50 protein-coding genes and 1 pseudogene (1 of these 51 running past the window's edge) are annotated in these 57,671 nt (G+C 44.9%); 6 read left to right on the forward strand and 45 right to left on the reverse strand.

The window, feature by feature from the left end:
• Window positions 1–330: 330 nt before the first annotated feature.
• The 3 genes from tpiA to gap form a co-directional block, all read right to left on the reverse strand.
• Window positions 331–1,080 (reverse strand): triose-phosphate isomerase, encoded by a 750-nt coding sequence (tpiA, locus tag LKD42_RS02555; RefSeq protein ID WP_147631802.1) that lies wholly within the window; start codon window positions 1,078–1,080, stop codon window positions 331–333.
• A 179-nt stretch (window positions 1,081–1,259) separates the two neighbouring features.
• The gene (locus LKD42_RS02560; RefSeq protein WP_248834731.1) at window positions 1,260–2,465 is read right to left on the reverse strand and encodes a phosphoglycerate kinase; all 1,206 of its coding nucleotides are present in this window, start codon (window positions 2,463–2,465) and stop codon (window positions 1,260–1,262) included.
• Between the two features lie 153 nt (window positions 2,466–2,618).
• Window positions 2,619–3,632, reverse strand: coding sequence for a type I glyceraldehyde-3-phosphate dehydrogenase (gene gap / locus LKD42_RS02565; RefSeq protein WP_147631800.1), 1,014 nt, complete (start codon window positions 3,630–3,632; stop codon window positions 2,619–2,621).
• A gap of 221 nt (window positions 3,633–3,853) precedes the next feature.
• Here gap and LKD42_RS02570 point away from each other — a divergent pair, with 221 nt between their 5' ends.
• Window positions 3,854–4,657 carry a histidinol-phosphatase HisJ family protein gene (locus LKD42_RS02570; RefSeq protein WP_248834732.1) on the forward strand — a complete coding sequence of 268 codons (804 nt, stop codon included), beginning with the start codon at window positions 3,854–3,856 and terminating at the stop codon, window positions 4,655–4,657.
• 225 nt (window positions 4,658–4,882) lie between these two features.
• Here LKD42_RS02570 and mnmA read toward each other — a convergent pair.
• The 4 genes and pseudogenes from mnmA to LKD42_RS02590 all read right to left on the reverse strand — a co-directional run.
• Window positions 4,883–5,962, reverse strand: a pseudogene (gene mnmA / locus LKD42_RS02575) (tRNA 2-thiouridine(34) synthase MnmA); the annotation flags it as partial.
• A gap of 48 nt (window positions 5,963–6,010) precedes the next feature.
• Window positions 6,011–6,454: a Fe-S cluster assembly scaffold protein NifU gene (gene nifU / locus LKD42_RS02580; protein WP_022119933.1), complete on the reverse strand. Its 444-nt coding sequence runs from the start codon at window positions 6,452–6,454 to the stop codon at window positions 6,011–6,013.
• A gap of 105 nt (window positions 6,455–6,559) precedes the next feature.
• A complete protein-coding gene (gene nifS / locus LKD42_RS02585) occupies window positions 6,560–7,744 on the reverse strand; it encodes a cysteine desulfurase NifS (protein ID WP_022119932.1) in 1,185 nt (394 codons plus the stop codon).
• Window positions 7,745–7,776: 32 nt separating this feature from the next.
• Window positions 7,777–8,274 (reverse strand): RrF2 family transcriptional regulator, encoded by a 498-nt coding sequence (locus LKD42_RS02590; protein WP_147631797.1) that lies wholly within the window; start codon window positions 8,272–8,274, stop codon window positions 7,777–7,779.
• Between the two features lie 173 nt (window positions 8,275–8,447).
• Between LKD42_RS02590 and LKD42_RS02595 the strand changes: the two genes are divergently transcribed.
• From LKD42_RS02595 to LKD42_RS02610, 4 genes are all read left to right on the forward strand, one after another.
• Entirely contained in the window at window positions 8,448–9,758 is a 1,311-nt protein-coding gene (locus LKD42_RS02595) for a polysaccharide biosynthesis protein (RefSeq protein WP_248834734.1), read from the forward strand.
• Between the two features lie 119 nt (window positions 9,759–9,877).
• Window positions 9,878–10,063 (forward strand): hypothetical protein, encoded by a 186-nt coding sequence (locus LKD42_RS02600; protein WP_022119929.1) that lies wholly within the window; start codon window positions 9,878–9,880, stop codon window positions 10,061–10,063.
• A gap of 16 nt (window positions 10,064–10,079) precedes the next feature.
• Entirely contained in the window at window positions 10,080–10,331 is a 252-nt protein-coding gene (locus LKD42_RS02605) for a spore coat protein (RefSeq protein ID WP_022119928.1), read from the forward strand.
• A 161-nt stretch (window positions 10,332–10,492) separates the two neighbouring features.
• Window positions 10,493–11,197 carry an N-acetylmuramoyl-L-alanine amidase family protein gene (locus LKD42_RS02610; RefSeq protein ID WP_248834735.1) on the forward strand — a complete coding sequence of 235 codons (705 nt, stop codon included), beginning with the start codon at window positions 10,493–10,495 and terminating at the stop codon, window positions 11,195–11,197.
• Between the two features lie 107 nt (window positions 11,198–11,304).
• Here the strand turns inward: LKD42_RS02610 and glgA are convergent, their stop codons facing one another.
• From glgA to spoIIIAA, 26 genes are all read right to left on the reverse strand, one after another.
• Entirely contained in the window at window positions 11,305–12,750 is a 1,446-nt protein-coding gene (gene glgA, locus LKD42_RS02615; RefSeq protein ID WP_248834736.1) for a glycogen synthase GlgA, read from the reverse strand.
• Window positions 12,751–12,887: 137 nt separating this feature from the next.
• A complete protein-coding gene (gene spo0A / locus LKD42_RS02620; RefSeq protein ID WP_022119925.1) occupies window positions 12,888–13,685 on the reverse strand; it encodes a sporulation transcription factor Spo0A in 798 nt (265 codons plus the stop codon).
• A gap of 184 nt (window positions 13,686–13,869) precedes the next feature.
• Window positions 13,870–15,108, reverse strand: a complete 1,239-nt coding sequence (gene spoIVB / locus LKD42_RS02625; RefSeq protein WP_248834737.1) for a SpoIVB peptidase — start codon at window positions 15,106–15,108, stop codon at window positions 13,870–13,872.
• 75 nt (window positions 15,109–15,183) lie between these two features.
• Window positions 15,184–16,878, reverse strand: coding sequence for a DNA repair protein RecN (gene recN, locus LKD42_RS02630; protein WP_248834738.1), 1,695 nt, complete (start codon window positions 16,876–16,878; stop codon window positions 15,184–15,186).
• 18 nt (window positions 16,879–16,896) lie between these two features.
• Window positions 16,897–17,367, reverse strand: coding sequence for an arginine repressor (gene argR / locus LKD42_RS02635; protein ID WP_022119922.1), 471 nt, complete (start codon window positions 17,365–17,367; stop codon window positions 16,897–16,899).
• Window positions 17,368–17,380: 13 nt separating this feature from the next.
• Complete coding sequence (locus LKD42_RS02640; RefSeq protein ID WP_248834739.1) at window positions 17,381–18,244, reverse strand: NAD(+)/NADH kinase; 864 nt, start codon at window positions 18,242–18,244, stop codon at window positions 17,381–17,383.
• 13 nt (window positions 18,245–18,257) lie between these two features.
• Window positions 18,258–19,067 carry a TlyA family RNA methyltransferase gene (locus LKD42_RS02645; RefSeq protein ID WP_248834740.1) on the reverse strand — a complete coding sequence of 270 codons (810 nt, stop codon included), beginning with the start codon at window positions 19,065–19,067 and terminating at the stop codon, window positions 18,258–18,260.
• Window positions 19,068–19,092: 25 nt separating this feature from the next.
• A complete protein-coding gene (dxs, locus tag LKD42_RS02650; RefSeq protein ID WP_248834741.1) occupies window positions 19,093–20,958 on the reverse strand; it encodes a 1-deoxy-D-xylulose-5-phosphate synthase in 1,866 nt (621 codons plus the stop codon).
• 13 nt (window positions 20,959–20,971) lie between these two features.
• Window positions 20,972–21,859, reverse strand: a complete 888-nt coding sequence (locus LKD42_RS02655) for a polyprenyl synthetase family protein (protein ID WP_022119918.1) — start codon at window positions 21,857–21,859, stop codon at window positions 20,972–20,974.
• Complete coding sequence (gene xseB / locus LKD42_RS02660) at window positions 21,849–22,085, reverse strand: exodeoxyribonuclease VII small subunit (protein WP_248834742.1); 237 nt, start codon at window positions 22,083–22,085, stop codon at window positions 21,849–21,851. The genes LKD42_RS02655 and xseB overlap by 11 nt, the downstream gene beginning before the upstream one ends.
• Window positions 22,086–22,087: 2 nt before the next feature.
• Window positions 22,088–23,374 carry an exodeoxyribonuclease VII large subunit gene (xseA, locus tag LKD42_RS02665; RefSeq protein ID WP_248834743.1) on the reverse strand — a complete coding sequence of 429 codons (1,287 nt, stop codon included), beginning with the start codon at window positions 23,372–23,374 and terminating at the stop codon, window positions 22,088–22,090.
• Window positions 23,375–23,412: 38 nt separating this feature from the next.
• On the reverse strand, window positions 23,413–23,808 hold the full coding sequence (gene nusB / locus LKD42_RS02670; protein WP_147631790.1) for a transcription antitermination factor NusB: 396 nt from the start codon (window positions 23,806–23,808) through the stop codon (window positions 23,413–23,415).
• Between the two features lie 102 nt (window positions 23,809–23,910).
• Window positions 23,911–24,294 (reverse strand): Asp23/Gls24 family envelope stress response protein, encoded by a 384-nt coding sequence (locus tag LKD42_RS02675; protein WP_022119914.1) that lies wholly within the window; start codon window positions 24,292–24,294, stop codon window positions 23,911–23,913.
• Window positions 24,295–24,371: 77 nt separating this feature from the next.
• Window positions 24,372–25,961: a peptide chain release factor 3 gene (locus tag LKD42_RS02680; protein WP_248834744.1), complete on the reverse strand. Its 1,590-nt coding sequence runs from the start codon at window positions 25,959–25,961 to the stop codon at window positions 24,372–24,374.
• A 167-nt stretch (window positions 25,962–26,128) separates the two neighbouring features.
• A complete protein-coding gene (locus tag LKD42_RS02685) occupies window positions 26,129–27,133 on the reverse strand; it encodes an RpnC/YadD family protein (RefSeq protein ID WP_248834745.1) in 1,005 nt (334 codons plus the stop codon).
• Window positions 27,134–27,297: 164 nt separating this feature from the next.
• Complete coding sequence (locus LKD42_RS02690) at window positions 27,298–28,329, reverse strand: HEAT repeat domain-containing protein (RefSeq protein ID WP_248834746.1); 1,032 nt, start codon at window positions 28,327–28,329, stop codon at window positions 27,298–27,300.
• Between the two features lie 106 nt (window positions 28,330–28,435).
• Window positions 28,436–29,077, reverse strand: coding sequence for a hypothetical protein (locus tag LKD42_RS02695; protein ID WP_248834747.1), 642 nt, complete (start codon window positions 29,075–29,077; stop codon window positions 28,436–28,438).
• Window positions 29,070–30,008, reverse strand: coding sequence for a hypothetical protein (locus LKD42_RS02700; protein ID WP_215660452.1), 939 nt, complete (start codon window positions 30,006–30,008; stop codon window positions 29,070–29,072). Before LKD42_RS02700 ends, LKD42_RS02695 begins: the two co-directional genes overlap by 8 nt.
• A 152-nt stretch (window positions 30,009–30,160) precedes the next feature.
• Window positions 30,161–30,856, reverse strand: coding sequence for a SpoIIIAH-like family protein (locus LKD42_RS02705; protein ID WP_283094952.1), 696 nt, complete (start codon window positions 30,854–30,856; stop codon window positions 30,161–30,163).
• Between the two features lie 20 nt (window positions 30,857–30,876).
• Window positions 30,877–31,464 carry a stage III sporulation protein AG gene (locus tag LKD42_RS02710; protein WP_147631782.1) on the reverse strand — a complete coding sequence of 196 codons (588 nt, stop codon included), beginning with the start codon at window positions 31,462–31,464 and terminating at the stop codon, window positions 30,877–30,879.
• Window positions 31,465–31,469: 5 nt separating this feature from the next.
• The gene (locus LKD42_RS02715; RefSeq protein WP_178089200.1) at window positions 31,470–31,988 is read right to left on the reverse strand and encodes a stage III sporulation protein AF; all 519 of its coding nucleotides are present in this window, start codon (window positions 31,986–31,988) and stop codon (window positions 31,470–31,472) included.
• Between the two features lie 17 nt (window positions 31,989–32,005).
• A complete protein-coding gene (locus LKD42_RS02720; RefSeq protein ID WP_248834749.1) occupies window positions 32,006–33,250 on the reverse strand; it encodes a stage III sporulation protein AE in 1,245 nt (414 codons plus the stop codon).
• A complete protein-coding gene (locus LKD42_RS02725) occupies window positions 33,250–33,630 on the reverse strand; it encodes a SpoIIIAC/SpoIIIAD family protein (RefSeq protein ID WP_248834750.1) in 381 nt (126 codons plus the stop codon). The genes LKD42_RS02720 and LKD42_RS02725 overlap by 1 nt, the downstream gene beginning before the upstream one ends.
• A complete protein-coding gene (gene spoIIIAC, locus LKD42_RS02730; protein WP_022119227.1) occupies window positions 33,627–33,821 on the reverse strand; it encodes a stage III sporulation protein AC in 195 nt (64 codons plus the stop codon). The genes LKD42_RS02725 and spoIIIAC overlap by 4 nt, the downstream gene beginning before the upstream one ends.
• Before the next feature lie 18 nt (window positions 33,822–33,839).
• The gene (locus LKD42_RS02735) at window positions 33,840–34,358 is read right to left on the reverse strand and encodes a stage III sporulation protein AB (protein ID WP_173866558.1); all 519 of its coding nucleotides are present in this window, start codon (window positions 34,356–34,358) and stop codon (window positions 33,840–33,842) included.
• Window positions 34,352–35,338: a stage III sporulation protein AA gene (gene spoIIIAA / locus LKD42_RS02740; RefSeq protein WP_248834751.1), complete on the reverse strand. Its 987-nt coding sequence runs from the start codon at window positions 35,336–35,338 to the stop codon at window positions 34,352–34,354. Before spoIIIAA ends, LKD42_RS02735 begins: the two co-directional genes overlap by 7 nt.
• 637 nt (window positions 35,339–35,975) lie before the next feature.
• On the opposite strand from spoIIIAA, the gene arcC reads away from it, so the two are divergent.
• Window positions 35,976–36,908 (forward strand): carbamate kinase, encoded by a 933-nt coding sequence (gene arcC / locus LKD42_RS02745; protein ID WP_248834752.1) that lies wholly within the window; start codon window positions 35,976–35,978, stop codon window positions 36,906–36,908.
• Window positions 36,909–37,001: 93 nt separating this feature from the next.
• Here arcC and LKD42_RS02750 read toward each other — a convergent pair whose 3' ends face one another.
• The 12 genes from LKD42_RS02750 to LKD42_RS02805 all read right to left on the reverse strand — a co-directional run.
• On the reverse strand, window positions 37,002–43,451 hold the full coding sequence (locus LKD42_RS02750) for an NPCBM/NEW2 domain-containing protein (protein ID WP_248834753.1): 6,450 nt from the start codon (window positions 43,449–43,451) through the stop codon (window positions 37,002–37,004).
• 349 nt (window positions 43,452–43,800) lie between these two features.
• Window positions 43,801–44,334, reverse strand: coding sequence for a hypothetical protein (locus LKD42_RS02755; protein ID WP_248834754.1), 534 nt, complete (start codon window positions 44,332–44,334; stop codon window positions 43,801–43,803).
• A gap of 61 nt (window positions 44,335–44,395) precedes the next feature.
• Window positions 44,396–45,646 (reverse strand): leucine-rich repeat domain-containing protein, encoded by a 1,251-nt coding sequence (locus LKD42_RS02760; RefSeq protein ID WP_147631775.1) that lies wholly within the window; start codon window positions 45,644–45,646, stop codon window positions 44,396–44,398.
• Window positions 45,647–45,803: 157 nt separating this feature from the next.
• On the reverse strand, window positions 45,804–47,867 hold the full coding sequence (locus LKD42_RS02765; RefSeq protein WP_147631774.1) for a S8 family serine peptidase: 2,064 nt from the start codon (window positions 47,865–47,867) through the stop codon (window positions 45,804–45,806).
• A 352-nt stretch (window positions 47,868–48,219) separates the two neighbouring features.
• Window positions 48,220–49,560, reverse strand: coding sequence for a M56 family metallopeptidase (locus tag LKD42_RS02770; protein WP_248834755.1), 1,341 nt, complete (start codon window positions 49,558–49,560; stop codon window positions 48,220–48,222).
• Window positions 49,561–49,591: 31 nt separating this feature from the next.
• Window positions 49,592–49,966 (reverse strand): BlaI/MecI/CopY family transcriptional regulator, encoded by a 375-nt coding sequence (locus LKD42_RS02775; RefSeq protein WP_173866824.1) that lies wholly within the window; start codon window positions 49,964–49,966, stop codon window positions 49,592–49,594.
• Window positions 49,967–50,120: 154 nt separating this feature from the next.
• Window positions 50,121–50,783, reverse strand: coding sequence for an ABC-2 transporter permease (locus LKD42_RS02780; RefSeq protein ID WP_215660472.1), 663 nt, complete (start codon window positions 50,781–50,783; stop codon window positions 50,121–50,123).
• Window positions 50,780–51,643, reverse strand: coding sequence for an ABC transporter ATP-binding protein (locus LKD42_RS02785; RefSeq protein WP_248834781.1), 864 nt, complete (start codon window positions 51,641–51,643; stop codon window positions 50,780–50,782). The genes LKD42_RS02780 and LKD42_RS02785 overlap by 4 nt, the downstream gene beginning before the upstream one ends.
• A 24-nt stretch (window positions 51,644–51,667) precedes the next feature.
• A complete protein-coding gene (locus LKD42_RS02790; RefSeq protein WP_022119119.1) occupies window positions 51,668–52,039 on the reverse strand; it encodes a GntR family transcriptional regulator in 372 nt (123 codons plus the stop codon).
• Between the two features lie 249 nt (window positions 52,040–52,288).
• The gene (locus LKD42_RS02795; RefSeq protein WP_248834756.1) at window positions 52,289–53,524 is read right to left on the reverse strand and encodes a DUF4430 domain-containing protein; all 1,236 of its coding nucleotides are present in this window, start codon (window positions 53,522–53,524) and stop codon (window positions 52,289–52,291) included.
• A gap of 96 nt (window positions 53,525–53,620) precedes the next feature.
• Window positions 53,621–55,207: a prenyltransferase/squalene oxidase repeat-containing protein gene (locus tag LKD42_RS02800; protein ID WP_248834757.1), complete on the reverse strand. Its 1,587-nt coding sequence runs from the start codon at window positions 55,205–55,207 to the stop codon at window positions 53,621–53,623.
• Window positions 55,208–55,302: 95 nt separating this feature from the next.
• Window positions 55,303–57,671: the end of a DUF4430 domain-containing protein gene (locus LKD42_RS02805; protein WP_248834758.1), read on the reverse strand. Its footprint extends 2,545 nt past the window's final position; 2,369 of the gene's 4,914 nt are visible here — the last part of the coding sequence; its start codon lies beyond the right edge, outside the window; the stop codon is at window positions 55,303–55,305.

Below are 57,671 nucleotides of genomic sequence, written 5' to 3' on the forward strand. Positions count from 1 at the left end.
GGCACAAAACCATTGTCCACTGGACAATGGTTTTGTGCCCTCGCGGAGCGTTTATCTCAGTAGGAGATTGTACTCCCACTGAGAAAGATTTGTTATTACTCACCACTTGCAGAAGTGGGAGTCTTCTCGACTGAGATAAAAACATTTATATAACTATCACTTTTTTAAATGGCAAGGTTTTAAACGATTAAAAGTGATCGTTGAAGGTGATAGTTGTAATATTAAAAAACGCCCCCAAACACAATTCAATTAGTAATACTTACCAATTTTCCTTGCATTTGGGGGCGTTTTATTCTTTCTTGTTTGGACTATTTAGCCAAAAATGGCTGATTATTTATAATTTACGATCTGACCGAACTCTTCTTTCAGAGATGCTCCTCCAACCAGTCCGCCATCGATGTCTGCCTGAGCAAACAGATCTGCTGCTGTCTTGGAGTTTACAGATCCGCCGTACTGGATACGGATCTCTGCTGCTGTAGCGTCATCGTATACTTCAGCGATACACTCACGGATCTTGCTGCATACTTCCTGAGCCTGCTCTGTTGTAGCAGTCTTGCCGGTTCCGATAGCCCAGATCGGCTCGTAAGCGATAACGGCTGCTTTTGCCTGATCTGCTGTCAGTCCCTGGAATCCGATCTTAACCTGCTGACGGATGAAGTCCATGGTCACGCCCTGCTCTCTCTGTTCCAGAGATTCGCCGCAGCACATGATCGGTGTCAGGCCATGCTCAAATGCTTTGTGCATTTTTTTGTTGATATCTGCATCTGTTTCTCCGAAGTATCCTCTTCTCTCGGAATGTCCCAGAACAACGTATTTAACGCCTGCATCTACCAGCATATTCGGGGAGATTTCACCTGTGTAGGCACCTTTCTCTTCGAAGTACATATTTTCAGCACCAACCTGGATGTTTGTTCCTTTTGCAGCTTCTACTACAGGAACGATGTCGATAGCCGGTACGCAGAATACTACATCAACTTCATCATTTTTTACCAGTGGTTTCAGAGTTTCAACTAATTTTACTGCCTCACTCGGAGTCATGTTCATTTTCCAGTTACCAGCAATAATTTTCTTTCTTGCCATGATCTTATCCTCTTTTCACATATTGTAAAACGTCGCCTTTGGCTCGTTTTCGTTAAGTACTGACGGGATGTTCGCCTGCCTCTAACCTCATGTTTCGCTTCGCTCCCATTCGCTAAGAGCGGCGAACTAAGTAAACACTAGAACTCAAACATCGCCTTTGGCTCGTTTTCGTTAAGTGTTTACTTATCGTTAGCTGCTGCTACGCCCGGCAGTTCTTTTCCTTCCAGGAATTCCAGAGATGCTCCACCGCCTGTGGAGATGTGGCTCATCTTGTCACCAAATCCAAGCTGGTTTACTGCTGCTGCAGAATCGCCGCCGCCGATGATGGTTGTTGCATCGGTATCTGCCAGAGCTTTTGCTACTGCAATCGTACCTGCTGCCAGTGTCGGGTTTTCGAATACACCCATCGGTCCGTTCCAAACAACTGTTTTTGCTGTTTTTACTGCATCTGCATACAGAGCTGCTGTTTCTTTTCCGATATCCATAGCTTCTTTGTCAACCGGGATATTATCTACAGATACGTTCTCTACTTCGATCGGAGCATCGATCGGGTTCGGGAAATCTGCGGAAACAACTGCATCTACCGGAAGCAGAAGTTTTTTGCCAAGCTTCTCAGCTTTTGCCATCATCTCATTGCAGTAGTCGATCTTGCTGTCGTCTACCAGAGATTTACCAATCTCTTTGCCCTGAGCTTTCAGGAAAGTATAAGCCATACCGCCGCCGATGATCAGAGTATCGCATTTCTCAAGCAGGTTGGAGATAACGTTCAGTTTGTCTGCTACTTTTGCACCACCCAAGATTGCAACGAACGGGCGAACTGGATTTTCTACTGCATTGCCCAGGAAATCAATCTCTTTCTGCATCAGATATCCAACAACTGCGATATCTACATATTCGGTAACACCTACGTTAGAGCAGTGTGCTCTGTGAGCAGTACCAAATGCATCGTTTACGAACACATCACACAGAGATGCCAGATCTTTACTGAATGCTTCGCCATTTTTGGTTTCTTCAGCACGGTAACGAGTGTTTTCAAGCAGAACAACTTCACCGTCTTTCATAGCTTCTACAGCTGCTTTTGCGTTCGGTCCTACGACTTCCGGATCAGCTGCAAATTTTACTTCCTGACCAAGCAGTTCAGAGAGACGTACTGCTACCGGTGCCAGAGAGAGTTCCGGTTTCGGTTCTCCCTTTGGTTTGCCCAGATGAGAGCAAAGGATTACTTTTCCGCCGTCCGCGATCAGTTTTTTGATAGTTGGCAGAGCTGCTACGAGACGGTTTTCGTCTGTGATCTTGCCATCTTTCAGAGGTACGTTAAAGTCACAGCGAACCAGGACTCTTTTGCCTTTTACGTTGATATCATCAACCGACTTTTTATTAAGCATTCTTATTTCCTCCTTGTATCATACATACGGATTTTCTAATGTGCATCCTTGCGGAGCCGCTTATTTAGCCGCAGAGTCTTCTCCGACTAAGATAAAAAGGGCCCGGTCCAAAAGACCGGACCCAGATAGGTCTTCTTTGTCTGATTTAACAGATTATGCTAATTCAGAGAAGTATTTGATTGTTCTTACCATCTGAGATGTGTAAGAGTTTTCGTTGTCATACCAAGAAACAACCTGTACTTCTGTTGTACCGTTGTCCAGAGGCAGAACCATTGTCTGAGTAGCATCAAACAGAGAACCATATCTCATACCAACGATATCGCTGGATACGATTTCGTCTTCGTTGTATCCGTAAGATTCTGTAGCAGATGCTTTCATCTTAGCGTTGATTTCGTCTACAGTTACTGTTCCTTCAACAACTGCTGTCAGGATTGTAGTAGAACCTGTAGGGGTCGGTACACGCTGTGCAGAACCGATCAGTTTGCCGTTCAGTTCCGGAATAACCAGACCGATAGCTTTTGCAGCACCTGTGCTGTTCGGAACGATGTTTACTGCTGCTGCACGGGATCTTCTCAGATCGCCTTTTCTCTGAGGTCCGTCCAGAGTCATCTGATCACCTGTGTAAGCATGGATTGTTACCATGATACCGGATTTGATCGGAGCCAGTTCGTTCAGAGCTTTAGCCATTGGTGCCAGACAGTTTGTTGTACAAGAAGCTGCAGAAATGATCTGATCCTCAGCTTTCAGTGTCTCATGGTTTACATTGTAAACGATAGTCGGAAGGTCATTGCCTGCTGGTGCAGAGATAACAACTTTACGAGCACCTGCATTGATATGAGCCTGAGCCTTTTCTTTGGATGTGTAGAATCCAGAGCACTCCAGAACTACGTCAACACCCAGCTCGCCCCATGGGCAGTTGTTTGCATCCGGGAAAGCGTAGATCTTGATCTCTTTTCCGTCAACTGTGATGGAATCTTCACCTGCTGATACTGTATCTGCCAGTGCATATTTACCCTGTGATGAATCGTATTTTAACAGGTGTGCCAGCATTTTTGGGGAAGTCAGATCGTTGATAGCTACTACTTCATATCCTTCTGCGCCAAACATCTGTCTGAATGCAAGACGTCCGATACGTCCAAAACCATTAATTGCTACTTTTACTGCCATGATTAATTTCCTCCTATTATGTTAAATAGTATGATTGCGGTCTTTATTGTTAAAGATTCCACAACTTTCTTCTATTCTACCTAATTTCTGTAAAAAGTTCAAGTATAATTTCAACGAATTTCTCTGGACATTTGTGTTTTATTCTCATAAACTTGTAACAGAGAGAAAAATCAGGTGTTTTTTCCTGAATTTTGTCGTATTTTGAAAGGAGTTTTTATTTTATGAGATCCGATTTTCATCTTCATTCCTCTTTTTCCGCCGATTCCGACGCCCCGATGCGGGATATGGTCGAAAAGGGTATCTCTCTTGGACTGTCTGCCATGTGTTTCACAGAGCACATGGACTATGACTATATTGACGAAGGGATGGTCTTCGAAGCTGATATTCCTTCTTATTGCAAGACGCTTACCTCCCTCAAAGAAGAGTATGAGCACAAGATTGAATTATTATTCGGCCTCGAACTCGGTCTGCAGCCTTATCTGAAGGAGCGCTGCGAATCTCTTGTAAAGAATTGGGATTTTGATTTTGTGATTGGATCATCCCATGTGGTAAACGGACAGGATCCCTACTATCCTGCTTTTTTTGAGGGACGCACCGAAAAAGAGTCTTATATTTCTTATTTTGAATCGATCATTGAGAATCTGCATACCATGTCCTGCTTTGATGTCTACGGCCATATTGATTATGTCGTCCGCTACGGTCCAAACAAAAATCAGTTCTATTCTTATAAAGAATACAGTGACTGGCTGGATGAGATCATCCGCCTTCTGATCGATAAAGGACTTGGCATGGAGATCAATACCGGAGGCTATGCAGCCGGACTTGGACACCCGAACCCGCACGAAGATATCCTGAAACGTTACCGCGAACTTGGCGGCGAGATCGTCACCATCGGATCAGATGCACATGCCCCAGAACGTATTGCGGCTGATTTTGACCGTGCCTGTTCGATATTAAAAAAATGCGGCTTCCGTTATCATGCGATATTCCGCAAACGAAAGCCGACTTTTGAACTGCTGTGCTGACAATTTGTATGGCATATTTTATGATGCCAGGGTCAAAAGGTCTAAATCCACATGAGCTTGCTCATAGGTGGATGAAAGACCTTGGGACCCGCCCCGATATGAGCATAAAAGTGGGATGATAATCCCACGATATGCGAATACTGGGGAGGATTGTGGGAGTGCAACGCACGGAACAATCCGTAGGCATCATAGTTGGGGACTTTTGACACCCACATCATTTTATACTTAGATAATCGTACCGCCGCCCAGCACGTATCCGTCTTCATAGAGCACCACTGCCTGTCCCGGCGTGATCGCGTGCTGTGGCTCTTCAAAGGTGCAGGTAATCTCATCTTCTCCGGTCCGCTTTACATGGCAGTATGCCCCTTTGTGATTGTAGCGGATCTTTGCAAATACATGATCTTCTTCCTGAATATCTTCCCTTGCCATGAAATTTAAATGGTTGGCACGAAGAACCGTCTGACAGGCCTGGGCACGGTTTCCGATCACCACTTCGTTTGTCTGTGGTCGGATCTCTGTGACAAAAGCCCTCTCTCCAAGTGAAATTCCCAGACCTTTTCGCTGTCCGACCGTATAATGGATGATCCCTTTGTGTCTTCCGAGGATTTTCCCGTCCGGTGTCACAAAATTGCCTTCCGGAACGATCTTTCCGGTATATTCTTCGATAAAGGAAGCGTAATCGCCATTCGGTACGAAACAGATATCCTGGCTGTCCGCCTTGTGTGCCACCGGCAGATAAGCTTCTTCTGCCAGTTTGCGGATCTGTGGTTTCTCATAATCACCAACCGGCATGAGTGTGTGGGCAAGCTGTCTCTGTGTCAGGTTATAAAGAGCATAGGTCTGGTCTTTTGCCGCTGTCACAGAATTGCGGATCGCATAACGCCCATTTGGCAGCTTTTCGATCCTTGCATAATGACCGGTTGCAATATAATCCGCCCCAATCTGAAGGCTCCGCTCCAGAAGTGCTTCCCACTTGACATAGCGGTTGCAGGCGATACATGGATTCGGCGTCTGTCCATTCAGATAAGAATCCGCAAAATAATCCATGACATTTTTCCGAAAATCGTCTTTAAAATTCATCACATAATATGGTATACCGATCGTCTCTGCCACTCTTCTTGCATCATCCACCGCACTCAACCCGCAGCATCCACCGTTTTCCTGCTGGACTTCCTCGGCTTCATCCTGCCAGATCTGCATCGTCACACCGACTACATCATAGCCCTGCTGTTTCAGCAGCATCGCTGCCACAGATGAATCGACTCCGCCCGACATTCCAACCACTACTTTTTTACTCATAATCTTTTCCGCCTTACTCCTTTGATCATAAAATCTGCACGTTGTATGCTGATCTTAGTACTCCTCTTCCTCTTCTTCTTCGCCTTCATGGATATCAGACTTCGGCTTTTGCAGTCCTTCGATCTTGATGTGGTGTTTCTCTGCGTAATCCCACAGTGCTGCATGGATGGCTTCTTCTGCAAGCAGAGAACAGTGTACTTTTACAGGAGGCAGTCCGTCCAGAGCTTCCATAACGGCTTTGTTGGTAACCTGCATTGCTTCCTGGATATTTTTGCCTTTTACCAGTTCGGTTGCCATGCTGCTGGTTGCAACGGCTGCTCCGCATCCAAAGGTTTTAAATTTTACATCGCGGATGATCCCGTCATCGTCAATGTCCAGATAAATACGCATGATATCGCCGCATTTTGCATTGCCGACGGTTCCGACACCACTTGCATTTTCGATTTCGCCTACATTACGCGGATGATTAAAATGATCCATAACTTTTTCGCTGTACATAAAAATTTCCTCCAATTTTCTGTTTTGTTTTTCTATCTTTATTCTGGCTTATTTTCTGACTATTTCTGTGCTCTGTACAATCTGATCCTGTCTTTTACTGCCGGATTATTTCTGATTCTTTTTCACGAAATCTTCGTAGAGTGGAGACATGCTTCGCAGTCTTTCGATAATCTGTTTGATACAGTCTACAACGAAATCAATGTCCTCCATGGTAGTCTCTGCGGACAGTGTCAGACGCAGGGAACCGTGTGCGATCTCGTGTGGCAGGCCGATCGCCAGCAGTACATGGGACGGATCCAGAGAACCGGATGTACAGGCAGATCCGCTGGAAGCACAGATACCGTTGTTGTCCAGCAGGATCAGAAGGGACTCACCTTCTACAAACTGAAAACTGAAGTTTGCATTGTTCGGCAGACGGTTGGTTCTGTGTCCGTTCAATCTGGTATAAGGAACTTCCGCCAAAACACGGTCGATCAGATGATCTCTCAGTTCGATCTCTTTTGCGGTACGCTCTTTCATGGTCTTTGCTGCGATTTCTGCTGCCTTGCCGTACCCCACAATACCCGGAACATTTTCGGTACCGGCACGACGTTTACGCTCCTGTGCTCCGCCGTGTACGAAAGAACGGATCTTAACGCCTTTGCGGATGTAAAGGAAACCGATTCCCTTCGGACCGTTCAGTTTGTGTCCGCTGGAACTTAACATATCGATGTGAAGCTCGTCAACATTGATCGGCAGCTGACCGTATGCCTGAACCGCATCGGTATGGAACAGAACGCCGTGTTTCTTTGCGATCTCACCGATCTCTTTGATCGGCTGAATGGTTCCGATCTCATTGTTTGCAAACATAACGGAGATCAGGATCGTATCCGGACGAATTGCTTTTTCCAGTTCATCCACTTTTACGACACCGTTTTCATCCACACCGATGTAAGTGATCTCAAAACCACGTTTTTCCAGATATTCTGCGGTATGCAGGATCGCATGATGCTCGATCTTGGTCGTGATGATGTGTTTTCCTTTGCTCTGATAAGCTTCTGCCGTTGCTTTCAGTGCCCAGTTATCTGCCTCGGAACCACCGGCTGTGAAATAAATCTCATTTTCCTGTGCTCCCAGAGTCTCTGCGATCGTTCTTCTTGCATTTGAAACTGCTTTTTTGCTCTCGCTTGCAAACTCGTAAACACTGGACGGGTTTCCGTAGTATTCTGTAAAGTACGGCAGCATAGCTGCTACTACCTCTTCTGAAGTCTTTGTTGTTGCTGCATTGTCCAAATAGATCAATTTCTTCATATTTACCTCCTGATGCCGCTTGCGGCACAATCTCAACACTTTCTCTTTGTGTCTGCTTTATCCTGCGAATTTATATACTGACCGGACTGCTCCATCTCTCGTTTCCGCTCCTGGCTTTTTTTTGCTTCTGCCATCAGCTCCTCAAGCGTAATCTCATCTACTGCTTTCGCAATGCTGTCGTTGATCCTCTGCCAGACCAGTTTCGTCACGCAGAAATCAGAACTTTCACATCCGCCCTCAGGCTTCAGTCCCTGACAGTCCACCGCTCCAAGCTCTCCTTCCAGAGCCCGCAGTATATCTCCGACTGAAATCTCGGCCGCAGGTTTCGCCAGACGGTAACCGCCCTGGGCACCTCTCGTGCTCTTGATCAACCCTGCTTTTTTTAATTTTCCCGCAAGCTGTTCCAGATAGCTCTCAGATATGTTCTCACGTTGTGCAATGCAGCTGATGGATACGGATTCTTTCTCACTGTATACCGCCAGGTCAACCATCGCCCGCAGTCCATATCTTCCTTTTGTAGATAATTTCATGCTGCCCTCCCATATTGTTTCATGCCGGAATCCGAAATTCTTCTGATCGCGGCACCATTTTCTGGATTAATTCCGAGTGTTTCGCTGGGATTTGTTTCGAATATAGCACCGCATTTCCGTTCTGTCAAGTACTTCCTCCGAATATATATAAGAAAAAATGGAATTTTGTGCTTATGATCCAGAAACATCCGCTCCTGAAAAGCACCGCCATCCTGACCTGTGCCGGTATGGTCAGCCGCATCATCGGTTTCTTCTATAGAATATTCTTATCCAAGACAATCGGTGCGGAAGGAATCGGTATCTATCTTCTTCTTTTTCCGATCCAGACCCTGCTGTTTTCCCTGACCTCATCCGGAATCCAGACTGCCATTTCCCGCTTTGTCTCTGCAAGGCTTGCATCGAACGACAAAAAAGGAGCCCGAGACATCCTTCTTTGCGGTATGATGCTCTCTGTCCTGTTTTCCGGGATTGCTTCTTTTTTTCTTTATCAGAATGCGAATTTTATTGCCGTCTCTCTGCTGCATGAGGCACGCTGCAGCTCCCTTCTGAAAATTTTAAGCTTTGCACTGCCTTTTGCCGGTGTGCATGCCTGCATCATCGGATATTATACCGGACTGAAAAAAGCCGCCGTCCCTGCCATCTCCCAGCTGGTCGAACAGACCGCCCGCGTTGCCTCTTCGTTCCTGTTCTGGCAGATCATGGTGGAAAAAGGAATCCAGGTAACCCCTGTGCTTGCCATGTATGGTATGCTGACCTCGGAGATCATCGTGGTTCTGTATACCGGAACCCGGTTTCTGCTCCACCATCCGTCTTCTTTTGAAAAAGCATGTCCGTTTTCCGCACACAGTATCCGGGAAATCCTTACTTTTTCGCTGCCCTTAAGTACAAACCGTGTCTGTTTAAGTCTTCTGCAAAGTGCTGAATCCATCTGTATCCCGCTGCGACTGCAGGCTTTTGGCCTTGCAAGATCTGCAGCACTTTCTTCTTACGGAACACTGACCGGAATGGCTCTGCCGCTTGTTCTTTTTCCTTCGGCAGTCACAAACGCCCTCTCTGTTATGCTGCTGCCGGCTGTCTCCGAATCACAGGCTGGAAAAGACCGCAAAGCGATCGCAAGACTTTCTGTCCGCACCGTCCAGAGCTGCCTGCTGCTTGGCATCCTCTGTACCATTTTCTTTCTGGTCTTTGGAAATCTGTGCGGAATCCTGCTTTTTGACAGCAACGAGGCCGGAACTTACATCCAGATCCTCTCCTGGCTCTGTCCGTTCCTCTATCTTGGCACAACGCTTGCCAGTATTTTAAACGGACTTGGAAAGACCTTTCTTGTCTTCCTGTCAAATATGGCCGCGCTTTTTATAAGATTTTTATTCGTCTGGTTTGCCATTCCTTTTTCCGGTATCAAAGGCTATCTGCTCGGACTGCTTTTTTCACAGCTTCTGCACAGCCTGCTGTTGCTTTTCTGCCTGAACCGCAGTTTATCCTGAAATGCTGCCAGGTTTCTGTAGTCTGCTTTTTGTATAAAAAAACATTTCCCGGACATACTAACTTCCGAGGCACAAAAACATCTGCATTTGAAATGCGACCCATCCAAGGAGGAATCGAAATGAACGAATTATCGGAACTTGACCTGCAGAACCTCCGCCATCTGATCGGCGGGTTTGACACCACACACTGCAAAATGACCGCCTACGCACAGGAAGCAGGCGATCCGGCTGTGAAACAGTTTTTCCAGAAATCTGCACAGTCCGCGATGCAGTGCAAACAACAGCTGATGACATTTCTGCAGTAACAGGAGGTAAGAAAAGATGTTAGATGAAAAGACAATGGTAGCCGACACATTAGCCGGCATCAACGGAGAACTGGTCCGCTATGGCGAAATGATCCCACAAACCGAAAATATGCAGCTGAAACAGGTTTTAAAGCAGTTCCGCAACCAGTGTGAAACTTCTCAGGAAGAGATCTATCAGCTTGCCCGCAGCAAACAGTACTATGTACCGGCCGCAAAGGCGACCGCCGAAGAAATCCAGCACGTTCGCTCCGTCCTTTCCCAGGGTTAGGAAACATGCGTCTGTCATAAGTTTTTCTTAATTTTAAAAACTCTTCCTTGTCAGAATTCGGATTCTATGGGATACTGTTGTAGTAATAACCTGTTGCAGTCAGGAAGTGGGAGTCTTCTTCGGCTGAAAAAAATTTCTGAATTTTACAAGGAGGGGTTTTTTTGAAACTTCACAGTTTAAAACATACCTGCATCATCCCGGTCCTCTGTGCGGCTCTGCTGATTCCGTCATACACCGTCCACGCCGACTGGGAGTACAATACAGAAGAAAATACACTGCGTTACAAGACAAACGACGGCACCTATCTTACTTCTGTATTTCGTAAGATCAAAGGCTATACTTACTATTTTGATGCCGACGGAACGGTCCACACCGGATGGCTGGATTTAAAAGGCGATCGCTACTTCTTCTCGGAGAGCGGTGCCATGCTGACAAGCCAGTGGATCGGTGACAAATACCTTATGAAAAATGGCAAGATGGCCAGAAGCCGCTGGGTGGACAACCACAATGTCTATGTCAACAAAAACGGTTCCCGCGTGGCAGTCGGCAAAAAATACAAAGCGAAATTTATCAAGACCGCCCAGGGCACGAAATACCGGAATGTGGATGGCACCTACTCTGCAAAGACCTGGCAGAGCATCAAAGGATACTGGTACTACTTTTATTCGACCGGATACATGGCAACAAATGCCCAGCTTGGCGAGTATTACGTCGATAAGAGCGGTCATATGGTCAAAAATAAGATCGTAAAGATCGGCAAATATTATTACCGCTATGGTGCGGACGGAAGATTTGTAAAACGTTCCAAGACAAGGTCCAAACTGATTCCAAAAAAGAAACATTCCAAAAGGCACCTCTCTGATTAAAACAGAAGAAAGGCATAAAAAAGCTTCTTCGATCTATTTCGTTTCGAAGAAGCTTTTCTTTTATTTGATTCTTAAGATCGTTTTCCAATCTCTTACATCCTTTTTGTTCAGCATCCAAGCATCCAGTTGTACATCTCTTCGTACTGTTTTGCAGAACTTGCCCAAGAGAAATCTGCTGCCATTGCACGGTCTACCATCTTGTTCCACTCACGCTTTTTCTCATAATAAATGTACTGTGCATACTTCAGTGTGTTGAACATCTCATGTGCATTATAATTTGCAAAGCTGAATCCCGTTCCGGTTCCCTCATACTCATTGTACGGAATCACAGTGTCTTTCAGACCGCCTGTCTCACGCACGATTGGCAGTGTGCCGTAACGAAGACTCATCAGCTGGCTGAGGCCGCACGGCTCAAACAGGGACGGCATCAGGAATGCATCACAAGATGCATATATCTTATGAGACATTGCTTCAGAATAGAAGATGTTCGCAGATACTTTGCCCTGATATTTCCATGCGAAATGGCGGAACATATTCTCATATTTCTCTTCGCCGGTTCCAAGGATCACAAACTGGACATCCTGCTGGCACATCTCATCCATCATATAGGCGATCAGGTCGAATCCTTTCTGGTCTGTCAGTCGTGATACGATACCAATCATAAACTTCTTGTCGTCTTTTTCCAGACCAAGCTCTTCCTGAAGTGCTCTCTTATTCTTTACTTTTTCTTTGCGGAAATTCTTTGCGTTATAATTTTTTACTATATATCTATCCGTCTCCGGATTGTATTCATCATAATCAATGCCGTTTACAATACCACGCAGGTCATGTGCCCTTGCATTGAGCAGTCCGTCAAGATGTTCGCCGTAGAACGGTGTCTTGATCTCCTCTGCATAGGTACGGCTGACGGTCGTGATCGCATCTGCGTAAACCAGTCCGCCTTTCAGGTAATTGGCATCGCCGTAAGCTTCCAGTTTGTCCGGTGTAAAATAGCAGGATGGAAGTCCGGTGATATCCTTTACGGTCTTCATATCCCACACACCCTGGAATTTCAGGTTGTGGATCGTCATGATCGATTTCATGTTGCAGAAGAACTCGCCCTCGTGGAACTTGTCCTTCAAAAATACCGGGATCAGACCGGTCTGCCAGTCGTGGCAGTGTACGATATCCGGTTTAAATCCGATCAGCGGCAGTGCTGAGAGTGCTGCCTTTGAGAAAAAGGCAAACTTCTCGATATCTTCGTAAATATTTCCATATGGTCTTGGTCCTGCCAGGTAGTATTCATTATCAATGAAATAATAATGGATGCCCTCATACATCATATGAAGCACACCTACATACTGGCTTCGCCAGGACAGATCCATATAGAAATGCGTTATGTACTCTAACTGATTTTTATATTCCTCTTTCATACACATATACTTCGGTATGATCACGCGTACGTCAAACTCGTCTTTATTAAAACATTTCGGCAGCGATCCCACTACATCTGCCAGTCCACCTGTCTTAATAAAAGGTACACATTCTGATGCTACAAATAACACATTTTTCATAAACTTTTCCTCCTAATCGGTACCGCTTTTTTTCATTATAACGCATTTTTTCTCTATTGAAAAGTGTTATCTGTATATTTTGCACAATTTTTATGTTTTTTCTCTGATAAAGCTTCCATCTTGTCCCATCTGTGTTTTCATCGATTCTTGTATTCCAGGCGGATCTTATCCGCGATCAGAGCAATAAACTCCGAGTTGGTCGGCTTGCCTTTGCCGTTGCTGACCGTATAACCAAATAATTCTTCGATCGTATCCATCTTACCTCTGCTCCACGCTACCTCGATCGCATGACGGATCGCCCGCTCCACACGGCTTGGCGTGGTCTGGTGTTTTTTTGCGATCGTCGGATAGAGGATCTTTGTGATGGAATTGAGCATTTCCATATCGCTCACCGACATGATGATCGAATCACGCAGATACTGATAACCTTTGATATGTGCCGGTACGCCGATTTCATGGATGATGTTGGTCACATCCGTCTCCAGGTTGCGTTCCATGTATTCTTTCTTGCTCTCGTAGGCATTTACCTTCTGTACTTTTGCGAAATTACGGTCTTTCTTTACTCTTGTGTGCTTGATTCGGTTGATAACCATCTCATTGTCAAATGGTTTCAGAATATAGTAATCTGCTCCGAGGTCAAATGCATCTTCCGTGATCTTCTCCTGGCCGACGGCTGTAATGACGATGAATGCCGGATGTTTGCGGATTTCCTGATCTTTGTTCACCCGCTCCATGACAGTCAGCCCATCGACTTTGGGCATGACCAGATCCAGAAGTACGACATCCGGCTCCTGCTTTTTGATAATATCATACAGATCTTCGCCATTTCCTGCTTTTCCGACTACATTCAGTTCTTCATCACTGCTCACGATTTTATCCAGAAGCTGTAAAACCTTCGCGTTGTCATCTGCAATCGCTATATTCAGCTTATCCATAAAAGCACCTCCATTTAGTTACAAATATGCCAAAAACTACTTGTATTATAAGCAGAACTTTTGGTGGACGCAAGCAGTTCCTGTCGCATTTTTCTCCCTTTTTTCGACAAACTGCCTTCCATTAAGCTTAAAAGAACAACCTTTCTGTCGTATATGGGCGAAAACCGGATGCATACCTCCCCGCTTACTTCTCCAGCATATTTTCTGCAAAAATTGCATAGCCACGGGATGGATCTGCCACAAAGACATGGGTGACTGCTCCGATCAGCTTTCCGTCCTGAAGGATTGGACTTCCGCTCATGCCCTGGACGATGCCGCCGGTCTTTTCAAGAAGATCCTGATCCTTCACCCGGATCACCATGCTTTTGTTTATATCGCGGTGGCTCAGGTTGATTTTTTCTATCTCTACCGTATATTCTTTTACGCTGCCGTCGATTGAGCAGTAGATCGAAGCATTTCCCGTATGCACTTCCTGGCGGTACGCCGTCTGTACAAACGAATGGCCGGACAGTTCCTGCGGCATAGCATATAACATTCCTTTGATCCCGGTCTCGGAATTGGAGGTGATCGTCCCGAGAATCTGGTCATCCCGGTAATAGATCGTCCCGGAGAGTTCGCCCGGATTGCCTTTTTCTCCTTTCTTTACTGCTCCCACGCTTGCCCGGTACAGTTTTCCGTCCCGGATCTGCATCAGAAGCCCGGTGTCCACATCACTGATCCCGTGTCCTAATGCTCCATACTGTTTCTGCCCGTCCACATAGGTCATCGTGCCAAGTCCCTGTGTGTCATCCCGCACCCACACACCCAGTTTGCAGCTGCCATCCTGCATGCGAACCGGCAGAATCTGACATTCTTTTTCGAATCCATTTCTTATAACAGTGAGTCTGATCTTTTTTCCCTGACTTTTTTCGACGATTTCCAGAATTTCTTCTTTTGTGGAAATTTCTTTTCCATCTGCTTTTACGATATAATCCCCCGATTTCAGTATTCCAAGGGAAGGTTCTCTTTCCATGCCATCTGCATCTGTCACGCTCCCGGTCCCGACAACCAAAATCCCTTTTGTTTTCATAAAAATACCGATCGTATTGCCGCCCGGGAGTACCTGCGGCAGCTCTTTTTGCTGTATTTCAACCGTTTTGAGCGGAACGAATCCCAGAAAAGAACACTGAATCTTGATCTTTTCTTCCGGGATTTTTGTATTTTCCGCAGAAACGGATGCATAGACAACCTCATCTTTTACCATACTTTGAAAAGGGAGCTTTATCGTATCGACATCCTCATAAGATGCCACATTCAGCTGATCTGGGATGCTGCTTTTCAGATACCAGAATCCGCCCGTCACAAGAAAAAAGAACAACAGCAAAAACATCGCCAGCATGCGATAGATTGCCCTTGTTCTTTCTGTTATTTTTTTCTTTTTCACACACGGTCACCTCATCTTTCCCTGCCTCTGCGGCTGATTTTTGATTTGGTTCTAGTATGTGAAACTCAGATTCTTTTACTCTGGCTCATTCTGGAATCCGTGTCCTCTGGCATTTTTTGCCAGCTGACGCATCTCTTTTGCACTGTCAAGCACCATCTGCGTGATCTTTGCTCCGCCGAGGATCCTTGCCAGTTCGTCGATACTCTCTTTCTCATCCAGCTGCCGGATCGAGGTCTGGGTCTCGTTTTCGATAACCTTCTTTTCGATCATAAAATGCACATCTGCCATCGCTGCGATCTGTGCCAGATGCGTGATACAGATCACCTGATGGTTTCCGGCGATCAGTGCCAGCTTTTCGGATACCATCTGTGCAGTGCGTCCGCTGATACCGCTGTCGATCTCATCAAAGATCAGCGTCTCAACCTTCTCCTGGTCTGCCATCACGGATTTGACCGCCAGCATGATCCTGGAAAGCTCACCTCCGGATGCCGTATCCTGCACCGGACGCAGCGGCTGACCCGGATTGGTGGAAATCATAAAACACACTTCGTCCTGCCCGGATACCATATAATCTTCCAGCAGACGGAAATCGAGTTCAAACTGTACATCCAGAAAATTCAGATCCATCAGAGCCTGCTTCACCTGTTCTGTAAAACGCTGTGCCGCTTCCTTTCGGATGACAGTGAGGTTTTCTGCTTCTTTTTGCAGCTGTTTTTTGCAGGCGGCAAAACGGCTTTTTCGCTCCGCCAGGTATCCTTCGTAGTTTTCAAGTACTGCAAAACGCTGCTTTTTTTCTTCACAGTATGCCTGGATTTTCTCGATCGTATCACCGTATTTCGTCTTCAGATGGTTGATCAGATCAAGCCGCTCCTCTGTCTTTTTCAGCGTTTCTTCATCGACATCCAGCTCATCTGCATATCCGGAGATCTCCCGGTTAAAATCATTTAAAAGGCTGTCCACATCCATCAGCTGGTTATAAAGTGCCTTCAGATCCGAATCGTACTCTGACACGGATGCAAGGCTTCGAAGAGCACGCCCGATCGCTTCCGATGCTCCGTCGGATGCACAGAGCTGATATGCCTCCAGGACCGATTCCAGGATCTCTTTTCCGTTTGCCAGTCTCTTATAATCGTCCTCCAGTGCCTCATCTTCCCCTTTTTGCAGGGCAGCTTCTTCGATTTCACCAATCTCAAAGCTTAAAAAATCCATCTCTTTTGCTCTGGTGGCATTGTCCAGCTGTGCCTGCTGCAGTTCCTTTTTCAGTTCGCCGTATTCCTGATAGCAGGTTTTGTAGTTTTCTTTTGCCAGAGTCAGCTTTTCTCCCGCAAAATCGTCGAGTAGTTCCAGATGTTTGCGAATATGTAAAAGAGACTGATTCTCATGCTGACCATGGATGTCGATCAGCAGTGTACCGGCTTTTCTGACCATGGAAACCGGAACAGTCTCTCCATTGATCTTGCTGGTCGTCCGCCCCTTTGACAGCCGCCGGCTGATGATCACCTCACCATCTTCCACCGGGATCTCCAGCTCCAGAAGTGCCTGTCGCTGTTCTTCATTTTCAATCACAAAAACAAGCTCCGAAAGTGCATAATCTGCATCTTCCCTTGCAAACCCCTTAAAATTCTGCAAACCAAGGGCAACGGCGATCGAGCCGAGCAGAATGGATTTTCCCGCTCCTGTCTCACCGCTTAAGATATTCAGTCCCTTTCCGAGACTGATATCTGCCTCTTTGATCAGTGCCATGTTCTTCACATGAATATTTGCCAGCATATTACACTCCCATTTCTTTTAATTATGCAGCGGCGTACCGGCTGCAATGATCTTTTTTATCTTATCCATGACGATCAGTGTCTCATCTACGCTGCGGACAGCACACATGATTGTATCGTCCCCTGCGATACAGCCTGCGATCTCCGGCCATTTCATGGCATCAAGTGCCGCTGCCACTGCCATCGCCATACCTGCCACCGTCTTTACGACCAGTATATTCTGTGCCATATCCATCGCCACAAAGCCATCCCGCAGGATACGGAGATATTTTTCATTCATGCCCGTCTCGGTACCCTGCATCACTTTGTAAACCTGACGGCCTCTGTCGTTGGTTACTTTTGTCAGCTTCATTTCCCGGATATCACGGGAAACGGTTGCCTGCGTCACCGGAAAGCCCTCTGCGTTGAGCTTTTCTGCCAGCTCTTCCTGTGTCTCTATGTCATCTCTGCTGATCAGATCCAGGATCTTTGCGTGTCTGTTGATCTTCACCCTTCATTTCCTCCTACTGGTCATTCATCTTGTTTCTCAGGACTTCAAGAAAACTGATGTTGTTTATCTTTATCAGTCGTGTCATACGGCTGGAACGGTAAATGCGGATACAGTCACCGATTCCCAGTTTGACACAGGTATCTCCGTCAAACGATGCGGCTGCCTCATCCCAGCCCGCGGTATGTCCGTGCAGCAGCTCCACCGTGATCTCCGCATCTGCCGGAAGCACGATGCTTCGTGTATTAAGCGTGTGCGGTGCGATTGGCGTAAGCAGGATCAGAGAAGCCTCCGGGGAAACGATCGGTCCACCTGCCGAGAGGCTGTATCCGGTTGATCCGGTCGGCGTAGAGATGATGATGCCGTCCGCACTGTAAGAACGTAAAAACTCGCCATTGACATAAATATTAAAGTCAATGATCTGAAGCCTTCCGCTTCTTGCGATCACGATATCATTGAGTGCAAAATCCTGCAGCAGCTTTTTCTTGTGGCTGTAGGCACAGCCTTCGAGCATCATCCGGTCTTCGATCACCACGTTGTCATCGATCAGCCGGTCCAGTGCCTCTTCCATATTGTCACCGTCCACCTCTGCCAGATAGCCGAGTGTCCCCTTATTCACTCCGAGAAGCGGGATATTCCGCTCGATCATGTCTCTGGCCGCCTGTAAAAGCGTGCCGTCCCCGCCAACCACCAGAATACATTCGGTGTCATCCGGGATCAGATTCGCATTCGTATATTTATAAGAACGCAAGCTTTCTTTTCCCTGGCGTTCCTGTATGATGCACTGTTTTCCTCTGAAATTCAGATAGGCTTTTATCTTTTTTGCGATCTTTCCTTCCGGATCTTTCATACTGTTTGATATTACATAAAATCTGTCCATTCTTTATCCAGCCTTATTTATCAAGCGTTCCGTGTGCCTGTCCAACGACTGCATCCACATCCATGTCACCGTCTGTCATCTCGGTCCCTTCCGGCTTTTTCTGCAGATAGAGCAGATACTCAATGTTTCCTTCCGGTCCTTTGATCGGTGAAAAATCAAGTGCCAGCGGCTCCAGATACTGCTCTTTTGCAAAAGCAATGACTTTTTCGATTACTTCTTTGTGAACGGCCGGATCACGCACCACGCCTTTTTTGCCGACTTTTTCTCTGCCTGCCTCAAACTGTGGTTTAATCAGACAGACGATCTGCCCATCCTGGCTTAAAAGATTCCGAACCGGAAGCAGTACCTTGGTCAGAGAAATAAAAGACACATCGATCGATGAAAAATCAACCGGCTCTTCGATATCTTCCGGTGTCACATAGCGGATGTTGGTCTTTTCCATGCAGACCACACGCTCATCGTTGCGAAGTTTCCAGTCCAGCTGTCCATGTCCGACATCCACAGAGTAGACTTTTACCGCTCCGTTCTGAAGCATACAGTCCGTAAATCCGCCTGTCGATGCACCAACATCCATGCAGACCTTTCCTTCCAGTTCCACGCCGAAATTTTTCATGGCTTTTTCCAGTTTCAGACCGCCACGGCTGACATAACGCAGTGTATTTCCACGCACTTCAATCTCTGCCGCACAGTCAAACATCGATCCGGCCTTGTCTTCTTTCTGTCCATTGACATAGACACAGCCTGCCATGATCACCGCTTTTGCTTTCTCTCTTGAAGCCGCATGCCCTCTCTGGACAAGCAGCACATCCAGTCTTTCTTTCATCTGTGCTCCTTTTTTGCAGCCGCTTTTAAAGTCCCATGGCTGCCGCAATTATTTTCTTTTCTATCGTTTCTGCATCAATACCGCATTCTTTTTTAAGGATTTCTACGTTTCCATGCTCGATATAAGCATCCGGCAGGGCAATGTTCATCACCTGCACATCGCTTCCAATCTCCTCGTAAAATTCTGATACATGCTCGCCGAATCCACCTTCCAGGACATTCTCTTCCAGTGTCACGATCAGCTTATGCTCTTTCGTCAGTGCAAGCAGACGCTCCTCGTCAAGCGGTTTTACAAAGCGTGCGTTGATCAGAGTACACTCAAAACCTTTGCGTTTCAGATTCTGACGCACTTCATGTGCTGTCTTTACCATGCTACCGACTGCGATCAGGGCAATGCATTCTTCATCATAGAGCAATTCGCTTTTGCCGTATACGATCTTAGCACGATGCTCAGAAAGCCCGTCATAGGCTTCGCCCCTTGGATAACGCAGGGCGATTGGACCGTCAGAGGAAATTGCAAATTTCAGCATATCGGACAGCTCCCATTTGTTTTTTGGTGCCATCACGCACATATTCGGGATCAGAGATAAATAGGAGAGATCAAAAATCCCCTGATGCGTCTCTCCGTCACTGCCAACCAGACCTGCACGGTCAACTGCAAAGATCACATGCAGGTTCTGGATACAGACATCGTGCACGATCTGGTCAAAAGCACGCTGTAAAAAGGATGAATACACCGCCACGACCGGAATCATGCCACCCGCTGCCAGACCGGCCGCAAAGGTCACTGCATGCTGTTCTGCGATCCCCACATCAAAGAAACGCTCCGGAAAGACATTTTTAAACCGTTTCAGTCCGGTTCCGTCCGGCATTGCTGCCGTGATTGCCACAAGATTCTCCTGCCTCTCCCCCATTTTTCGCATAACGGTCGCAAACACATCCGTATAGTTGGCTTTTGTCCGCTTATGGAGCGGAAGTCCGGTGGCAATGTCAAACGGCTCTGCCCCATGGAATCTCGCCGGATGACGTTCCGCCGGTACATATCCTCTGCCTTTCTGCGTCAGTATATGAAGAAGCACCGGTCCGTTCACCTTGCGTGCCTCCTTGAAAGCACGCACCAGTCTGCCGATATCGTGTCCATCGATCGGCCCTAAGTAAGTCAGCCCCATCTCTTCAAACCACATCCCCGGAATAAACAGCTGTTTGATCCCGCTTTTTGTCTTTTTGATCCTGCGGACCACGCGGTCGCCGTAAACCGGGATTTTTTTTAATGTATCCGAAACACCCTGTTTTAATTCCTGATAGGCATCGTTTGTGCGAAGTCTGCCGAGATAGTCCGACATTCCGCCGACGTTCTCCGAAATCGACATATTGTTGTCATTTAATACAATGATAAAATTGCTTTTCAGCCTGGCAGCATTGTTCATCGCCTCGTATGCCATGCCGCCGGTCAGAGATCCATCTCCGATCACCGAGATCACGGAATAATCTTCTCCCTGCAGATCTCTTGCCGCCACATAACCAAGCCCTGCCGATATGGAGGTGGAGCTGTGTCCTGTATCAAAACTGTCACAGCTGCTCTCACAGCGTTTCGGGAAACCGCTCATCCCCCCGAATTTACGCAGATTTGCAAAATTCTCTCTGCGGCCAGTCAGCAGTTTATGTGTGTAAGCCTGGTGTCCGACATCCCATATCATCTTATCTTTCGGAAGATCAAACACCAGATGCATTGCCATGGTAAGTTCCACCACACCAAGGTTCGATGCCAGATGTCCTCCACTCTCACTGATCGTGCGGATCAGGAACTCCCGGATCTCATCTGCAAGCAGTGGCAGCTCTTCCTTTTTCAGCTTTTTGATATCATTCGGATGATTTATCTTCTCTAATACCATAGTCAATCGCTCCTTATTTTTTCCGGTTGACCAGCATCAGCACCAGCTCTTCCAGAAAATCATTTTTTCGGCCAAGCGACTGTAAGGCAGAAACTGCACGTTTTGAAATCTCTTCCACATCGCTTTTTGCTTTTTCGATCCCTTCGATCGTCACGTAAGTAGTCTTGTCATTTTTCTCATCGCTGAATACCGGCTTGCCAAGCTCGTCCGTCGTGCTTGTGACATCTAAAATGTCATCCCGGATCTGAAATGCCAGCCCGATATCTCTTGCGGAATCTTCGATCACTTTTATTTCTGCCTCCGATGCCCCGGCCAGTGCCGCACCGACCATCATGGACGCTTCGATCAGAGCACTTGTTTTCAGACGGTAAATAAAATCCAGTTTCTCTCTGGAAATCTCTCTGCCTGCAGCTTCCACATCCACGCACTGACCGCCAAGCATCCCGTAAATCCCTGTCTTTTTCGTCAGAATCTGCAGTGCTTTCCCGATCGCCGGATTGCCCGGTTCGATCTCAAAGGCACGCACTGCCGTCTCATAGGCATAATTGAGCAGTGCATCGCCTGCCAAGATTGCCATCGCTTCCCCATATACAATGTGCGTTGTCCTGCGGCCTCTGCGGTACTCGTCGTTATCCAGTGCCGGGAGATCATCGTGGATCAGTGAGTGGGTATGTATCATCTCCATCGCTGCCATAAAAGGCTCGATGATCTGCCCTTCTCCGCCAAACATCCGGTAAGTCTCCAGCATCAGAAGCGGCCGGAGGCGTTTGCCTCCCGCACGCATACTGTAATTCATCGCCTCAAGAACCGTTTTCTGAAATCCTTCTTCTTTCGGAAGATAGTATTCCAGAATCCCGGTGATCTTTTCCTGGCGTTTTTCCATCTCCAGATTAAAATTCATCTGCTTCTCCCTCTTCATTCAAAACAAGAATTTTCTTTTCTACGGTATCAATCTGCTGATTGCAGAACTTTATAAGCTCTATGCCTTCCTGATATCCCAGAAAAGAATCCTCCAGTGTTGTATCTTTCTTCTCCAGTTTCTGGATGATCTCATCCAGACGCAGAAATGCTTCTTCCAGTGTCCGTTCTTCTTCTTTCTTTTCTGTACTTTCTGTCTGTTTTGCCATCTTTACACCTCACCTGCATCCTGCTTGTCTTTCTGAATATCCGTTACCTCCGCCTGCAGCCGTCCGTCCGATACATACACACAGATCGTGTCCCCCTTTTTGACCTGCCCGGTCTGTGTGATCTTCCTGCCGTGTACGTCCGCAGTATAAGAATAGCCCTGCCCCAGCTTTTCAAGCGGAGACAGTCCCTTTAACTTTTCGATATAAATCTGCATCCGGTGCCTGCTGTCCCTGTATTTTTCCCGCATCAGCACCTGCAGACGCTGCCTGTCATACTCCATCTCCTGTCTGGACAACGCAAGCTTCTGCTGCATGGCCTCCGCCAGATCTTCCTGTGCCCTTGCAAGACGCATTTTCTGATCCTGAAGCTTCTCCTGCGGTCCTAAAAGGGAGAGGATTTTCTCTCTTCTTGCCAGCTCATCCCTTTTATCCTGCACTTTTCTGGTTACAGCCTCAAAGAGCCGGCTCTTCTGGCGGTATAACTCGCCCTGGAGGGCTGAAATATCCGCAACTGCAAGCTCAGCTGCCGCCGATGGCGTCGGAGCACGCAAATCTGCCACATAATCTGCGATTGTAGTGTCCGTCTCATGACCTACCGCTGAGATCACCGGGGTATTGCAGGAAAAGATCGCTCTTGCCGTTTCTTCTTCATTAAATGCCCAGAGATCCTCGATCGAGCCACCGCCACGCCCGGCGATAATCACATCAACACCATACGCATCCAGCATGGCAATGCCTTTTGCCACACTTTCTGCGGCACCTTCGCCCTGCACCAGTGCCGGATAGAGGATGATCTGAATACCCGGATTGCGTCTTCTGGAAATCTGAATGATATCCCGCACAGCGGCACCGGTCGGTGCTGTCACAACTCCCAGTTTCTTCACAAAGGGCGGAATCGGTTTCTTATAAACGGGATCAAACATCCCCATCTCTTCTAATTCTGCTTTCAGTGCCTCAAACTTCTCATAGAGAAGTCCGGCACCGTCTAACAGAATCCTGGATGCATAGAGCTGATATGTGCCGTCTCTTTCATAAACACTGATGTTGCCAAGCACAAGAACCTGCTGACCGTTTTTCATGCCAAAAGCCAGTCCCTTTCTGGCACTGGCAAACATGACACAGGAAATCGTTCCGCTCTCATCTTTCAGCGAAAAATAGATGTGTCCCGATGTATGATATTTACAGTTTGAGACTTCTCCTTTCATGTAAATGCTTCGCAGCACCACATCCTGTGTAAACATGGACTTGATGTAGGCATTTACCTGTCTCACAGTATAGACATTCTGCACGCACCCACCTCTTTTGTCATCCGGCAGTCAAGGGCTCTTTATACTAGTTTAGCCAGAACGCCGTTAATAAATGCAGAAGAGGTATCGCCTCCGAAAATTTTGGCAAGCTCAACTGCTTCGTTGATCGCAACTCCCTGTGGGATATCGTCATCATACTTCATCTCATAGACTGCAAGACGCAGCAGAGTAAGCTCTACTTTCCCCATACGGTCTGTTCTCCAGCCCTTTGCCGCTTCATTGATCTGCCCGTCAATCTGTTCCAGATTTTCTTTGATCTTCTCATATTTTTTTCTGATATAAGTAAGGTCTTCCTGTTTTGCATCGGAAATCCCTTCGTAATACATCATTTCCTGCTGTTCAAGCTCCTCTTCCTTATAGAACTCTGTCAGAAAGAGTAATTTAAAAATATGTTCTCGTTCCTCTCGTCTAGTCACTTTTTCCTCCGCTGTCTTTAAAAGAAAACGTAAAAAATCCGATCACCATCCGGAGTTTAAGTACGCCTTGGGAACGGACTTTTACGCTGCTTTTAAGCTGTTTTATTTTTCTTTTGATATGCTTACATTTGCAATCTGGATATCAACTTTCTCTACTTCAAGACCGGTCATATTCTCGATCGCTGCTTTTACCTTTTCCTGAACCTTTTTGCAGGTCTTCGGTACGCTGTATCCATATGCAATGTTGAGTGCCACATTTACATTTACAATACCGTCTTCTACCTTTACACGGATCCCTTTTGACAGGCTCTTCTTGCCCAGTTTGCTGACCAGTTCGTTTGTGATATTGCCTGCCATACTGGCAACGCCCTCTACTTCTGTGGCAGCCAGTCCTGCGATGATCGCCACAACTTCATCTGCGATCTGAACCTGTCCCATGTTTCCGTTTTCCAGTGTATATCCGGTCTGATTTTCATCTTTTTCCATGATGTAAACCCTCCTGTCTTAGAATTCTTTGCATCTATCGCTATTATAACACCCGAAAGGTATTTTGCAAAGCTTTTTTAGTTTCTTCCAAACTCGGTCAGCACCAGACCTTCGTTTCGATCCAGTGTCATTCCGATGCTCCAGGAATTTACCCACAGAAGCAGCGGATTGCCCTTTAAGTCTTTGATCTTCTTCATATCGGATGTTCCGACCAGCTTGTTGAGGTCGATATCCTTGTTCTCGATCCAGCGGATGTACTCATACGGAAGGGTTTCCATACGGATCTCCACGTTGTATTCATTCTCCAGGCGGTACTTCAGTACCTCAAACTGCAGAACGCCGACAACGCCGACGATGATCTCTTCCATACCGGTATTGTACTCCTGGAAGATCTGGATCGCTCCTTCCTGTGCGATCTGCGTGATCCCTTTGACGAACTGTTTTCTCTTCATTGTATCGACCTGACGCACTCTCGCAAAATGCTCCGGTGCAAACGTCGGAATGCCCTCGTAGGCAAATTTTTTGCCCGGCATACAGATCGTATCTCCGATGGAAAAGATGCCCGGATCAAACACACCGATGATGTCACCTGCATAGGCCTTGTCCACGATATGACGCTCCTGTGCCATCATCTGCTGCGGCTGGGAAAGACGCTGCTTACGGTTTCCCTGCACATGGTAAACTTCCATACCGGCATCAAATTCTCCGGAACAGATTCGCATAAATGCAATACGGTCACGGTGAGCCTTGTTCATATTTGCCTGGATCTTAAATACAAAAGCAGAAAAATCCTCTTTGATCGGATCGACCACGCCGATATCTGCCGTTCTCGGAAGCGGCGAAGTTGTCATCTTCAGGAAATGTTTCAAGAAAATCTCCACTCCGAAGTTTGTCAGGGCAGAACCGAAAAATACCGGGGAGAGTTCTCCTTTGCTGACCAGCTCCTGGTCAAATTCTGCACTTGCACCGTCCAGAAGCTCGATTTCTTCAAGCAGCTGTGCTTTCTGGTCACTTGTCACGATCTCATCGATCTCCGGAGAATCCAGCGGGATCTTTCTTGTCTCGCCCTCTTTGGTACCCTTCTCTGTATCGGTAAAGACGGTGATCTTCTGGCTTCCACGCTCATAGACACCTTTGAAATTCTTTCCGGAACCGATCGGCCAGTTGATCGGGCAGGTCGCAATGCCAAGCTCCTTTTCGATGTCATCGAGCAGATCGAAGGTATCATTGGCATCACGGTCCATTTTATTGATAAAAGTAAAAATCGGAATATGACGCATCACACAGACTTTAAACAGCTTTCTGGTCTGTGCCTCTACACCCTTGGAAGCATCGATGACCATGACTGCAGAATCTGCTGCCATCAGCGTACGGTACGTATCCTCTGAGAAGTCCTGATGACCCGGTGTGTCCAGGATGTTGATACAAAAACCATCATAATTAAACTGCAGCACGGAGGAAGTTACCGAAATACCTCTTTCTTTTTCAATTTCCATCCAGTCTGAGACTGCATGGCGTGCCGTTGCCTTTCCCTTTACAGAACCTGCCAGATTGATGGCACCTCCGTACAGCAGGAATTTCTCTGTCAACGTTGTTTTTCCGGCATCCGGATGCGAAATGATCGCAAAAGTTCTTCTTCTTTTAATTTCACTTGCTATATCAGCCACTGTGCTTCCTCCATGTTCTTTGTTCTATTGATCTGTTTTATCCTATAAGATTGCTTATTTCAGTAAATCTGAAACTTACAATCCACTTTCACTGCCTGCTCACGAATGCAGCTGCTTCACGAGCTGTATTCAAACAATCGCTATTTTAACAAGCAAGTTTCAAGCTGTCAAGCAAGCGGCCATACTTTTCCCATTTCCTGTGCAATCTCTTTTATCTTCTCCAGAGAATAACCGGTATACCGCATGATTTTATCGGTCGGTTCCGCTTCCCGGATCATCATCTGTGCAAGGTTATGGCTCTTCTGTTCTATTCCAGACTCGATTCCCTGTTCGATTCCCTGCTCTATTCCACGTTCTATTACCAAGTCTGATAAATTACACATAAGGTTCATCTCCTTTCCCAACTCATTGTCCATTCTCATCTGATATATTTCTTCCAGCTCTTTTTTCTTTTCCAGATAGGTCTTTTGTTCTGAAAACAGTGTATTTAACATTCCTAAAAGTTCATCGTTTGTTTCCATTGTTTCATTCAGTGCAATGATCACTACCGATAACTTATCATATGATTCCGGTCTGTCCGGCAATCCTGAGATAATATCCTGCTTTTTAATAGAATATTCTGATATTGCATTTCCAATTTTCTTTGGTGCTTGCATGCAAACCCAGATAGAGTACACTTTCTTCATATCATCGTACTTTGAATGTTCAAACTCTGTCCCAAGCTGTGCTGAAATCATTCTGGCATCATAAAAAATTCCTCTTGTCACGATTTCATATCCCGGATAGTAAGATTTCTGTGCTTCCAGATTCACAATCATGCGAATATGCCCTTCTTCATTCGGAATATGTACATAAAAACGGATATCGTAATAAATTTCTCCCTCATCCGCCACTTTATCTTCATTGGCAAGTCCTGCAATTCTCTTTTCCTCTTCCATATGCAGTACTCTTTTTTGATTTGTTTTTCCCGGATCAATCGATACCACTGCTATCTCAGGTGTACCTTCTATGCAAGGTATAATTTCTTCTACTGACATTCCTGCAAATTCTTTGACCGTACGTGCCAGAATCCGTGCAAGGATTTCTTTCTGGCTTAAAACACGTTTACATTGCGTATCATAACGCACTTTCACATCTGCCGAAGCCATGGCTCTTGAAAGTTCATTTTTCATTCATTTCTCCTGTCATTATAAAATATTCTGTTAGCTTTTTCAATATTTAGGGATTCTGACATGCCTGATTAAAACGACAGTCCCGGAACAGAATGTTCCTGTTTGATTTTATGTTTTCTATCATAACATACTTTTTAATAAATGACAGGAGTTCCCCTGATATTTTACAGTTTTTTAAGATTTTCCTCTATCTGACATATCATTTCTTTGGCTTCTTCCCAGCCGATCTGTTTCTTGTCAAAATCCTGATATCTTGCATAAATTTTCTGAAATGGATATGCTTTTTCATCGAGATGTATTCCTATCGGAATCAGATAATCGTACTTACACAGTTCTTCTATCGGAGAAGAACACTGGTAGCGTGTGATGTCATCTTCTTGCATCAAAATATCCAGCACCCACTTCTCAATTTTTCCGGAAGGATGTAATCCTGCGGAACGGACATACATTTCTGTTTCTTCTTCTCCCATATATTCAAGAAGTTGTGTGACTCCACTGTTTTCTCGATCCAGAAGCAGTATCTTGATTGGTTCTTTTGTCTGGATGTATTTTTTAATATCTTCTTTCTGATATTCATATTCCAGGCTGTCAATCGCTTTTTCCAGGCCGGCATTGATTTCTTCCTGATTAAAAATACTTCTCATATCCTTAGCAGTCTGAATTGCAGATGCTTTTACATAATAATCATTGCTATGCTCTAACATATAGAAAAGACGGTCAAATCCTTTCTTCCCTCTTGCTAGAATTTTATTTTCCTCATAAAACAGCCTTACCCAGGTCTTTTTTTCTTCTGCCTCCATTGTTTCTGCAAAACGCAGATATGCTCTCATGCTCTTTTCGTTCCACGAAAAACAGTTCACCCACACCTGAAAAAAACTCAAAACGGCATACCCCCGCACCCGACTCCTTTTATCTTCCATCAAATCCCGCAGACGACTCAGGCTTCTCCTTGTTCTCCCTATACAAAGAGAATCTGTTGCATCAACACACACCAGTTCCGCTTTATCATATGTCAGATTATAAAGAAGTCTTTCATTCTCCGGCGTGTACCAGCCAACCAGAATTTCTGCTGCCGTCCACCGTACATCCTGTTTTCTGCTTTTGAGACATTTTCGCAAAAACTTCATCTCTTTTTCATTCAGGATCAGATATTTATCATTCAATTCTTCGATTCTTTTTATTTTTGTTTTTATCACTGTGTCCCCTGTTCCCACATATAGTTATGATTCTATTATTCCTATGATGCCTTCTATTATTTTTTATAGGACTACAAAAATCAAAAATCTTCGTAGCCCCATATTTTTAAATCAAACGGCAGTATTCTCTCTCTACCTTGCCTTCATCTGAAGTAACATATTGCAAGATACCACCTTTTTCGTTGAAAATCATGCTAAAATCCAACTCTTCAAGATACTTTTCTACATACACGGCTAATGTTTTCATTTCTCCTGCATAAAAGCAATCCTTAAACCAGCCATTACTTCCAATCATATAACCCTGAACTTTGTTGTCTGCTTTTTTCAACTCATTCTTAAATTCTTTTTCAGATATCGCTTTTACTGTATTTTTGTTTAATATTTCCGGTCTTTTCGCCAAAAATTCCCAAAAAGCTTCTCTTTCATTTTTACGATATCCCTGCTTTAATTTTTTCCTGCATCGTTCCTGATATTGGGAAATGATATACCTTTGAAGTGCAAATTTCTCTGCTTCCTCATCCCTAATACAAAGCAAAACTTCACCCTCTTTTATCCATTTTTCCAGAGGATATCCACAATAAAACAGTGCCAGCATTTCTTCACTGTTTTTACAGAAATAATCTTTATCAACATGAAGCATGTAGCATTTTTTCTTTTCAATCCACGTAATGCTTATTTCATATAATTTTGTTTTTCCGTAAATCAAGAAAGAATTCTGCTTCGCTACATATCTTTTAAACTCATCCATTTTCATTTTCCAGATTTATCTTTCCTTTCATCTCCAGTGGAAATACCGGATACATGATCAATTTTTCATCTGCCTTTGTCAGCCATTCTTTCATTTCCGGACTATAAATTAAAATCCTTCTGGCATGTCCGTATGTATATTCATACGTTGCATTGACATGCTCCCATTTTCCCAGTTTTTCTGTATCCAGATAAATATTATGAAATCCCGCATCTGGTTCTTTTTGAACTCGCACTTTTTTACAGTGACTGCATGCTTCTGTTGCCCTGTAGCTTTCACATTGAAAGGCTCCCTTTCCCAGTACATTTTCTGCTTTTAACTGATATCCTGCAACTTTTTTCAAAACTCCGCTGTAATATGCCGGAATAAAATTCTTTTGGGACAGTCCTTTTTCTATAAGATATTCATACATTGGAATGGTCACAAACATATCTAACTGTCCCGGGCGGGTAAACACTGCTTTTCTTCTGTTCAGATCCTCCAGTTGCTTTTTCTTTTTAAAGGTATATTCTTTGTTCTGGAAAAAAGTTTCACACTCCGGGCACAAACTTTCATATACCTTTTTCTCATTTTCTTCAAATTCATATCCTGCCAGGTCAATATAATATCCGATCGCATTTTTCTCTTCTTCCTGCGTATATTTCGGTATATAAGAGCACCAGATATCCGGTTCTATGATATCCAGCAATTCATCGTCATCTTCTTCCGTATCTTCATCGTACTGAAATACCTGATCAATTTCTTTCTTTAATTCCATAAGTTCTCTGTAGACTGCCTTCTTAATGTCCACGGTAAACGTATATCTTTCCATGGAACTGTACAGTTTTTCTGCCTTGCATCCCAGCTTTTGCATCAGATTTACTGCTTTCTGCGTGTAGATGGATTCATCTTCTTTATCAATATCAATTCTGAATTTTGCGTATACTTTCATTTGACTTTTCCCCTTATTAAGATACAAATTTTATATATGATGCTATTATAATAAACTTTTTATGACTTTTGGCATCTTTTTTATTTTCAACATTGATAGTGCAAAAAATCCATATCAAAACAGCAGCATGCTTTTGCACACTGCTGCCTTTTTCACTCACTCTGCATGGTGGTGATCACGATATTCTCACCGGAAATTTCGGTCTTGCGTTTTACGATATCTTCGATCTGTGCCCGCTGTGCATCGGTGATCTCGCTCTGTCCGATGACCACATCGACGCTGCCGTCTGTGATGCTCACGACTGCACCTGCAAATCCTTTGGATTCGAGCAGAAGCTCTGCTGCCGCTTCTTTTTCTGCGTTCTCTGTGAGGGCGGTCATATCGTTGACTGCATTTTGTTTCTGTTCTTCGGTCACGTTTTCGTTGTTGATGATCTCAAGCAGGGTTTCTTTGTTTTTGGATCGTACCTGCTCTCTGGTCAGTTTTGCCTGAGCCGCAAAGCTGCTGCCTGTTCCTGTGCTGGTAAGTACTGCCTCGCCCGGCGTGTCGGTCACTTCTTCGGATGCAGTGTCCGTTCCGGCATCTGTTTCGCTCGCCGACAGGGAGGCATCGCTCATACCATCGGTTTCGCCTGCCGCAGCTTCTCCTAAATAAACTTCTCCGTCCGCCGAGTCGGTAAGGGTGATGTCCTGATCCAGGCTGTCGATATCGGTAAGTGTGGCTTCGGTCTCTGTTGTGGATGCCGGCAGTGCATTTTCACCGAGTTTCGTACCCGAATAATTTAGATAGCCTGCCACTGCGACTAATGCCGCCAGAGCTGTGATGATGATCTGGTTTTTCTTCCACATATGTTTCACATCTCTCCTCCTTAAACCTTCTTCATTACTTTGATTTTATGCACTTCAATCCCAAATAATGCTACGACCGCATCGGTAATATCTGCTGCTGTTTTTGCATTGTTTCCGCCATCTGCCGCCACGATCACACCTTCCACTTCCGGCTCTGTGATTTCTTTGACATACGGCGTTTCCGCTCCGTTTTCCTGCTTTTCAAAAACCGTGTTCTCTTCGAAATCCTGTGCATCCGCCGTGCTTTTGTCGCCGGACTGATCCTGTGTATTTTGACTGTTTGAGGTTCTTGTGTCCTTTTCCACAATATACGCTCCGCAGGAACGTAAGGTAATCATCACTTTGACTTCCCCCACTCCGTCCACTTCCCGAAGCACTTCTTCAAGCCTTTGTTCCATCCTCTGTGTCCGTTCCTGTGCCAGATCTTCTGTATTTCTTACGTTGTTTTCAACTGCCGGTGCATTGGTTTTTGTCTGTGTGTTCTGCTTTTTGCTGCTGTTATCCGGCCAGGTGATCACCAGAAGCAAAAGTCCGACAAGAAGACCGATCAGCACCGGACTGCCCTTTTTTCCTTTGCATTTCTCCCAAAAATCCAGCCACTGTTTCATGCGGCTCATCCCCCCAAAAAGACCACTTTATCGCTGCTGATCTGATAAATTTCCCAGAGTTTCTGTAAAATCTGCTCCTGCACCGCCTCTTTTTGCTGCAGATCCTCATACCCCCCGGAAATCGTTACTTTGCGGATGCCCTCTGTCTCTTCGGATTGAAATACAACCTTCGCTTTTGTCCCTTTCATCCCCTCCCCGTCTGCCGTCTCTTCAATCTGACGCTGCACTTCCTTCTGACAGGCTTCCGTCAGAACACGGCTCCTTAAGTCACTTAAATTTTCTTGTTCCATCCGGATCGAATCCCACTCTTCCAGCTGCAATGCCTGCTGCCACTGCTTCTCAAATACTGCCGTCAGATGTGCCTGATCCGTCAGCGGACTGATCAGCAGGATCAGAAACAGGACACCGCAAAACAGCCGAATGTATTTCTGATAATGGTTATCCGGAAGAATCTGCTCTGCAAGCTGCATCAGACACAGGCAGCACAGGATGCTCCGTACCCAGCTTCGAATCTCTGCCGACATCTTTTCTCCCCTTTCTTCTATTTTCCAAGCGATGCGGTGACAATGGCGATCGTCAGGAAAAACAGCATACTGCAGGACATCATGATCTTCAGAAGCAGCCCGACTCCTTCTGCAACTGCCGCCACACATTCGTTGAGCCGTTTGTCGCCGACCGGCTGCACTAGGGCCGCCATCGCCTTATAGATCAGTGTGCAGAACGCCAGACGGCACACCGGTGCCAGACAGAGCATCAGAACAGCGATCATCCCACACACACCGACGGCATTCTTCAGAAGAACGGCAGAACCAAGCACCGTATCCGTCACGCTGCCAAACAGGTTGCCAATGCCGGGGATCGCCGATACGGTGCGGCTGACGGCTGTATTTTTCAGCCCGTCAACGGCCGGAAGGATCAGTCCCTGAATCACCTGAAATCCGATCGCTGCCGCTGTCATGCTCTTCATTACCCATTCGATCACCGTACGCACAAGTTCTGCCAGATGCGAGAGCCTGTCATCCTTTGAGAGATGGTCGAGCAGCAAAAACAGGACATAAAGCTGCACGCCGGGCAGAAGAAGATATCTTTGCACCCACTGCACTGCTGCGATCAGCAGGATCGCCGACTCGTAAAACGCCAGCCCTCCAACGCTGTTCCCCGCAAAAACGGCCGCCGCAAAATAAGACGGCACCAGAGCTTTCATAAAGCCATTGACTCTGCCAAGCGTTGCATCCGTCATCCGGCTCATTCCGGTAAATCCCTTCATCAGAACTGCTGCCAGCATCAGATACATCATAAAAAAGCTGATCAGTGCTGTACCGTTCTTTTCCATGAGATCCGTGAAATTCAAAACAAGTGCCGCCACGATCACCAGTAAAAACACCTGCAGTGCCGTCTCTTTTTGATTTTTCCATTCCAGAAGCAGTGCATCAAAAACCAGCGTTTTCAAAGTTGAAAGATTCAGCGGGATTTCTCCCCTGATCAGGCTTTTCAGTGCATCCGCAAAACGAAAACTGCTCTCTTTCTCCAGATCTGCAAGGCTCTCTTCGACTTCCTGTAAATGAAACGCCTTTATATTAAGGAAGTCTTCCGCTCCGGTCTGTAATTCTTCTGCTGTATCCTGTCCCTGATCTTTCTCCTGCACCTGTGACGCTGCCATGATCACCGCCGTTTTTTCTGAAAGAACGGCCGCCTCGCACACCTGCTTCTGCCCCGCCCCCATCAGCCATCCTGTAAAAAGCAGCAAAAACACATAAATACGATATTTCTTCATATATTTTACCATCAGGCAAGACAGCTGCGGATCGTCTCAAACAGTGCCAGCAAAACCGGTGTCCCTGTCGCCAGCACCGAGATCTTTCCGAAAAATTCAATCTGTGAGGAGATTGCCCCATATCCCGCATCTTTGCAGATGCCTGCCGCAAAATCCGCCACATAGGTGATACCGATCATTTTGAACAGGATCTTCACATAAGCATCCTTTATGTTTGTGTAGCTTTGCAGCTGCTGCAGGCTTTCTGATAAATACCTCAGTTTTTCCACTGCACAGAAAAAAATAAGCATACAGGAAGCCATGCTGATCAACACGGCAAACACAGGTCTGTTATCTTTGAGAAACAACGCCAGTAAAATCCCGGTAATCCCAAGAACTGCAATTTTGATCACAGTGCAAACAACTCCTTTATGCTCTCAAACAGCTGGCTGATATACGGCAGCACCCAGAACAGCACCAGTACCAGCCCTGCAAGGCTTGCAAGATACGCCTGTTCTTCCCTGCCGCTGTGCTTTAAGACCTGACCGAGCACCGAGACCAGGATCCCGACCGCTGCGATCTTAAACAGCAGATTAACACTCATCTCCATCTCCTCTCTCTGTCAGTAAAGTAAAATGACAAGAAACGCACCGGCACCAAACCCCAGACATCGAAACATTTTTTCTTTCTCCCGGTATTCTTTTTTTGCCTGAACACACGCATCACTGACCTGTTCCAGGTAATAATCCAGTGTTTTTTTCTGCATCGCTACATCCAGATAACCGAGCTGACCGCCAAGCGTCCGAAGGCTTGCAAGGTCACTCTCCTTTAAGGCAGTACCTTTCAGATCCATCTCCAGCTGCTTTTCAAAGATCACACCAAGATTCGCTTCTTCTCCTTTTTGCATCTTTTCCTGCACATGTACCAGAAAATCTGAAAGCGGCTGTGAAACCCGCTTTGCAATGCTGCCAAACGCCTCATCCAGCATCGTATTCGCATAGCCAATTTCCGCCGAAAGCATAACCGTCATGCGACGCAGCTCTTCCAATATGTGAATTCTCTTTTTCATTTCCGCACAGATCAGGCATCCTGCCGCAAAACAGCTGAACATGGTAAGGCCTGCCCCGAACAGTTTCAGCATACCACCCCCTCCTCCCCGTAGAGTCTGGTCCCTCTGCCGTCAAAAATCCCCCACACTGAGCCGATTTTTTTCTTGCCGTTCAAAATAATATAGCGGTCAAAAACGTGTTCCTTTACCATCTTCTGAAGGAGCGGTTTTTTCTCAATGTCTTCCACCGAACTGCCGTGAACCGTCGCAATCAGGCGGCAGCCGCAGTTCAGCACCGATTCAATCGCCTTGATATCGCCGTAATCCCCGATCTCATCGACTGCCACCACTTCCGGTGACATGGATCTGATCAGCATCATCATGCCTTCTGCTTTCGGACAGCAGTCCAGCAGATCCGTCCGTATACCAAGATCATTCTGCGGAACGCCCTGGTAAGCTCCTCCGATTTCTGAACGTTCATCCACCACACCGACATTCTTTCCCTCACACCAGGCATTCCCGTTTGAAATCTGACGGATCACATCACGCAGCAGCGTAGTTTTTCCGCAGCACGGCGGCGAAATGATCAGTGTATGGCAGACTTCCCCATTCTCCACAATAAAAGGCATTACTTTATCTGCACAGCCTTCTACCTGATGAGCAAGCCGAATGTTCAGAAACGAAATATAACGGATACTCCTGACCTTCCCTTCCTCCATCAGGATCTTCCCGGCGACACCGACACGGTGTCCGCCCTGGATCGTTAAAAATCCCTGCCGCAGTTCATCTTCGTAAGCATAAAGCGAGTACCCGGCAATGTACTCCATCGTTTCCATCAGCTCACAGCGATCCACGTAATGAATATTTTCTTTCTCATACTGCTCATTTCCGTTACACCGCAGAAGTTTCCCCTCTTCTGTGAGCTTGTATTCTTTTCCCCGCTGCCGGATCATCAGCGGACTGTTGATCCTCATCCGGATCTCCTGCAGCTCGGCAAAATTCAGATCTGCCTTCTGCAGGATCCTCCTCACCGGAAGCGAAAATATTTTAAAAAATCCGTCTGCACATTTCAATGTCCTCACCTCTTAGGACATACTATGCTCAGGCGGATATTGTTATGAGTACTTATGATGTCCGAAAAAAGATTCATCCGGACACATCGCAGCGTTCTCTTTAAATTTACACAAAAAAATCAGGAGATATGTCTTTCTCGTCAACATATCTCCTGTTAATGATGTTCTGCTATTTCCATTGGACTTCTTACCTTTCTTTCATTTTCATCCTGTCCGCTTCTGTGTTTTACAAAAGAAGATGTAGTTTAAGTTTTTGGTGGACTGTACCTCTCTTTCTTAGATTCTTTTGATTTTAATTCTTTCTGTTTTTTTGAATTTGCCCTTCGCTTTCTTAATCACTGAAGTTGAATGACTGCTTTTTTATTTTTGATGTAGTGCTATGTCTTCATTGGACTGTCCTCCTTGTTTTTTGTTTCTCTCTTTTGTTTTGTTGTCTTTATTATAGGCGTTCTCCTTTGATTTGTCAAGCACTTTTTTAAATATTTTTTTGTTATTTTATAATTGTATTTATTTAATATATTTTTCAGATATTTTACGCGGTTTCTTCGTATTTCTTATTGATTTTTTCGCTGTAGCCTGATAAAATGATGCCAGAAAGTCTACTATTGAAATCCAACGAGAAACGAGGTAATTTTGCATGAAGAAAAGAATCGTAATCGCTCTCGGACACCGTGCCCTCGGCACCACACTTCCGGAGCAGAAAAAGGCTGTCAAAACATCCGCAGCTGTGCTGGCTGATATGGTGGAAGAAGGCTATCAGCTGGTGATCACACACAGCAATGCACCGCAGGTCGGCATGATCCACACTGCAATGAACGAATTCGGCAAAACGCATCCGGACTACACAGTCGCTCCGATGTCCGTATGCTCCGCCATGAGCCAGGGTTACATCGGCTACGACCTGCAGAATGCAGTCCGTGCCGAGCTTTTAAAACGAGGTATCTTCAAAACCGTATCTACGATCCTGACACAGGTGATCGTTGATCCTTATGACGATGCATTCCACCATCCGGTCAAAGTGATCGGCCGTTACATGGATGCCAAAGAGGCCGAGGCAGAAGAACAGAAAGGCAACTATGTCAAAGAAGAGCCTGGCAAAGGTTACCGCCGTATCGTTGCTGCCCCGATGCCAAAGAGCATCGTAGAGATCGATGCGATCAAAACACTGGTTCAGAACGACCAGGTTGTTATCGCCTGCGGAGGCGGCGGTATCCCGGTTCTGCAGCAGGGCAATGAGCTCAAAGGTGCAAGTGCCATCATCGAAAAAGACTACGCCAGCGGAAAACTCGCAGAAGGCGTGGATGCAGATATCCTGATGATCCTCACAAACGACAAGATGGTTGACATTGACCGTGACACCGAGCATCCGAGATTTCTGGAACATATTACGGTAGAAGAAGCAAAAGAACATATCGCAGCCGATCAGTTCGGTGTAAATTCCATGCTTCCAAAGATCTGTGCTTCCGTTGATTTTATCACAGCCGGAAAAGGACGCTCTGCAATCATCACAAATCTGGAAAATGCCATCGATGCCCTGAAAGGCAAGACCGGAACCATTATCACAGAGTAAATTAAAATGCCAAAGAAATACACCGCACGTTTCCATGCGGTGTATTTCTTTTTGCTGTTGAACTCCAGCTAAGATGAAGTTTTTGTTGTCACACTATTTGATCTTTACGCTCTTTTTCTGGCCTTTGCCCTTCAGCAGGGATCTGTATGCTTTCTTTTTGCTCTTCGGCACTTTGATGACTGCTTTTGCAGAGATGTTTTTCAGTGCTCCCTTGCCTACGGAAGTCAGTTTCTTGCTCTTGATCTGGATGCTCTTCAGTTTGCTGTCGCCTGAGAATGCATTCTTGCCAATCTTGGAAACGTTTGTTCCAATCGTCACTTTTTCCAGTTTCTTCATACCCTTGAATGCATTTGCTGCGATTGATGTTACGCTTACTTTTTCACCGCTTATTGTCACGGCTGCTGCTACTTTCAGGGTACGTACCTTCCTGGACTCTACGCCGTATGCTTCTGCCAGTTTCTTCTGTGCATTGATCACACGGTATTTCACATTTCCGGATGTAACGGTATCTCCGACTTTCAGTGTTTTTTCCGGTTTTGGCTCTTCCTGATTCTGCTGTGCTTTGAGTCTCTCGATCTCAGCCTGAGCCTGTTTCAGTGCTGCTTCTGCTGCTTCTTTTTCTTCCTGCAGTTTCTTGTAAGCTGCATCGCTTTCTTCTTTCTGCTTCTTGGCAGCAGCTTCCAGCTCCAGGATACGTGCTCTGTAATCATTTACAGATTTCTCAAGATCTGCTTTTTCCTTCTTCAGCGTACTTACTTCTTCTTTTGCGGAAGCCAGTTCACCGTTCAGTTTTGTGATCTCAGCTTCTTTGGCTGCGATTTCAGATTCTTTGGCATCCACGCTGTCCTGAAGTTTTTTCAGATCATCCTGTGCCGTTTTCAATTCGCTCTGCAGTTCTGTCACTTTTGCATTTGCTGTCTTCAGCTCTTCATCCTTCTGTGTCAGCTCGTTTTCTTTATTCTGAAGTTTCTTTAAAACTTCCTGATAATCTGCTGCATCCGGAACTTTCAGTCCCTGTACGGCTGCCTGCAGTGCTGCTACCTGTGCATTGACCGCTTCCTGCGTTACTTTCTTGTCTGCATATACAGCCTCTGCATTCGCAAGTGCTTCCTGCAGTGCTTTGTAAGATTCTACGGTATAATCTGCTTCTTTTAATGCTTTTGCAATGTCAAGTGTCTGTTTCAGTTCACTCTTGTCTGCCGCATTCGGATCTGGTACATGAATCAGTTTTGCATCTGCCCAGTCGCCATTATCATGTGCATTATTTTCAACTTTATCCATGAACAGAACCAGATTTTTCTGGATGCCGGAAATATCAATGCTGATATGTTCTGCATCGCTATAGCTGTCTAATTTCGCAGAGCGATAAATCTCTGTTCCCTGGATATTTCCATCCGCATCTACTTCACCATCATAGATCACGAAATAAACACCATCACCGTTCTGTTTCTTTGCTGTCTTGAAATAGTCAATGCCGACATATGCCTGGAAATAAAGTTTTTCGTTTTCTTCTAACTGTGCTTTGTAAGAAGATACATCATACTCAACTGTTGCATCTGCATTTGCACCAAGACCTTTGCTAAAGTAGGTCTGTTCGCCATCGACACTCAAAGAGATCGCTCCGGAAGATGCTCCGTTACAGTACTGATTTTTCATGACACTTTCCCATCCGGACTGTGCATATTTCCAGTCAATGTCAGAAAGGTAAGTCACTTCTCCGGTGATCGGACGCTCATTTACTTTAACGGTGATCGCTGTGCTTGTCAGATCTGCGGATGCTCCCGTGGTATCTTTTGCTGTCACATTTTCCAGTCCTACGCTGTAGCTGCCAGGCTGTGCATCTGCTTTTGCCTTCATGGTGATCGTTGCAAAATCACTTGTAGATGCCGGGATTCCGGCTTCGTTTTTCAGTGTGTAAAGAATCTTTCCGTCTGCTTCTGTGCTTGTCAGCGTACCTTCGATGCCATCATTCAATGCAACCGTCGGTGCTTCAAAGACATCTGCATCATAGGAAACGCCAAAGCTTACTTCACCTAACAGGTTGTCTGAGGAAAGGTTTGCAAGTTTTGCGTTCATTGTCAGGTTCTTGCCCTGTACCACAGCATCTTCGCCTTCGAGTACCAGGCGTGCACCAAGCTTTTCGGTACTTAATTTCACAGATGCTTCTGTGATCTCCATGTTGCCGGATGTTGTATAAGGTGTTGCATTTTCCATGTACACACGGACTTTTGTTGTGTAAACCGGTTTGAACTGCATCACTGCCGGTGCTCCGGATTCTTTCACGGTACTCTGTGCGGATACCGGTGCCCAGTCTGCACCGTTCCAGTACTGTGCTTCCAGCACTTTCGGGATTGCACAGTAGCGGCTCTCTTTGAAGTTCAGGGTGATCTGGTTGAGAACCTGGGCTTCTTCCCAGTCAAATTCTACATATTCATTCTTTCTGGATGCACTGTTTGCAGGAAGCAGTACCGATGCACCTCTGCTGTAAGCATTGGTCCAGCTTGTGCTGTCATTTCCATCCAGCATATTCTGCGGATAATTCTTATCAGATCCTGTGAAGGATGCCGTTGCACTTGCTTTGCCCGCTGCCAGTTCCACATCGGTTGCCGCATCATCACTTTCGGTGATCGCTGCCTGTGCGGTAAGCTTGCTGCCCTCGATCGTTCCTTCTGCTTTTCCGTCTTTTACTTCAGACCAGGTTACTTTTTTGAGCAGGCTGTAATCTCCTGCACTGCCTGTATAGTTTACTTTTACTACAGACGGAAGTGTCACACTCATACCGGTCGGTACCGTTACATTCACTGCATCAACCGATTTTTCGGTTCCGGTCACTTCTGCTGCCTTCGGTGCATCTCCGGTTCCGTCTGCTGTTACTTTCAGTGCGACCTGTGTTGTCTTTAAATTGTCAGAAGAAATGGTCAGCAGAGCATCGCCTGCTTCTTTTTCTGATTTCAGAATCACGAGTACTTTTCCGTTGTAAGCCATTCTTTCAGAATAGCTGCTCTTATCTACGTTATCGTATTTATAGAGTTCTGCACTTTCCTGTTTTCCGTTGTCCACGCCGACGATGGAAGCTTTTCCGCTGACTGCAAATTTCACCAGGTTATCTGCATCCGGTACCATATTTCCATTTTCATCGACTACGGTACATTCTACATAAGAAAGGCTGGTTCCGTCTGCTTTGAGAACGGTCTTATCTGCCACTGCCGAAATGGTATACGGTGTGGAAGATGTGCTTACACTGTCTGTTGCCACCATTTTGCCGTTTTTGTCATAGGCTTTTACTTCCAGTGTACCTGCCTGATACGGAACTTTCCAGGTCAGGTGCAGTTTTCCGGAATTTAACTCGCCGTCATCAAGAACTGCTCCGTTGCTGGTGTAACCGCCAGGGTTGGTGCTGTCACCCCAGGTCTTATCGTCCTGTGTTTTTTCTGATGTTTCATAATATTTCTTGCCGTAAGCTGTTTCTTTTTCATCGAAACTCTTCTTGCCGAGAGACTCGCCGTTTAAGAACAGCTCTGCACTTGGCTGGTTGGTATTTACCCATACTTCTACTTCTTCGCCGTCATGCCACTGATCCCAGTTGGTCGGAAGCAGATGTACCATCGGAGTGCTTGTCCACTGGCTCTGATATAAATAGAAGGAATCTTTTGCAAAACCTGCGGTGTCGATCGTACCGAAGGAAGATACACCTACCGGGTAAACACTGTACGGTGTCGGCTCGCCGAGGTAATCAAATCCGGTCCAGATAAACTGTCCGATAAAGCTCTTGCGGTCACGGTCTTTTTTCAGACCATATTCATTGGACATCGTCCAGGATGCAAAGTCGTTGTCATAGTTGGAACCGCCTCGTTTGCCCGGAGTCTGATTGATACCGGTGTTCGTAAACTGCGGATCCAGGTAAACACCTCTTGATGAAGTCTGAGAAGAAGACTCGGACTCGAAGAAGAAGGTCTTTGTTGCTTTTTCAAGCAGTGTGCCATCACCGATAGCGTATCTGCTGATCAGTCCGTCTACGGATTTTGCTGTATTGTAGTTCAGTCCGTATCCGTCCAGTACCTGGTTTACATAACCCCATACCTTGTTTGCTGCCGGAACACTACGCTCCTGGTCACCGCCCATCAGCACGTAACGTGTGCCGTCTGCTGCATTGACATTGCCCATCAGACGGACTGCCTCGGTATATTCATTCATGCCTTTTGGATTTACGCCAAGCAGATCGTATTTGGAAACATCATACCAGGATGGCTGACTTCCCACGCCGCGGACTTCATTACCGATCGACCATGCGATCACAGAAGGTTCATTCTTATCGCGGTTTACCATTTCCTGTACGACCCAGTCACTCCAGGTCAGTTTTGCACCATCGTAGTTTACGCCCGGTGTCGGAAGCTGTGTATAACCGTTCGGTTTCAGTCCTGCCCAGTCAGACGGTACTTCCTGGAAGAAGAAATTACCAAAATCATACGTTGCTTTTGCTTTTCCCCATCCGTCAAAAGCTTCCTCTACCACAAGGATACCTTTTCTTCTGCAGACTTCGATTGCCTGTTTGGATGGCGAGCAGTGGGAAGTACGGTATGCATTGACACCCATTGCCATCAGTTTGTCAAATTCACGGTCATAGGCATCGCTGTAGCTTGCTGCTCCCAATGCACCGGAATCGTGATGCAGGTCAACACCCTGAACTTTTGTATACTGTCCGTTTACATATAAGCCACCGCTTGTCGGATCATTGGTCGTCTCTTTGACTTTTACCCAGCGGAATCCGTATTCGGTTTCTTCCGTATCGATCAGCTGATATCCATCAGAAGAACCGTTGATCTCCTGATAAAGATCTACTTTTACCTTATACAGATACGGTGTACCCAGGTTCCACGGATACCAGAGATTTACATTGGAAACCTCAACAGCATCTCTGTCTTTCAAAGACAGGGTAAATGCAGTACTTGGGTTGATCGCTGTTTTCTCTGTACTCTTCTTTGCTACTTCTTTGCCATCTGCATCCAGCACGGTTACTTCCATATAAACGTTGGAGTTTGTAGAATCAGAATAACCGGTTGCTTCTATATTCAGTGCACCTGTCTTGGATGCTGTATAATCGTCCTCCAGAGTCGGGGTTGTCAGTGTGATGCCGTTGCGGTTGAAATGTGCCTGATTGTCGATCAGCAGATGTACCGGGCGGATGATACCACTGCCTGTGTACCAGCGGCCGGACGGTGACATGTTCTGTACTTTCACAACCAGTACGTTCTCTTCGCCGTATTTTACTTTTTTCGTGATATCCAGTGCAAATCCGGTATAACCGCTCGGATAGCTGCCGATCTTCTCACCGTTTAAGTAAACAACGCTGTTCTGATATACGCCTTCAAAGTCAAGAGAAATTGTCTTGTTTCCGGACATGGATGCCGGCACAGTAAATCTCTTACGGTAATAGCCAAGTCCGCCTTCCAGATAAGCCTGTGCATCGGAAGAACTCTTTACTTTTTCACCTTCAATACTGAAATCATGCGGAACATCTACCGTTCTCCATCCGAGGTCATTGAAACTCGGATCAACAATCTCGTCTGTTGTGTAATCTCCGGCATCTTTGACACCTGCCGCTGCGAAACCGCCATCAGCGACTTTCGGTGTTCTCGTAGCCAGATAGAACTGCCAGTTTGCATCAAAATCAACGGATCCAAGAGAACCTTCCGGAACTTCCTGAACCAGACCGGATGCATCCAGAACCTCTACATTCATCACTGCATCGTATGCGGTTCCTTCTACGGTAACTGTTCCGTTTACCGTAAATGTCCTGCCTGCTGTTTTGGTATCTACCTTTGCAAGCTCATCGCTGTTCCATGTCACATCAAACAGTGCATTTGTTCCGTCTGTATACAGAACGGTTGCCTGTGTCGGTGCGGTAAAGGTACTTCCAACGATCACTTTCTTTGTGATATCTGCAACTTTATCTACCGTCTTTGGTCCTGCTTCAGATTTGCGGTAAAGTTTTACATTGTCCATATCGAGGTACTGACCGGTTACGGTACTGTCAATGCTGATCTCACAGGTTCCATCCTCACCTACTTCAAACATATCGGTTGTGTAAGTCACCCATTCGTTCCATTTATTTGGTGTGACTGCAACCGATTTTCCGCCTGCTGTCAGTGTGGTGGTATGTGTTCCCGGATCATTTCCGCCGGTTGCATCGATGGATGCCTTGTAAGTACCCGGCACCAGTCCTTTTACTGTCTGCGAACATTTGTAAGTTTTCGTTACACTTGTGTTCTTCTTGCTGCACACCTCATACATGGTGGTTTGGTTGTTTGTCATCGCAGCACTTTGAAATAATTTCCAGTAATAATCCAGATTTTGAATGTCACCGGTAAACGTCCATGCCGTTTCCCCGGACTCAAAATCTCCGTTTGGAACAGTGACTTCTACAAACGTATCATCATCTGCTGCCATAACGACTGGTCCGATGTTTCCGACTGCTGTGGTAAACACCATGGCAAACGCCAGTAAAAAGGACCAGAATTTTCTGAGCTGTCTGTGTTCTTTCATTCCCTTTCCCCATCCTTTCTTTGTTTATAGATCCCGGTGCTGAACGCACCAGTTTTCGGGTTTTCATTTCTCTTACAGACTATCAGTTTTTTCTGATCCTTTCCATAATACATTCTATAGATTTTGTTTTCATTCTATAGATTTTATTCAATTTTTTATTGTTTTTTAGTAAACTGTTTATCTCAGTCGAGAAGACTCCCACTTCTGCAAGTGGTGAGTAATAACAAGTCTTTCTCAGTGGGAGTACAATCTCCGACTGAGATAAACGCTCCGCGAGGGCACACATTGTCCAGTGGACAATGGTTTTGTGCCGACCGGAACGAAGTGTAGAATGTGCAGTGATTCTGCTTTAATCCTGAAACGCAATCTGATAATAATCAATCATTGCTTCCTGTGCTTTCGGAACTCGTACAACCATCACATATGTTTTCACGATTGCCGGATAGGACACGCCTGGTTTATCCATGTTTCCGCTTCTCTCGATCTGGATTTCACCGACCAGTTTTCCTTTTGCATCGAACTTTGTTACCATGGCCTTATACTTATAATTCATATATGGTGAAAGCAGCTGCGGAACAAGCACGATGCTCTTTTTCCTGAAATTCGTTCCGGCATACTGTTTTTTTAACATTTTTCTGAGGCCTTTTTCCTGCTTTTTCTTCAGCACCGTCTGGAACTTTTTAAATTCTTTTTTGGTACGAATCGTTTTCTTTTTGATTCGCCAGGAATCATTTTTCCACTGGTAAATGGTTCCGTTCGTTTTGCATACCATTTCTTTTTTTACAACATTTTCTGCCGCCGCTTTTTGATTTTTTCTGTCCTTTGCTGCTGCCGGAACCCCTGCCAGCAAGACCATAGCAAACAGCAGACATATCAGTCTCATCTTTTTTCTTACATTGTTTCTCATTTGCTACACTTCCCTTCTTTTTATAATATTACATTTTTTATTTCTTTTTCACCTTCAGAACGGTATTGCAGACTACCTGAACGTTTCTCTTCTGCTCTTTACTGTATTTGTAGAGGTTTACCTGAACTTTTGCTCCGCCCCATTTTTTCAGGTTCAGTTTTTTCAGTTTGAAGTATCCGTTCTTATCTGCCTTCACGCATTTGGTTGTCTTTCCTGTTTTCAGATTTTTCAGTTCAACATAAGCTTCCGGGAATGCATAGCCGGATATCTCTTTTGTTTTTACAGAAATCTCGTTTTTCTTTTTCGGATTTACCAGCTTGATCGTGCGTTTTAATTTCTGGAACTCTTTCTGATCTGACAGCCATGCCTTTTTGTTTTTACCGCCTGTCAGAAATCTTTTCGGAAGTTTGGCTGCCAGTTCTTTTTCGGAAAGAAGATTATCTGAAAAATCGCAAAATACATACTTCAGTTTGCTGAACTGTTTCAGGTTCGGTAAAGTCTTGATTTTATTGCAAAATGCATATATCCGTTCCAACTTTTTCAGATTTTTGATTTCTTTTATATCTGTCAGTCTGTTTTCTGAAACACCAAGCTCTTCCAAATTTGTCAGTTTTTCAATCCCTTTCAGGTTCTTGAGTCGATTTTTTCCGACTTCCAGTTTTTTAAGCTTAGTGAGATTTTCAATTCCTTTCAGGCTGGTCAGCTGATTGTCATATAGAAAAATATCTTCCAGATTTACTGCACTTTCAATCCCCTGAAGGCTGGTCAGTCGATTACCGTAAACATTCAGAGAACGAAGATTTTTCAGTCCCTGAATTCCATCCAGACTGCGGATCTTATCTCCCTCAAAAGTAAGATAGACCAGCGATGGCAGGTTTGCTACTTCTTTTATGCTTGTAATACCACTATACGATACATTCAGTGCATCAAGTTTTTTCAGTCTTCCATCCAGACCTTCCAGACTGGAAAGCTGCCACTGATCCTGGATTTTCAGAGTTTCCAGATTTGTCAGATAACCGATTCCTTTCAGACTTTCCATAGGTATTTTTTTATAATCTACAATTTCCAGTTCTTCCACACTGGATGCTTCCTGCTCTGTAAAAGTATCGGTACTTTGCTTGCCAAGTACTTTCAGAATATTCTGATAAAGTGTCTTATCCGGAATACCGCTCTCATTGTTTTCGATCACATCCGTCGGTGCGGCATGTGTCTGGATCATCGGCATCATCATTACAAACATACTGGCTGCCGCTATCATCGCCGCTTTTTTCAATTTTTTCATTCCCATCCTTTTTCCTCCTTGATATTTATTTTTCGTACTTCGTAACTGTAATATATCTTTCTTTGGAAGAATTGTCAATGCTTTTTTGCTGCATTTTTGTGTATTTATGATAATTTACATTTTGTTTACGTTTTTTTGTTGTTTTATTTGCACAAAATATGTTTTATGGTATTTTAGGCGTATCAATATTCACTTTGCTTAAGATCGCATTCGAATATCCATTATCGTTCACATACTTTTTGATCTTTATCATTTTATAGGTTGCTTCGTCTGTGTATATCTGCTTCAAAGCTTTAACCACTTCTTCACCGTCACAATATATATCATCTTGTAAACTTTTTAATGCATATTCTACCACTTTTACTGCTGTCTGATAGCGTCTGTGATGATAGCTGGTCTTGTCTGGATATGTTCCGTTATTATAGCTGTGTCCAATAATAGTTCCGTCTTTTTTCGTAGTCGAATGTGCAAAAGCATCTGTTATAATATGCAGACCACATCCATAAAGAAAATATTTCCTGTTTTCCGGTGTATCTGTTGTAAGCAGCGTACTGTATTTGCTCTGCAATCCGTTAATATCCTTTTTCAGATCATTATACACCTTCTTAGATAATCCTGGATAATCCTCATATGTAAAATCCGTATCAACTGCTCCATCATTTGTAGCTGTATAGGTCACCATATCACATGCCGCCACATAATTAATTTCATAGTTATCATTAAAGTCTTCCCATTTTCCATGCCATCGTGAATTATCCTGTCCACTCTGCCATCCTGATGCCTTTCCATCTGGATAGACGATTCCCTTTTTAATATTAGTGATCGCTTCTGTAGTAAAACCAACTGCTCCTTTATCAACGGCTGCCTGATGGTCTGTTCCATGCCATCTGCCTTCTACGTATGCCTGATCTTCACTGATCTCTTCAAAACGCTCCGGTGCCTGCTGATTTTCTTCCAGTCGTCTGGAAGCTTTTCCCTGCTCTTCGTCAAAAATCTTCTCAAACTCTTCATAATTTTTCAATGTATTTTCAGCATCCAGCAAACCACATTCATTAATGTTGTCGATCTGTTTTGCACTCTGCTCGATAAGCTGTCTTACAAATTCACTGCTTTTATTTAAATCTTTTTCCCATACCAGAGAAGCCACTCCGACAACATGAGGTACGGCAATACTTGTTCCGTGTGTTACAGAAGTTCCGTCAAAGAAACCTGACACTTTTACTTTCTCTCCCGGTGCTGCAATTTCAAGCTCATCTCCTCTGTTGCTGAAATCGCTGATATTGGCTTCTTCATCTGTCGCTGCAACTGCCATTACTTCCTCAAACGCCGCCGGATATTCAACGCTTTCTCCTTCATTTCCGGCTGCACCGATCATTAAGATTCCTGCATCATAGGCATCTTTGACAGCCTGTTCTAAAGCTGCGGAATACACATTTGTTCCGAAACTCATATTTATAATATTGATATTATTTTCTATACACCAGTAAATTCCTCTGATCACCCGGCTGAGTGTAGCTGAATTCTCTTTATCCAAAATTTTAACGGAATATAATTCCACATCAGGATTAATACCCTTAATGTCGTTTTCTCCATTTGCAGCAATAATACTTGCAATTCCTGTTCCATGTCCTGTCATATCCTGGAAGATCGGAAGAATATCCTCGTCCTCTTCTACCAAATTTACGCTTCCGGCAATGTCGATTCCTGTTACATAGTCAATACCGGAGTCTAATACTGCCACTTTGATTTTTCCGTTCGCATCTTCACTTACATCCAGATTTTCTGCACGGATCGCCTGAAGATTCCATTCCGTTTTCTCTTTCTCAGAATCTTCTGTTTCTTCTGCTTCCTCTAAGCTCTTTTTCTTCTTTTCTTTGATTTCCTGTCTGCGTTTTCTTTTCTCTTCTGCAGAATATTCTTTATCATCTTCTTCACTTGCTTTCAGCAGAACATCTTCTTCAATAATCACATTCTCTTTTTTCTCAATCTGTCTTGCTTCTTTTTCTGTTAATGTAGCAACAACCAGACTTGTGTCACTTTCCAGTGTCTCTTTTTCTGCATCTTCCGGCAGTTCTGATCCCATTATTTCATATGCATCATTTTCTGCAAGAATAACATACTGTTTTTCCGCTTCTGTTTCTTTTGCTGCGACTGATATTGCTGAAGTATTCGTCAATATCATACTTGCTACCATAACATTTCCTACTACCTTCTTCCATTTATTCATATAGCTTTCCCCTTTCGTAATACACTACATTTTTTCATACTTCACGGTATAAATCCACTTCTAATTTTTTTGTTGAAGTATAAAATCTGTTTTCATGCTCCGGTCTTTGCTTCCCCATTATCTTATCTCTCTTTATTTTCTCTTATCCACCAACTCCTCTCTTTTGTTTTTTATTACTTATTCGTAGTATACTATTTATTTTAATTTTTGTCAATGGTAATATGCAAAATAACAAAATATTTCTTTCGATAAGGAGCAACGTTCCTACTTATTTCTGATAATATTTACAAAAAATCCCATCAGGCATTTCTATTTTTATTACTTTTGTCCAATTGGATTTTATTACTATTCACTATTTGTGTTTACACACCTCATAACTTATTTTTTGCTGTTTCACTTTATTTTTTGTGTACTTGCATTTTGTACATAACTGACATCTATAGGTTGTCACTGTACAGCCACCTGTTGTAATTACTCTATGTTCACTAATTGTTGCACTTTTAAAGGAATGACTACATATCGCCTGCACGCTTACATCTTCTTCTGAAAGATAAGTAACATTTCCAGCTTCATCCATAAAATAGGCATCTGTCGTGATAAAGGGAATCTCTTCTTTCGGGATCCCATCTGTAGCCCAATCAGGTTCTTCAGCTCCATCAATAACAAAAACAATATCCGTTGGTATCTCTCCAGCCTCAAGCTCTTCATTATAAACAATTTTCGGGCTTTCATATGCCAGTACCGGGATTGCGGTAGCTGCGGACATCAGCAGCAACGTTGCCAGCAAGATTCCTTTTTTCGTTTTCGGTTTTCTTTTGATCATTTTGATTCTCTCCTCCATATTATGATAACGGATCTTTCCTCTGAAATTCAGCACACCGGTATTGGAATCCTGCACTGCTGCATCCAGTATCCGTTTTCCATATTCGATACATTCTTCTCTTGTCAGTGACTGACATACTTGCTCATCGCAATGCAATTCAATGCACTGACGCACTTCCTGATAAAAAAGGTAAGCCAGTGGGTTCCAGAAATGGACTGCATTTACCAGAAAGGCAAGATGTGACCAGAAGGTATGGTGATACCTGATGTGTGTCATTTCATGCCTGGTCTGATACTGTGTTGCTTTTTCATCTTCAGACTGTGCGATCACAACGGTCGGACGCCTGATCCCCTGCGTAAAAGAACCACATTTTTCTGGGACATATTTTATGGTTACATGATACTTCCTGGCAATCCGGCTGCTGGCATCATCCAGATCATTCTTTGGCTTCTGCCCCGGAATCCGTTGTGCCAGTCTGCGACATTCCTGATAAGTTTTCAGAAAATGCAGCATATAGATCAGAAAAACAACAACTCCTGTTATCAGAATATTTCGTTTCCAGATCTCCATTGTTCCAAATGTCATATACCCGCTTTTTCCTATATAGAACGTTTTTGAAACATCTTCCCAATACACCCCTTCATTCACTTTCCGAAAGAGGATATCCCTGTCAGACAGATTTCTTACCATCTTCTTTAACGGCTCTGACAGCAGTGGAAACGGAAGCAGATAAAATACCATCACAACTCTCAGCAGAATCCAGCGGCCGGATGCACTCAGTTTTTCTTTTCCTGTCATCCGATATAGCAATTTATACGCAACATATGCTACGCTTCCGACCAGTCCCATATACATCGGCAAATCCCACATATTTCTTCTCCTTTGCTCCCTTATTTTCGCTTTATTCTTCTTTTTCGTCTAGAATTTTGCGGAGCTCATCTGCCTCTGTTCTGGTCAGTGATTTTTTTCTGGTGAATGCCAGCAGAAAGTTCTTCAGGGATCCCTGGTATTCATTCTCTACCAGATTTTCCGTCCACTGTCCGATCAGCTCATCTTCTGTGATCGCCGGATAATATAAGCGATAATTTCCTTTCTTGATCGCTGTGATCGCACCTTTATCTATCAGGCGGTTCAGAAGCGTATAGACAGTCTGCTGCTTCCACGTATAGCCTCTGTTCTCCAGCCAGGCTACCACCTCTCTTAATGTTACCTCTTCATGTTTCCAGATGTACTTCATGATTTCATGTTCAGAATCGGATAATCCATACCAACCCATTGTTTTTACCTCCTGTTATATTATATTCTTATAGTTCAGGAGCCGGTGGGATTCAGGCAGCTCCTATTACTATATCGTAATATAACTTTAGCAAAAACAGGTCCTCCGGTCAAGTACTATTTCTCTTTTTCTTGACCTTTGGACCTGATATTTTTTACATTTCCTGCTTTTCCAGCACACGGCAGGAGATCGTCCAGGATATGAAGGTAAGCAATGCGACCAAAAGGATTCCGGCAATGCCAAACAAAATTTTATAACTGCTGATGATCTGCCATAAATTTCTGCCCCAGCTGCTGATTCCCTGCATGTACTGATCCAGATTTTTCATAATTTCAAAGCCCAGAACCAGAATACCAACCGTTGCCAGAATCACGATCTTTGATTTTTCTGCCCCGAATTTGATCTGTAATGGAACCAGCAGATCTGCAAGGAGAAGCACAATCAGCAGACATGTCATTGTCTCTACGCCAAAGGCACCTGCTGTCATTTCGCTTTTTCTAACCAGCAGAAGAATCCCACAGGCGATAGCTACGATCAGTGCGGAAACTGCTCCGAATCCGCATACAAAGAAATATTTTTCTGTTGCATAGTCTTTTCTTCTGACCGGAAGGGTAAAAAGAAAGCTGTTTCCATTGTCCATGCTGTCATAACTGATCGTGCTGATTGCAACGCTCGTCATCACGGATGCCATATAAGGCAGGATAAAGGAAATCTCCACACCTGACAGAAGCAGTAAAACTCCCATTCCAGCAAAGATCAGCATCATTTTTTTCTGATTTTTTATTATTCTGATATCTTTTTCGAACAATCCTCTCATAACGATACTCCTTTCCGGCTGCTGCCTTTTAACATGGTTTTCATCACTTCATCGATCGTTCCCTTTTCAATCACGATCTGCGGCATATTTTCCATGTAATATTGTTTCTGATCGGTGAGACAGCGATATCCAAAATCTTCTTTGCAGTATGCCAGAATATATTGTTTATCCAGTGCCGCAAATTCGGATTCAGTCACTTTTAAAATACCGTATTGATCCAGCAGAACATCGGTATCTTCGTGCAGACGGATTTTTCCCTGATCGATCAGATAAAGATCATCGCAGAGATTTTCCAGATCCCCGGAAATATGCGAACTGATCAGAATTGCCCGCTCTTCCTGCTCCATATAGGCACGCAGAGCATCCAGAATCCCCTCTCTTGCCATCACATCCAGACCGGAGGTCGGCTCATCTAGTATCAGGATTTCTGCCTGATGAGACATTGCCATCAGAATTTTCAGTTTTGCCTTCATTCCGGTTGACATTTCTTTCATCTTTTTATTCATCGGGATAGCGAATGTTCTGCATTTCTCTTCGAAATCTGCTTTATCAAACCGATGATACATCTTTTTCAGGATCGCACCTGCATCTTCCGCTGTCAGAATATTCGGAAAGGTCGCATCGGAAAGTACCACTCCGATCTTTTCCCATTCTTCGTTTGTCAGCTGCTGCGGTGTCTTTCCCATCATCCGGATCTCACCGCCGTCTGTATGGATCAGTCCCAGTGATGCTTTGAAAATGGTCGTCTTTCCGGCTCCGTTTGCACCGATCAGCCCGGTGATACTTCCACGCTTTACCTGCATCGAACATTCCAGTGAAAAATTTGCATATTGTTTTCTGACATTTTTTAAATCCAGCAAAATCTCTTCCATCCTCTTCTCCTCCTAATCTTCCAGGATCAGCTCAAACAGCTCCCGTATCTCTGCTTCTGTCATGCCGCAGCTCCTTGCTTTGCGGATCGCCTGTTCCAGATCCGTTTCTACTTCTTTTCTTTTTTCTTCCATGCGAAGCTCTTGATTGACTCCGGATACAAAGCTTCCTTTTCCATGCACTGTAACGATGAAGCCCTCCTGTTCCAGAGCATCGTAGGCCTTTTTTACCGTCAACGCACTGACCCTCAGTTCTTTCGCGAAGGTTCTCACAGAGGGAAGCATCTCCTCCTGTTTCAGTTCACCGCTTAAGATTTTATTCTTGATCTGTGTGCAGATCTGCTCATAGATTGGCTGCATGGAAGAATTGTTGATGATCAGTTTCATAGATTCCTCCATTTCTTTGCTTTTGTTGCAAACAGTATATAACAGTTTAGTACTGTTGTCAACTGTTATGCACTGTTTATATTCATTTTTTTATTTACATCTGTCCAAGAATCCATCTGACATTCTTGCTGCAAGGTGCACGTCATGCATCGCATGACATATTCTTCTTATACAGGTATCAGAAGCACAAAAAACGTCCACCCGGAGATCTGCTCTCCGGATGGACGTCTGGATATTGATATATTTTCTCTATTTTACTTTTTTGCTTTTCACAGCGGAATCTTTGCCGTAATAAACTTTGCCTTCGGCTTTGCGATACGTACGGACTTTGAAGTAACAGGTTCCTTTCTTTTTCGGCAGTTTGGTCACGAAAGATACGGTTTTGTTTTTGCTGATGGTTTTTATTTTTTTGTAAGTGCCTTTTTTCTTTGTGCTACGGTAGATTTCGTAACCGGTAGCCTTGGATACTTTTTTCCAGGTGAGTCGTACTTTGTTTTTTCCGGCATTTTTGATGGATCTCAGTGTCGTTTTGGCCGGTGTATATTTTTTCTGAAGTGCTGCCTCCTTTGCGGCTTTCTCACGCTCTGCTTTTTCCTTTTCTGCCCTGTCACGCTCTGCTTTTTTCTGCGGATACTCTGCAAGCCAGGCGGACACTCTCTGCTCTGCCTGAGCAAACTGTTCTTTTGTGCTGTCCATATTGGTTACGATTTTCAGAACGTTTTTGTATATACCTTCCGGATCAGCCTTGTCATCTTTTGCCAGGATCTGTCTCATAAGTGCCAGATTTTTGGTGACGGAATCTTTGTTCGGCAGTTCCAGTGCTTTGATACCGCCTGTCTGATCATTTGGCTTATCTCCCAGATCTGCACCGAGTCCGTAGAGTGTGAACTGATAACGCACCACATCTCCGTCACTGGCTTTTACCCCGCCCATTCCAAGGCCCGGATTTTCGTTGTTTACGAAATAATACCATCCAGAATAATTGGAGTATGAAAACTCACCAAGCCCCTGCGTATCTTTATACGGATTCGACTTGTGTTTGTCATTGGTCGGTGCATCTTCTGACATATTTGAAATACACTGCGGAATATTCAGTACACCGCTGTCTGCATGGTCGATCTCTGCCAGATAGAATCCCATTCCGGTGTTCTGTGCATCGTAAGTATAGCCGTTTGCTTTCAGAAGTTTTTCGATGATATCTGCATAAGTCTCTCCGGCTTCAAAGGAAACTTCCGTCGGCTCGATCAGATAGCCCTGTCCAACGGTAAATTTTTCTACGGATGCATAAACGATTCCGCCCTTGTCCGATACAAACGTGGCTTTACCACTGTCTGCGTTGTCTTCGCTGTCTTTAAACCAGATCTTTGCTTCTTTTTCTTCTGCTCTGACTGTCTGCATACCGGATGACGGCAGAAATCCCGTCAGGCATAAAACCATGGCAAGCAGAGCAGCAATAATATTCTTTGTGCGTCTTCTTATATTCAAAATATGGACTCCTTCCTATAAAACAGGAAGAAGTATGGAACACTCCTTCTGCCGAAGAGCGTATCCATACTCCTGTTTTTTTGTTTCTCTGTAACTTTATTTTACCTTAACTTTACGTATGGCAGAATATGCACCAGTAATGGTCTTTCCGTTGACTTTTTTATATGCACGTACTTTGTAATAGTAAGTTTTGCCCTTTTTCAGCTTTTTGTCTGTGTATTTTGCTGCCTTCAGGTTTTTCTTCACGCAAACGTATTTGCCGTTTTTACGCATGGAACGATATACCTGATATCCGGCTGCACCCTTGACTTTTTTCCAGGTCAGAGTTGCTTTTTTCTTTCCTGCTGCTGCCTTTCTGATCACAGGTCTGGCCGGTTTCTTAGCCGGTTTTTCTGTGGTCGGTGTTTCCGGTGTCTTATCCGTGGATGGCGTTTCCGGTGTAGATGGCGTCTCCGGGGTGCCCGGTGTTTCCGAAGTAGACGGCGTCTCCGGGGTGTTCGGTGTTTCCGGGGTAGACGGCGTCTCCGGGGTACTTGGTTTCAGGGAGTTCATATCCCAGTAGCCTTCTTCGGATGCTTTAAATCTTCTGTATGCTTCGTATGCTTCCATAATCTGGTAAGAAGCCATTGCATTGGCAGCACCATTTTTCAGATGTGCATAACCGCCGTCTTTCACGCGGTAATTTTTCTCAAGCGTTGAGAAGATACCTTTTGATTCTGCTGCAAAACCTGCATCCACGGCATCCAGTTTCAGGCAGGCAAGTGCCAGGATAACCTGTGCAGCAGATTCGGAAGAAGTATAAGCGTATTCTTCGTCCATAGCATCTTTCAGATAAATAAATGCTTTGTCAACCGCCGTCTGTACTTTCGCTTCTTTTACATATGGTGCCAGTGCCTGCAGGATCATAGCAGTCATATCTACACCTGTTGATTTGTTGTCAAACAGGCCAAAACCACCGTTTTCATTCTGGAATCCAAGCAGTGCATCGATCATGGATTCTCTGTTCCATTTTGCATCTGCAGGAATTTTCTGAGAGGTTGCATCCAATGCGATCAGTGTCCAGCTCAGTTCGTTTGAACCGTCTTCCAGTCTGTCGCTGCTGTACAGCATTGCTGCAAGATTTACACCGCCTACATTCGTGATATCTTTGCCCATAGCAGACAGAGTCAATGCCACTCTTGCGATATCGGTCGGTTTCTGGTTTGCTTTCCATTTTGAAACAACAGAAACAGCACTCTGACCGTATGCTTCTTTTTCTGCATCGCTGATCGTCTGTCCGGTACGCAGTTTTGACATGATATACCAGTCGGATGCACCGCTGCATTCGTATTTATAGTTCTGGCTGTTCAGGAAGGTGGATGCACTTGTGATACCTTCTTTTACAATCTGATCTATATCGACTTTGTCGGATACCTGGCTGTTATCTGTAACTTCACCGGCCTTCCGTGCCTTGATACGATGTGATGTTTCCTTCGGCGTCAGTATGCTGTCCGAATTCTGGTAAATGGAATTTATCACCTGTACGATGCCGTCTTCACGGTAGATCCTGTTAAATCTCTGTTCTGTCGCATCAGCTGCTTTCACGACCCGGGCATTGAATGTGCCAGGAGCGATTCCGGTCAGGATCATGACAAACGCCAGAAGCATGGCAAGGATACGATTTCCAAGTGTCATTTTCTTCATGCCTTGCTTTTCCTTTCTGTAAATGATTGTTTTAGGAAACTATACATAAACCTTCCAAAGCTGTCGCAGGCAGCTCCTTTTTTTATCGTTTTTTGCTATTTTTTAATCTTTACTTTTCTGACAGCACTGAATTTTCCGTTTGCTTTGTTTCCTTTTACGGTCTTGTAAGCTCTTACTTTATAATAGTAAGTTTTGCCTTTCTTTACTTTGCTGTCTGTGAATGTTACGGCAGATGCTTTTTTGATCGTTCTGATCTTTTTGTACTTGCCGTTTTTCTTTGTGGCACGGTAGATTTCGTATCCGGTTGCTTTGCTGTTCTTCTTCCACTTCAGGAATGCTTTTTTCTTTTTGGAAGATACGGTCAGTTTTGTTACTTTTGCCGGTCTGACAATGGTCTGTGTGCCCGGATTCTGATTTCCGTTTGTGCCGTTGTTTGTATTATTACTGTTGTTGTTATTGCTGTTATCGCCCTTGTTGTTGTCCTTTTTATCATCGTCTTTCTTTGCATCCTGTAAAGCCTTGAGCTGTGCTTCCGCTTTTACCAGCAGATCTGCATTTTCCACATTTGCTTTCTGTGTATCGGTAAGTGCGTCGTATGCTGCTCTTGCTGCTTTTACTGCTTCCTGATCGTTCCGTGTAAGCTTATCTAAGGAAGGAAGAGCTGCGATCAGTCGAATAACATTTTCTACCTGTTCATCGATTTCTGTATTTTCTTTTGCATAGTTGTCTGTATAGTGCAGCATGACAACATCACCGTCTTTTAATGTATAATCACATGCACCAACATCCGGTTCCGTTCCGTTCACGCTGTATTTCCAGCCGGATTTGCTTCCGTTTGTAAACTCTCCGAGTTTCACGCCGTCTGCTCTTGTAACCGATGCAATGTAAGTGTCACCGTATTTTTTCTCACTGGTCATTTTATTGGCCGCAAGTGCCGCATCCAGAGCTTCCATGGCGGTTGCATTTTTCGGAACACGATACTCGCTCTGTGCTGCCCATACCTGAAGGTTATTCTTTACAAATGCATGGATCTTTCCGTCTTTGTCGCTGTCGTGTACCTCATCGCCAAGGATGGTGACAGCCACGCTCTGATTTTCACCATTTATCAGCCAGTAGGTGTTTGTTCCTTTTTTATATGCATCAAGTGCCTGCAGTACCTGTACCGTTGACATTTCCTGCGATTTTGTAAGGTTAGACAGATGTGAAAATCCTCCGTCATTCTGGCGGTATTTCATCAGATTTGTGATCATATTAAAGTTTGGTGTACCAAATCCCACTTCTGCAGAAGTCGGATCAATGCCAAGGCAGGAAAGTGCCAGAAGTACCTGAGCCGTAGATTCGGAAGTTCCATATCCGAAATCATCACGCATCTCCTCTTTTAAACAGGAAACTGCACGATCAATTGCTTCTTTTACTTCGGTTCGCTCCTGATAAGGTGCAAGGGCCTGAAGTGCCATGGCCGTCATATCTACACTGGTGCTGTCTTTTCCGGTCAGTCCGAATCCACCGTTTTCATTCTGAAAACCAAGCATTGCTTCTATGATCGTGTTTCTGGACCATTTTGCATTCGCCGGAATCGCAGCATTGGCTGCATCGAGTGCCATCAGTGCATAGATCAGTTCATTTGATCCATCGCTCAGCTTTTCGGAATTGCAGATCATGGATACCAGATCTGTACCGTCCACATCGGTGATATCTTTGCCCATTGCCGTAAGTGTCAGGGCAACACGCTCGATGTCTGTCGGCTTCTGGTCTGCATTCCATTTCTTTACTTCCGCTGCAGCAGACTGATAATAAGCATCCTGCACATCTGAGCTGATCTCAACTCCATTGCGAAGCAATGCGTAGATCAGCCATTCATCTCCATACGCATAGCCGTCTGTGCTGTGTTTTTCTGTGATGTACGTTACGGCACTGTTGATGCCTTCTTCTGCTTTTGCTTTTACATCGATATCTGCGGTGCTTCCCTTTGTTACGGTAATGGTGATCGTTACCGGTTTTACGTTATTTTTGCCATCGATCGGTGTTCCGGTTGCTGTCACGGTTCCTTCAGAGAGTCCCGTAATCTGATATTCTGCCACCGGAAGATAGGAACCATAATCCGGATCGTTCACATTATAATCGCCGTTCTTTTTCCAGTAACCGCTTCCGGTTCTCACAACCTGTGCAATACCTCTCTGGCTGTAAGTCCATTTCAGAGCCGGTTCCGTGACATCGTATCCCTGATCATCCAGTTCACCTGTGACAATTGGTGCAAACACTGCACTGCTCTTGCCGGCTTCTACCGTCATATTCTTATTTTCTTCTGCAAGTTCTACGGTTTTTACGTTGTTTTTGTAGACAAAGGTTACCGTACTGTCACCGGAAACTGTTTTCGTTTCTCCCGTCTGCGGATTGGTATCTTCGATCGTCGCTGTAAAGGTTACCGTTCCGGCCTGTTTCGGTATGTAAGCCTTTTCGCCAT

It is taken from the genome of Hominisplanchenecus faecis, assembly GCF_020687205.1.
Lineage (GTDB): Bacteria > Bacillota > Clostridia > Lachnospirales > Lachnospiraceae > Hominisplanchenecus > Hominisplanchenecus faecis.

What these genes read in the sequence shown, in the direction of transcription:
- LKD42_RS02640 (WP_248834739.1), bottom strand. Translation starts at nt 18,244, where the DNA reads ATGGACAGATTTTATGTAATATCAAACAGTATGAAAGATCCGGAAGGA.
- LKD42_RS02675 (WP_022119914.1), bottom strand. Translation starts at nt 24,294, where the DNA reads ATGGAAAAAGATGAAAATCAGACCGGATATACACTGGAAAACGGAAAC.
- LKD42_RS02770 (WP_248834755.1), bottom strand. Translation starts at nt 49,560, where the DNA reads ATGTGGGATTTGCCGATGTATATGGGACTGGTCGGAAGCGTAGCATAT.
- LKD42_RS02655 (WP_022119918.1), bottom strand. Translation starts at nt 21,859, where the DNA reads ATGAATTTTAATCTGGAGATGGAAAAACGCCAGGAAAAGATCACCGGG.
- LKD42_RS02695 (WP_248834747.1), bottom strand. Translation starts at nt 29,077, where the DNA reads ATGGATGAGTTTAAAAGATATGTAGCGAAGCAGAATTCTTTCTTGATT.
- LKD42_RS02735 (WP_173866558.1), bottom strand. Translation starts at nt 34,358, where the DNA reads ATGCTGAAACTGTTCGGGGCAGGCCTTACCATGTTCAGCTGTTTTGCG.
- spoIIIAC (WP_022119227.1), bottom strand. Translation starts at nt 33,821, where the DNA reads ATGAGTGTTAATCTGCTGTTTAAGATCGCAGCGGTCGGGATCCTGGTC.
- LKD42_RS02780 (WP_215660472.1), bottom strand. Translation starts at nt 50,783, where the DNA reads ATGAGAGGATTGTTCGAAAAAGATATCAGAATAATAAAAAATCAGAAA.
- LKD42_RS02685 (WP_248834745.1), bottom strand. Translation starts at nt 27,133, where the DNA reads ATGAAAAATGAACTTTCAAGAGCCATGGCTTCGGCAGATGTGAAAGTG.
- LKD42_RS02705 (WP_283094952.1), bottom strand. Translation starts at nt 30,856, where the DNA reads ATGTGGAAGAAAAACCAGATCATCATCACAGCTCTGGCGGCATTAGTC.
- LKD42_RS02595 (WP_248834734.1), top strand. Translation starts at nt 8,448, where the DNA reads ATGATCCAGAAACATCCGCTCCTGAAAAGCACCGCCATCCTGACCTGT.
- LKD42_RS02570 (WP_248834732.1), top strand. Translation starts at nt 3,854, where the DNA reads ATGAGATCCGATTTTCATCTTCATTCCTCTTTTTCCGCCGATTCCGAC.
- LKD42_RS02775 (WP_173866824.1), bottom strand. Translation starts at nt 49,966, where the DNA reads ATGGGTTGGTATGGATTATCCGATTCTGAACATGAAATCATGAAGTAC.
- LKD42_RS02700 (WP_215660452.1), bottom strand. Translation starts at nt 30,008, where the DNA reads ATGAAAGTATACGCAAAATTCAGAATTGATATTGATAAAGAAGATGAA.
- LKD42_RS02605 (WP_022119928.1), top strand. Translation starts at nt 10,080, where the DNA reads ATGTTAGATGAAAAGACAATGGTAGCCGACACATTAGCCGGCATCAAC.
- LKD42_RS02755 (WP_248834754.1), bottom strand. Translation starts at nt 44,334, where the DNA reads ATGAGACTGATATGTCTGCTGTTTGCTATGGTCTTGCTGGCAGGGGTT.
- LKD42_RS02790 (WP_022119119.1), bottom strand. Translation starts at nt 52,039, where the DNA reads ATGAAACTGATCATCAACAATTCTTCCATGCAGCCAATCTATGAGCAG.
- dxs (WP_248834741.1), bottom strand. Translation starts at nt 20,958, where the DNA reads ATGGTATTAGAGAAGATAAATCATCCGAATGATATCAAAAAGCTGAAA.
- LKD42_RS02765 (WP_147631774.1), bottom strand. Translation starts at nt 47,867, where the DNA reads ATGAATAAATGGAAGAAGGTAGTAGGAAATGTTATGGTAGCAAGTATG.
- nifS (WP_022119932.1), bottom strand. Translation starts at nt 7,744, where the DNA reads ATGAAGAAATTGATCTATTTGGACAATGCAGCAACAACAAAGACTTCA.
- LKD42_RS02750 (WP_248834753.1), bottom strand. Translation starts at nt 43,451, where the DNA reads ATGAAAGAACACAGACAGCTCAGAAAATTCTGGTCCTTTTTACTGGCG.
- gap (WP_147631800.1), bottom strand. Translation starts at nt 3,632, where the DNA reads ATGGCAGTAAAAGTAGCAATTAATGGTTTTGGACGTATCGGACGTCTT.
- LKD42_RS02715 (WP_178089200.1), bottom strand. Translation starts at nt 31,988, where the DNA reads ATGTCGGCAGAGATTCGAAGCTGGGTACGGAGCATCCTGTGCTGCCTG.
- spo0A (WP_022119925.1), bottom strand. Translation starts at nt 13,685, where the DNA reads ATGGATAAGCTGAATATAGCGATTGCAGATGACAACGCGAAGGTTTTA.
- glgA (WP_248834736.1), bottom strand. Translation starts at nt 12,750, where the DNA reads ATGAAAAATGTGTTATTTGTAGCATCAGAATGTGTACCTTTTATTAAG.
- tpiA (WP_147631802.1), bottom strand. Translation starts at nt 1,080, where the DNA reads ATGGCAAGAAAGAAAATTATTGCTGGTAACTGGAAAATGAACATGACT.
- LKD42_RS02710 (WP_147631782.1), bottom strand. Translation starts at nt 31,464, where the DNA reads ATGAAACAGTGGCTGGATTTTTGGGAGAAATGCAAAGGAAAAAAGGGC.
- LKD42_RS02760 (WP_147631775.1), bottom strand. Translation starts at nt 45,646, where the DNA reads ATGGGAATGAAAAAATTGAAAAAAGCGGCGATGATAGCGGCAGCCAGT.
- nifU (WP_022119933.1), bottom strand. Translation starts at nt 6,454, where the DNA reads ATGTACAGCGAAAAAGTTATGGATCATTTTAATCATCCGCGTAATGTA.
- LKD42_RS02800 (WP_248834757.1), bottom strand. Translation starts at nt 55,207, where the DNA reads ATGAAGAAAATGACACTTGGAAATCGTATCCTTGCCATGCTTCTGGCG.
- xseB (WP_248834742.1), bottom strand. Translation starts at nt 22,085, where the DNA reads ATGGCAAAACAGACAGAAAGTACAGAAAAGAAAGAAGAAGAACGGACA.
- LKD42_RS02645 (WP_248834740.1), bottom strand. Translation starts at nt 19,067, where the DNA reads ATGAAAGAAAGACTGGATGTGCTGCTTGTCCAGAGAGGGCATGCGGCT.
- LKD42_RS02720 (WP_248834749.1), bottom strand. Translation starts at nt 33,250, where the DNA reads ATGGTAAAATATATGAAGAAATATCGTATTTATGTGTTTTTGCTGCTT.
- recN (WP_248834738.1), bottom strand. Translation starts at nt 16,878, where the DNA reads ATGCTGGCAAATATTCATGTGAAGAACATGGCACTGATCAAAGAGGCA.
- LKD42_RS02600 (WP_022119929.1), top strand. Translation starts at nt 9,878, where the DNA reads ATGAACGAATTATCGGAACTTGACCTGCAGAACCTCCGCCATCTGATC.
- LKD42_RS02590 (WP_147631797.1), bottom strand. Translation starts at nt 8,274, where the DNA reads ATGAAATTATCTACAAAAGGAAGATATGGACTGCGGGCGATGGTTGAC.
- arcC (WP_248834752.1), top strand. Translation starts at nt 35,976, where the DNA reads ATGAAGAAAAGAATCGTAATCGCTCTCGGACACCGTGCCCTCGGCACC.
- LKD42_RS02560 (WP_248834731.1), bottom strand. Translation starts at nt 2,465, where the DNA reads ATGCTTAATAAAAAGTCGGTTGATGATATCAACGTAAAAGGCAAAAGA.